The following is a 57,671-nucleotide window of genomic DNA, read 5'->3' as shown; positions in this document are numbered from 1 at the left end:
ATGGATTTTTCGGGAAAATACTATACCAACTTTGCATAACAGCTGTCCACCGCCTATCTGTTTAGTATACTATACCAAATTTTGAATAAAAGAAAACAACCATCCCTTATAAAGAGATGGTTGCAATAATTTTTTATTTACCTTCAAGACTCGTTCGTTTTGGTTTTATATCCATTGACGGACGTGGCATCTTAAGAAGATGTTTAATGTCTTTAAAGCTAACAAACCCTTTTTTCTCAGGATCATAGAGACGGTAGTTTATAGAAGCTAAACTAGATTTAATTGTTATCGTTGTTGCTTGATGCAACGGTGGAACTGAATCATGTGCTACTTCTAAGTTATAGTTCGGAACTCTTGGTGAAAGATGATGCACGTGATGAAAACCAATATTACCCGTTGCCCATTGCAATATACGTGGCAATTTATAATATGAGCTGCCATCAATCGCAGCTTTCACATAATCCCATTCTGTTTCTTCTTCAAAATACGAGTCTTCGAACGTATGTTGAATGTAGAACAACCATATACCAAGTGAACCTGCTATGAACATAATTGAACCTTGAACGATGACAAATGATTGCCATCCAATTAACAGGATCATTCCTGTATAAAGTGCAACTAAAATAATATTCGTTAAATACGTATTGTTTCTTTCTTTTTTTCGAGCGTCTTTACGATTAAAACGACTTGAGATGAGCACTAGGAAAAGTGGTCCGAAACCGAACATCACTAGTGGGTTTCGATATAAACGGTAAGCAAAACGCTGCCATTTAGATGCTTCCAAATATTCATCAATAGTCATAACCCAAATGTCACCAACGCCACGCTTATCAAGATTTGAACTTGATGCATGATGAATCGCGTGTTCACGTTTCCATTTCTCATAAGCGAAAAGTGTAAGCACTCCTGTAATGGTACCAACAATGTCATTTGCTTTTCTGTTTTTAAAGAACGAACCGTGAGTACAATCATGAAAAATGATGAATGTTCGTATGACAAAACCGGCTGCTAAAACGGATAGACCAAGTGTCAACCAGATGGATACGGACAAACTTTGATAAGCTAAAAACCATAAGATTAAAAAGGGTGGTACCGTGTTTATGATTTGCATTATACTTTTTTTATTCTCTGACTTTGCAAAAGGGGCAACACTTTTGTGAAGTTGCATTGTTTTTTCTTTAGACATGTTATCCTCCCTCGATTAATGATCTAGCGTACAATCATTCCTTGTATCTAATATTAGTACCTAGTCATACTTTGTGGAAGACATAAATGTCATGACTTTGAGATGACAACTGTCACTCGTTGTGAATTCCTTCACAATGATTTATAAGAAAACAAAAAGGATTACCATTTCTTTATAGGTAATCCCTCTGTGGAGAAGGTCATTCGAACGTTATCCACTTGTTCATAAGTGTTTTTTGACTGGATATTGAATGTGTGGACAACTTTACTTAGGAATTCCAACGTTTACGAAATGCCGATTCACATTAAAAAGCACTCTAAATCGTTCAGAGTGCTTCATTAGTATTAAGCTAAATTATTTTCTTTTAATCCTCTATTGATTTCATTATCCGTAATAACCGTATGTGATGCATTCCAGACAGCTTTCCCGTCCTTCATTAGGAAAAGTTGCGGGGACTGGTGGACAATACCTAAATCACTTTCAATTTCATTGGATACCGGACGACTTTCACGTACTTTCAAGAAAAACTTTGGCATTTCTGTTTCATACGCTTCTACACGACTGTATGCAGATGTACTTATTGGACACGTCGTACTATGTTTTAAAACGAGTAATGGACCTTCTTTCGACTTTTCTACGACGTCATTCCACTCTTCGATTGATAGCAATTCTTTCATAATAATCATCTCCTTATACTACTTAGTTTAACACAGACAACAGGTGAATCAATTTATCAAGATTCTGATTGGACACATTATTCATACAAGAAATTTGAAGCCAGTTTCTTTCACATAAATAAGTACTTTCATAATGAACATTGAACCCATTTAGAAATAGGTTGTCGCCTAGACGTTTAGATGAAAATTCTTTTGGTATTACCAACGTTAGAATTGCCGGTGTTGCAAATTCTTCTTGTGCTAAAATCGTGAATCCCATTTTTTCAACCGCTCTTCTAATAATGCTTGATCGTTCTTGTATAGAAGCAAAAACCTTATTCGGATCCTCGTATTCTTGTAATGCAGCAGCTAGTGAGGATACCAAATTAGAGGATTGTGAAAAAGGTATCCCTTCTGCTTCTGCGTATGTACCAAGGTCAAGATAGCGCGGCAAGCGCTTTGATTTTGGAATAGGTTCATTGTGAAAAACAAACGATACACCCGTATAACTGCAGAATCCTTTCCCACTTACACCCGATGCAAATGCAACCCCTTTAAGATCAAGGGGAACCGTTCCTATTGAACTTACACAGTCAACAGCAAGCAGTACATTGTTAGTCGAACAAATACTTTGGAGCATGGAAAGCTCATTCAGTATTCCAGTTGACGTTTCAGAGTGGACAACCCAAAGCCAGCTGTAATGACCCATTTTCAATTGATCAATAATCTCTTCATTTTTAAAAGGCTGTCCCCATGTCGTTTCTAAAATGTCATATTCCATACCGAATCGTTCCGCATGATCGACAAGTCTGAAACCGAATTCTCCATTTGCGAGGATGAGACCTTTACCATCTTTTAAACTAAGTTGTGCCGCAACGACATCATTTGCAAGCGTTCCTGTCCCTTGCAGAAGTTGAACGTATTTTGCCTTGGTTAAGTTTGTTAAACCCTTTTGCACATACGTTAATACGTTTTCAAACTCTGTGGATCTATGTGAGAACGGCTGAATAAGCATCGCTTTCTGTACATCCTCCGAAATTGTTGCCGGCCCTGGCAAAAAGTTAATATGAGGTTTTGATAGTCTTCCTGCAACAGCCAATTCAAACGTTTCCTTAGTTAAATACATCGGTTGAAATTCTGCGTCTTTTGTTCCTGTAAGTTTTCCAAAAGGTGAAAAACCAAGTTGTCCATATAACTTCTGCTCACGCATTGTTCCTGAAATAAGTGCTGCATCATAGCCCATCCTCAGACAATACCTAATGAGTGCTTGTGCAATTCCAAGGAATGCACGTCCATTTCGATATTTTTGTTCAATGGCAAGAAGTCTTATTTCGACGGGGTTTTTTACTCGAAACGGTAAATGCTGTTCCACTTCACCTATCTTTCCGTCAAGTGAGAAAGGTCGTTTACTCCTTATCGCAATCATACCGATTACTCGACCGTCAAATATGCAAATAATATATGTATTTTCATGATGAAATTTATCGACAAGCATATGTGTTTCATTTCGTTCGTGTTGAGGGATTTCTTCAGCGAATGTTTTATAATTTAGTTTATGAATTTGCTCATACTCAGTATATGTTTCCGCAATTTTATAAATAAAATTCATTTTGATTCGCTCCTTTCCTTCATATACTTCTCTTTTAGATCATCTTTATGTACAAACAATATAAGTACTGATAACAAACTCGCAACGATAAATTGACCGGTTCCAAGAGAGAGAGAGGCAATGATAATCGGTACAAGTACAATTGCACTCAAACCAGCCACAGTAAAACTTCTTATAAATAGATACATTATAACAAAAATACCTACAAAGATGATGAACACAAGTGGATTAAATGCGAGTAGACCGCCAATAAACGTCGATATTCCTTGTCCGCCTCGAAATCTAAAGAATACAGGATAAATATGTCCCAACATAACGGCTAACAAAGCGATGACTTCGATTGTTGGTTCAAATCCTAGCCATCTTGCAGTCAATACGGCAAGTGCTCCCTTTAATGCATCCCCTATAAAGGTAGCAATAAATGCTTTCTTACCAAATATGCGTCCAACATTACGTGCACCTGGGTTTCCACTACCTAATCCTTGAATTTCCTTCTTATAAAACATGTTGCTGATCATAGTAGCGGTCAGTATATTTCCAAGTAAATAGGAACCAATTATTAATAAAAATACCGTTGGAATCATTCCTTTTCAAGAAGTTATTAGTTAAAGGAAGCTCATACTTTTAATCCCTATAAAAGGATATCCTTTTATTAAATAAACACTTTCCTATACACTCAAATATACAGGAAAGGGGCCAAAAATGAATGCGTGAATTATTCTTACGTTTGTTACTAGCACTTATTTTATGTATTTGCTTCGGCGTCTTATTCGGTTACATTGCATCTGCAATTAGCAGTGAATCGATTGTCGATTTTGATAGAACAGTGATCGATTTTGTCCAAGGGATGGAAACCACTTGGCTGACTACTGCACTGAAAGGTTTTACTTGGATTGGCTCAGTATACTTTGTTGCACCTATTGGACTTCTAATTGTAGGTTATCTTTACTTTAAATTGCATTACCGCCACCAAGCGGTCCTTTTTGCTACTGTAATGATCGGTACGGTTGTTGTAAACTTTCTTTTGAAAATATATTTCAAAAGAGAACGACCGGAAATCCATAAAATTATGGAGGCAAATGGCTTTAGCTTTCCAAGCGGTCATACAATGATGGCTTTTAGTTTATATGCAATTATTGCCTATATTGCTTGGCGAAATGTACGCACAACGTTAAGTCGCGTACTTTTGTTTCTATTTGCCGTTACGATGATTATCGTAATCGGTATGAGCCGAATCTATCTTGGGGTTCACTTTCCGAGTGACGTTATTGGCGGACTGGCTGCCAGCGCTCTTTGGCTAACGATTGCAATTTCCGTCTATGCATTTTATCAAGATCATCAGAAAAAGAAATTATCCTCACTGAATTCTACTCCTTAAACAAAGGTTGCAGAACTACCGGTGAGCTTTCTTAAGAGGAATCATTTCAAACTCTTTATAAACAACTTCAATACCGCGATCATCGTACATATACACAAACAAATCTTTTGTTCGATTCACTAGATAAACTTCAGGGTATCTGTTTTTACTTGTACGAATAAATCGCGGTGTACGATTGTTGAAATCTTCATTTCCAATAGCCTCCACAAGTTTTTTTAACTTGATATCTGATTTTCTACACGGGACCGAAATCCGTGTGAAGGCCGGTTCATCTTCAGACAACATTGGAAACTGTTCAGAAGTTGCTTTAAATATCACTTGTTTATTTGTGAAATAGTTTGTTAAAATCCGTGTTTTTTCATAGCTTCTTTTCCAATAAACATTAATAACGAAAAACAATTCATCCTCTTCATCAATCATTTCATTTATGACATTCATCGCTTCTTGATTGGCTACTTGAAACATTTCCTCATTGTAAGTACCATCTGCATTGAACTGATAAATACCTTTTGCCAAATCAAAATGCAATTTAGCCGGCCAGTCAGTGATTAGACTACCTCTGAGCACGTTTTCCGGAAAATTATTTGCTAGATAATCGCTAACATTCATACCGTTATCATCCCTTCAAAGTATGCTTGTAACTAAGTATACTATAGTTAACTTACGTCCAATAATTTTGAAATTAGGAGGCATCGCAATGAATTTATTTACAGAACGGGCTATTCGAATCATTACAGAAATTCCCCCTGGCCGTGTAATGACATACGGACAAGTTGCTGCTGCTGCTGGGAGTCCAAGGGGCGCAAGACAAGTTGTTCGCATTCTTCATTCAATGAGTCAAAAATACGAACTCCCATGGCATCGAATCATCAATGCACAAGGAGGGATTTCTACACCTGAAAAAGCTGAAACGAAAGGAATTCATCAAAGAGATTTTCTTGAAAAAGAAGGAGTTGTTTTTACTTCGAACGGGAAAATAGATTTGTCCATTTATCGATGGTTTCCACAAGACGCTGAAGAGTATTAACACTAAAAAAGCCGTCCTAGGATTCGGGACGGCTATGCAAGAATTTTAGATCCACAAAGCTTTATATTAGATTATTCGCCGTATCTTCGAACTCCACAAAGATCTTTTTCCAAGTATGAACCTATGAGTTTTAAAAGTTCAACAGATTTCCCCGTTTTAGGTGAGTGTAGGAGTAAACCTTCACCGTAATAAAATCCGACATGACGGACATTCCCTTTTCCGTTATCATTTGCAAAGAATAGTAAATCTCCTTTTTTCCATAACTCTTCCTGTTCCATCGGAATCTCGATACCACTTTTCGCTTGGTCTCCCGCATCCCTTGGAATTGAATGTCCACACGCAAAAAACATATTGTATGTAAAACCGGAACAATCATAACCATAGGAGGACATACCACCCCAAAAGTAAGGGAGGTCAAGGAACTCAAGTCCTTTTTCTACTGCTGCTTCCGAAGAATGTTTCTCGAACTGATGAATGGACTCAGAGATAATCACATTCGAATTCAGAAGCAATGCTTCTCCATGAGGCGTTGAAACATGTATATAATCTCCTTCTACCTTTATATATGGAAGTATCGTATTTAAAGGCACGACGATTGTAGGTATCTCTTTGGCATCCAACACTTGTGCTTTATCAACAGTTACTTTTGCGAAACCTTCCGCATGAATTGGTTCCGCCTTTTTTAACTGCGCAAGTGGTACCCAACCTGGATATCCTCTTTCGTCTTTTTTTGAAGGTTGCCAGACGGCGATGATTTTTGCCCAATCCCCTACTATCTCTTCAACAAGAACGGGCTCTCCGTATAATAATTGCGTCTGAATACGATTGCCGTCACAAAGATCAAGACGAGGTTCGTATGACAATTTTTCAAGCCATTTATTTAATTGAACAGGATTTGTTAACCCAAGCTCATCAATATCTCGAGCAGATTCCGGGGACGTCCATACTGAAGCAACCGAAACCGCACAATGCCAAGAGTTTGCTGAATTTACCATTCGTTACTCCACTCCTTTTCCAATACGCTCCATTTGTTCTTTTACAAGTCCCAGACCTGGCGTTTTAGGTAAACGGATTAATCTTCCTTCATATTCAATGCCGCCACCGACAATATCTTCCGCAAGCATCAGCGGAGCATCAAAATCAAAGCGCGTCACATTCGGTTGACTCGCTGCAAAATGTGCTGCAGCTGTAATTCCGAGTTTCGTTTCAATCATACTACCTACCATACATTCCACACCATACGACTCCGCAAGTGCGTTAATTTTCAATGCTTCGTGAATACCACCTGATTTCATCAACTTAATATTAATGAGGTCGGCAGCACGCAACTGAAGGATACGCAGTGCATCTTTAGGAGAAAAGACACTTTCATCCGCCATTATCGGTGTCAATGTATTCTCAGTGACATATTTTAAACCTTCTATATCATCTGCAAGAACAGGTTGTTCAATCAGTTCAATATCGAGTCCCGCATCTTCCATCATCCCAATTGCACGAACTGCGGCTTTCGCATTCCATCCTTGGTTTGCGTCAAGACGAATTTTCGGAGCACTTCCAATACGTTCGCGAATGGCTTTTATACGACCAATGTCTTCACTTATATCACCTATACCAACCTTTACTTTTAATACATCAAAGCCGTTTGCAATATAACGTTCCGCATCGTCTGCCATTTCAGCAGCATCATTTACACTGACTGTAAAATCGGTTTCGACTTCGTGACGATAGCCCCCTAACAACTGATACAACGGCATCCCCGCAAGTTGGCCCAATAAATCATGAAGTGCCATATCAACTGCAGCCTTCGCACTTGTGTTGCGGACAATGGATCGTTTTAAAGCACTGAAGATTACTTCACTCTGTCTGACATCAAGTCCGATAAGTTGTGGAGCAATTACTTCTTCTATTGCATATGTAATACTGCCTAGTGAATCTCCAGTGATCACATGTGTCGGTGGAGCCTCTCCCCATCCTACAAACCCATTATCACCTGTTACCTTCACATAAACCGCATGAGCCGTATGAACAGTCCGTAGTGCTGTCTTAAATGGCTTGGTCAACGGAACAGCTACTTGGAAAGTTTCGATTGAACGTATGAACATTTTTCATTCTCCCTTCATTATATACCCGTTAAAATCTACAGAATATCATTCTCGAATCCTATTTTACATCTACACAAAGTGAAATTGCAAAATTTTGATTAGATTAACTGTTTCTACAAGATTAATTACGAAGCACGACCATAAATTTGAATGCATCTTTATACTTTTAAGTCATAAAGATACAAAAAGAGACATCCAGACTTTATGCCTCTGGATGTCTCTCAGAAAAGGGTACTTATTTAAATACATGGTCCGCTAGAGTAGTAACTACCGAGTCGATGACAGGTGTTACAGATTTGGCGAAGCTATGGTCAACAATTATTGTGAAAATGAGTTCTTCTCCATCTTTAGATGTTACATAACCTGAAAGCGCAGCAACTCCAGTTAGAGAACCTGTTTTCGCCATAACATTTCCTTTTGTTGACGGCCCCGTCATTCGAGTTCTTAATGTACCACCAACAAAACGGTCCGGTTCACCAGCAACTGGTAAAGAAGCCTTGAAATCAGAAAACCAGTCTTGTCCTTGTGCAGCAAAGAGCATTTGAGTCAAATCATTGGAAGGTATAAAGTTTTTATGCGACATACCAGAACCGTCACGTAGAAGAATGGTATCTCCATTCATTCCTAAATCAGTCACAACTTCTTTAATAACCTCAATTCCCTTGTCCCAACTTCCTTCACCATGAACTTCTTTACCCATCGCTTTTGTGAGCATCTCACCATGTCCGTTGTTACTCAACTTCATAAATGGAATCAGAAGTTCATTTAAAGGTTGAGATTTTTTCGTTGTAAGGATAGTAGCATTTTCAGGAGTGATGCCTACTTTATTTTTCGGATTTCCTGCAAATGAAACACCATTCTCTTCAAGTGATTTTTTGAACACATCTACTACATATCCGGCCGGTTCCCAAACAGAAGTCCATGATCTAGATCTGCTTCCATCTACAGGGATTGTTCCTTCAATTACAATGTTATTTGTTCCGTGTTCTCTTTCAATGGATATTTTTTTAGGTTCATCTTTTGCCACTGTTTTTGCTTTGTTTATTATTTTCACATAATCAGTTGCTGGTGTAAGTGTAACTTTAACTTCTTCACCAACTTTTGTACCTGCGTTCACTTCAACAATAACCGTGCCCGTGTCATAATCATTATTTGGTGACAATGTTAATGAAGAAACTTGTGCGCCTGTATAATTAGACTCGTCTGACCAGTTTAAATCCTCGGATAAACGAACGTCATCATACCAACTATCATCGCCTACTAAATCGCCTTTAATTTTATGAATTCCTTGTGCTTTTAAATCCTTCGCAAACTGATCAAAATCTTCCTTCAGTAGCGTGGGATCCCCTTTACCTTTTAAATAGACATTTCCTTGGAGAACTTGTCCGCGTACTTGACCATCCGTTAACACCTCAGTTGAGAACTGAAAATCAGAACCCAATGTTTCTAACGCAGCTGCAGCTGTCAGTAACTTCATATTAGAAGCTGGACGTAACCGAATATCGCCAAACTGTGAATACACAACTTCAGCCGTTTTCGCATTTCGTACACTTACTCCAGTTATCGAGCCCTTGAGACGTTCATCTGCCAATAACACATTTATCTTTTCATTTAATGTTTGTGTTTCACTAGATACTTGATTTGCGGATACATTAGATGTTTCTGTAAATGGGGACGAATTACCAAATGATAACGGTGTAAAGACAACCATTGTAATAAGGAGAAACAGAAACATCTTTTTTACATTGTTTTTATTCATAATTGACTGTCCCCATTCTTTACATTTTCCTTCTTAAATGAATTCAATAACATTACAATCATCTTCCCCTCTTTTGATGTTTTAATGAGTAAGTATCCATTTTTTCAGTCCATATTTGAGCAGTTGTTTAAATCAACTGAATAGTTGGACACGCTGGTATTTTCAACATTACCAGATTTTTCAATATAGTACAATCATTTTTAAATGCAAGATTTTGAGCATAAGCCTTTGAATATACAGCGGCTTTATAGTTCTAATGAATCATCTTTATCTAAACATGTATATCTTATTAATATATGGGTATTATAAAAAAAGTCTTATGTTTTCTATAAAATTTAATTGTTTTATAGAGTCGGACTATGCTCTTCAAATATTGATGAAAGGGGTTGAGATTAGTATGTTAAAAGAGTTTAAAGAGTTTGCACTCAAAGGCAACGTAATGGACCTTGCTATTGCTGTTGTAATCGGTGCCGCCTTCGGAAAGATTGTTACTTCACTCGTTGAAAATATTATTATGCCGTTAGTTGGACTTCTTACAGGCGGAGTGGATTTCACAGGGTTAGCTTACAAGTATAAAGAAACCGAAATTCTTTATGGAGAGTTCATTCAATCCATTTTCGATTTCATTATCATCGCACTTGCTATCTTTTTCGCAGTACGTTTACTCATGAAGCTTAAACGTAAAGAAGAAGTTGTTGAAGAGGTTGTGGTTGTTGAAATCGACACACAAGAAGCATTACTCACAGAAATTCGTGATTTGCTTAAACAACAAAACACACGATAATTTTCACACAAAAAAGGACAACCCTGTGAGGGTTGTCCTTTTTTGTGTCGAAAAACAGCATATCCGACACTTCAGATGGTATATCCGACATTCTTTGCTGTATATCCGACACTCACTCAGTTATATCCGACACTCTTTGCTATATATCCGACACTTCCACACTTATATCCGAAAACCAGGACCTTAAGACCACCCATTATTCAAGTTTCAGCAAATGCGATGCAATTTCTTCCAGTCTCATATCGTATATTCTTCCTTTGTTGACCCCACTATAGGAAATACTCATTCTCTTCATCAATCTTCTGGCCTTATCTCCGCATGAAAGATGCAGAAATTCACGACATTGCATATTGGTCATAGGGCCTCCAATTAACATGAAACGCTCCAGAATTGCCTGAATATGTCCCGTTCGATCGATCTGGTTACATATTTCACAGGCCCAACCGTGTGAAATCGACTTCATTCCGTGAACACCGCATTTGCTGCAACGCACACCCTTTTTGATTGTTTTACTATCGATAGTGTATTTTTTGCATATGGGAAATGGATTGTATTCCTGATGAGCAACTGTAAGCTCTTTTACTATCGAGGTCAGAGTTTGAGTTTGTAGGACCGAGGGAGTTTCTTCAATGTTTCTTAAGTAAACAGGAATTTCAAGGGGAAATAGAACTTTCAAGTTCTCACGTATGTTTACAAATTGTTGTTGTGTTTTTGGAAATACAACAGCACCACGGATAGGAACTTTAAAATCACGTGCTTTAAACCAATCATCCAGGAGCATTTGATTTCTCTCCAGCTGGACGGATGGGCATTCGTACATATTTACTTGTCCATTTTCAAGAGTCCTTTTAAGTTGGTTCTGCTCCGCCGGAAAACTAATTAGCCCGGCAATGTTTTTCATTTCTAAAATAAAAGCACCTCTTTTTGATAAAAACAATGTATCCATTTGGAAATGTCCAGATGACTTTAAATTTAAACCATGAAAAATGTAATGCTCATCGTAAAATGTGTACTTATCAAATATATTCGACAAAACTTTCTCACCATTCACCCCTGCGCGTGTAATACGAAGCTCCTCAGCTAGATAAGCATAGTTTGAGTGCTCGCTAGGTAAACGATTCAGGAGCGCTTCCAATCCATATACTTTATAAGGCATCGAATTCCTTTTTATATTCAATTTGGTTCACCTCCTCAAGCGATCGTAGCATAAAAAGACGAATTAAACTATGCGTTTTCTGAAAATCGAATTTTGCCAAGCCGATATGCGTTGAAAACGAATAAAACTTAGTTTATCCGACAAATATGTCCTGATATCCGACAGCCGCACCTAGATATCCGACAGTTTGGAGTGGATATCAGACACTCTGAGCTATATATCCGACACTTCCACACGTATATCCGCAAACCAGGACCTTCAACCCGACAAAAATCAACACCACTCACTCGTCGATTGCATTGCCCGTCGTCGACGTTGGTGGTATAATGGAAAATAGGATTTATTGATAAAAAGGAGTGAATTTTTCATGTGGTTTTTATACATCATGTTTACAATGTTCGCGTTTATCATCGTTGGTAACGTAGCTGGTCTTGTTCGTACATTCGCAAATCATAAATAATTCGACACAAAAAAGCTCTCTCGCATATGCGGAGAGCTTTTTCTTATTTTAAGCAGTAATGTCACGTTTTACAAAAGTTGCATAACTAATTCCCAAAAAGACGATTACATAAGCAGTAAGAACGGCAATCGAAAACGGCATCGTGTTGCTTTCCAACATTTTATAACCCATTCCATACTGATCCAAACCGTGTGCAAAGACAAGATACTTTGCAATTGCATAATCTTGAAGGAACATAACAATCATCGTGCCTGTGAAATATAAGAATATCGATATCCCAATTGCCAAACTTGATGAGCGGAAAACGGAGCCAATCATGAACGCAAGCGTCGCCATGACACACACATATGCAAAAGAGAGCACTACCAAGTAAATGGATTCTCCGAACACAGCACTGATTGCTATTTCCGAGTTATTGAATAAAATAGAACTTCCTTCCGCGGCCGGATAAAAGATATACGCACTTATGACGCTAAAAACATACGTTACAACAGTGAGTAATAAACCAAACAATAAAACGGTCAAATATTTTGAAGTGAGTATTTTCCATCGTTTGACTGGACGGGATAACAACATCTTAATAGTTCCTGTTGAAAACTCAGTTGCTACAATGCCAGCCGACACAACAATCATCAAGAGCATCACGAGTGACATTACACCCGAAGTATCCAAAATCGCTTTTTCCCGAGTGGATGGTATATTGTATTCAACATTAAAGGAGATATCTTGCTGAAGTTCTTCTTGTTGCTGCAAGAGCTCCACCCTTTTATCTTCCGCTAAGTCCGTTGCTTCAAGTTCCTTCTCTACCTGGCTAAGTTCAACTTTCTGGTCCTCTATCCAAGCAGAACTGTCATTAAGCCCTTCCATAAACTTTCCAAGTCCCGAAAGTCCAATAATCATTACTGCCAAAAGGATGACCATAATCCAAGTTGCTTTTTTACTCCACAACTTCATCCATTCATTTTGTATGAGCTTCAGCAATCTGGCCACCTCCTGTCATTTCTAAAAACTGATCTTCAAGCGTTTTACGATGCGGTTGAACAATAAAAATCTGGTGTTCAAGTGTCGTCAGTTCCTGAATGAGTCCAGGAATCTGTGGTTTTTCTGCATTGATAATAAACCCATCTTTATGTGATTCCACAGTAAAGCCTTTCGCCTGAAAGAAAGTTTCGGCAGTTTCCAAAGGCATCGCTTCAATATAATAATGCGATTCCTGAACCTCCGCCACTTCTTTAATATCAATTAATTTACCGTTTTGTATAACGGCAATCCGGTCACACATAAGCTCAATTTCTGACAACATATGACTCGAAACAAATACAGAAACGCCTTCTTCGTCAGCAATTTTCCGTAAATACATTCGAAACTCGCGAATCCCGGCCGGGTCTAGCCCGTTCGTCGGTTCATCTAATATTAAAAACTTTGGCCTATGTAACAAAGCTTGCGCCAGCCCTAATCTTTGTCGCATTCCAAGCGAATAGGTAGAAACCTTCTCTTGTATCCTATTTTGCATGCCGACTTGGTTAATTACTTCGTCAATGCGCTCTTTCGTCACACCTTCGTGCATGCGTGCAAAATGAACTAAGTTTTTATAACCTGTCATGAATTTGTACATTTCCGGATTTTCTACAATAACGCCAATCTTTGATAGTCCGCCTTCAAAATCATCCGAAAGCGACACACCTTCAATCAGGACATCTCCACTTGTAATGCTCATAAGTCCTACCATCATACGGATAGTAGTCGTTTTACCTGCCCCGTTTGGACCAAGAAATCCTGTGATTTGACCTGGATAGAGCGACAAATTAAGATCATCGATAATTTTTTTCTTCCCGATTGTTTTCGATAAATTCTTTAGTTCTACAACTGGTTGCATACTCAACTTCCTTTCCTAAATAACGAGATCATCCAAGATGTGGCATCCATCCCGTGTACTTCTCTAATTTCATCCACCGCTTGATGCGCCAAAATTTTTCCCCCTCTTAGGACTACGATTTCATCAAGCAAAGGTTCCACTTCTTTTATTTCATGTGTAGATAGAAGAATTGTTTGTTTCTCCGTATCCGTATAGCGAATAAGTCCCTTCGCAATGTCTTCACGCACCATTGGATCCAACCCGGAGAACGGTTCATCCAACAAATAATAAGTGGCTTCACGACCAAGCGTCGCCGCAATTTTCACCCGTCCACGGTTCCCTTTGGACAAATTTTTTATTTTCGAATTCAAATTTAGATCTAAGAACTGCGCAATTTCTTTCGCTTTAATTAAATCGAAATCAACAAACTGTGACTCATAAAAATCGAATAATTGTCCAACGGTAAAATACGGGTAAAACAAATCAGCATCTGGCATATATGCGATATCTGTTGCGATCCTTCGCGTAATTGGACGCCCATCATACTGCACAGTGCCGGAATCTGGTGTTATTAAACCTGCGGCTAATTTTAGAAGTGTAGTCTTGCCACTCCCGTTCTCCCCGACCAAACCGATAATTTTTCCTATTGGAAGTGTAAACGTCACGTCGATGATCGCTTGCTGACCGCCGTATTTTTTCGAGACATTATTTAACTCAATCATTTTCCCCACCCCGTTCTGTTAAATGAGCAACCATTTCATCTGTCGTAAAGCCAAGTGCTTCAACATTTTGAATAAACGATTGAACAAGTTGTTCCTTCATTTCATCTCGAAGCAAAGCAATTTTTTTTACATCTTCCGTTACGAAAGAACCTTGCCCCCTTTTCGTTTCGGTGATTTCCATTTGCTCCAACTCCTTATATACCCGCTGCATCGTATTCGCATTCACTCCAACTTCAAGAGCATAGTCACGCACAGATGGCAATTTCTCACCCGGCTTAAGCATGCCACGAATAATATCCCCCGTAATACGTTCGATGAGCTGTTGGTAGATTGGTTTGTCTGGAAGAAAGTCGATGCCCATCGTCAATACCTCACTTTCTTTTCAAGCAACACAGCACCCAATATGAATAAAACCGCAGTTATTCCACCGTATACGAACAGTCCGCCTATCGTGAAGATAACTCCATCTGGAACAAGCAATGAAAACAGATTATGATTCGTTTCATCATAAAAATTGGCGTTCGTCAATCGGACGGGGCCAAAATCTGTCAGTGCACTAAAGACATTAAGAATCCTAACCTTCTCCAACAGGAGTGCACCCACAAAAAACAGCAACAATATAATGAGTGCAGTGAAATTCCTATAACGCGACCTCACTACATAATAGATAGACAAAAATAGAAAACCAGTCATCATGACAACGATTGAAATTAAAAATATCTTAATAAGGATACTTATTAAAACGAGCGTCCCATCCGTCAATGAAAGGATTCGATTCGCTTCATTTAAGTACCAAGAAATACCAAGTAATCCTCCGCCTACAGAAAGCATAATCGCATTTACAAAAGCAGCAAATAATGCTTTTACTCCAACGATTTGATAGATTGATGCGGGAGAATGCAACCACACATCCGGTCGATTCATCTCACCTTTCAAGCTGGTGAATAATAGTTTTAACCCTAAAAATATATGCACCACAAGCCATAATCCCGTAAAGATGGACATGCCGTCCGAAAAGTCTTGCGGGATGTCCACTGCGCTTTTTATACCAAAAGGCAATAGGGTTACGACGGCACTATTTAATAGGATAAGCGTCAAGACTTCCCATTTTGAAAACATCCATTCTTTCTGAAACAAACCTTTCCAACTGCCTTTTTTCAAAGTCTTTTCCATGCTATAACCTCACTTTCCTTTCAAATAGCACAGCCGATACCACAAATAGAATCACAAGATATACGAGACTTAATAATATCTCGCCCGAATAAATAACCGGTTCAGTAGGTCCTATAAAAAACATACCTTTTTCAAGATAAAAAGGTTCTTTCAATGGATCACCAATTGGACCCAAAGTAGTAATCTTTTGATATAAAACTGTCGATTTTACTTTTTCATTTGTCCACGCTAAAACGATAAAGAGAAGAACCAGGACTGGCATTGCAAAACTGTTCATTGTTGGCTTTATTAAGTGATAAAGCACCCTGAAAAACAAACCTAAACACATAATCAATAAAGAGATTGTATAAAACGAATATACTAAAATTGCAATAAAAATTATGAGGTCATTGAAAGATAACTCATCCACCGGTGACCCGAAAATACCTGCATAAACCAGAAACAGAACAACTGAAGTACCTATATTTATCAATCCAACAAACCCAGAAAATAGTACTTTCGAGCCAAACAATTGAAAAATAGTGCTTGGTGAATGAAGCCAAATATCTGCTCGTTGCCACTCCGTCTTCAAGCTTTCCAATAAAACAATCATTGGTATAAACAAATAAATACAGATTAAGACCAAAAAGACGAATCCAAATATCATCGAATTATTGATCCATTCAACGGACCTCGTCGATGTACCAATCCCTGCGATTGCCATTAAAACAATGCTAATCAGTAAGGTTCCATAAAGCCAACCTTTCATTAAGGCGAATTCTTTCTTCAGCAATCCATACAATCGTTTCATTTATTTACTTACCTCCATCCGCCCCTAGTGTATTAGTTATATAGTACACTATTTAAAACATAAATGCAAAAGTAATTGAAATTTAAATATTTTGGACACAAAAATACCTCCTTCCATATTAGAAAGAGGCATTCATCAAAAGAAGCTATTCACAATAAGTTGGATAATCAGCCCAATTGTAACGATACGCAACAACAGCTTAACGTGCTTCGGATTCAATTTCTCCGCGATTCGAACGCCAATCTGCGCACCTGATAAGGAACCTGCCATTAGAGCGAATGCAATTGGCCAAATTATTTTACCCATAGCAATATAACTAATCGCCGCTCCAAATCCGCTTGAAAAAGTTGCGAGTCGAACGAAACCAATTGCCCTCATATAAGAAATGCGTAAATGATTAAACAAATATAATAGTAATGTTCCCTGACCTGGTCCGAACATTCCATCATATAACCCGATCCCCACCAAACCTGGAACAGCAACTTTCGTTGGCCGAAGATCTTCCTTACCTAAAAAGTCTGCTTTGGAAAAGAATGAAGTAAAAAATGCAAAAATCAATAATATAATGGCCACGGTATACATTGTACTCTCGGTCAATCTCGTGGCAATAAAACCACCCGCAAGTCCACCTGTAAGCGAAGCCGGAATAATCCAAAAGGACTCCTTGAACGTAATTTGCTTTTTTAAAAGGACTGTTAAAAATGTCGTAAACGAACTTACTGTTGTCGAAATCTTCCCTGCCCCAATGACCGAGTGAATCGGGAAACCCATTAGCAACATTGCCGGTACAGTTATTAAGCCACCTCCACCCGCAAGCGTACCTAGTGTCATCGCTACCATTCCGATGAAGTATAATGCTATGTATTCCATTTACACACCACCCCCCTCCCTCAGTATACGTTTGTTTGAGGGATTAGGATATTCAATTGTTCGCCCGCTATACGATAAGAATTCCTTATGATGAATGCATCTAAATAGATGGTCGACAAAATAAAAACACCAAATGAGTAGAATTTAGTGTTTTTTGCAAATGTATACTACATAATTACTTACCAAATAGTTTCTTTGAATAACTACTAGAAAACTCAAACTCATTCTCTATTTTACTGCTTTCATCAATGATCTCACCATTCTTCATCACATATATCCGATTGCATAAATACTCTACAATTTGCAAGTCATGTGATATGAATAAAATGGCCATACCGGTTGTACGATTTAGCTCAAGTAATAAATCAACAATTTCTCGTTGAATTAAGCGGTCCAGATCTGAAACGATTTCATCGCATATTAGCAATTTGGGATTGACTAGGATAGATCTCAGTAAGTTAACTCGTTGTCTTTCCCCGCCACTAAGTTCGGAAGGACGTTGGTTCAAATGTTGTTTCGATAAACCGACATTTCCAAGCATTTTCTGAATATGTTGTTCACGATCCATTTTTTGACTTCGCAAAGGTTCCATGAGTATCTCCCTAACCGTCCATGACGGATTAAGTGCAGAAGATGCATTTTGGAAAATTATTTGACACTTCTTATAAAACTCTTTTTTAGAGCGCTTTGTTATCGGTAGTCCATCGAATACTATGCAACCTGATTCCGTAGGTTCAAGCTGCATAATCAGTCGCGCTAATGTACTTTTTCCACTACCACTTTCACCGACAAGTCCAACAATTTCTTCTGCACCAACAGTTACATCAATATTATGAAGAACCGGTTGTCCCTTACGATAACTTTTCGATACATCACTAACCGTTAATAACATACTTCCCCCTCCAAAAGTGGACTAAAACCTACTAGCAAGCAATAACTTTGTATAGGAATGCTTCGGCGATGTTATCGTTTCGGTCACACTTCCCGTTTCAACAACTTTTCCACCATACATTACAACTACTTCATGCGCTGCATCGACTACAATGTCTAAATCATGTGTAATCAGCAAAACCGTCGTTCCCTTTTCTTCATTTAATTGCTTTAATAAACCAATGAATTCCTTCTGTAACACTTTGTCTAGTGATGACGTGGGTTCATCTGCAATCAACAGATCTGGCTCTACATACAACGCACACGCGTTCATGCAGCGCTGTAACATTCCCCCCGACAATTCAAATGGATACTGTTCTAAAATAGTTACATCCAGTCCTAGACTTTGCAAAATACGTTCCATTTTCAAGCGAAAGTGACTTAAAGTATCCTCTTTCCTTTCACCAGAAAAGGCGTACAATTGTGGCTCCATTTTCACTGTCGGATTAAAACTATTCGTCGCATCTTGAAAAACTGTAAAGATGCTATTTTTTCGTATTGCCATCAGTTCGTTCATTGGTAGTTCAATTAAATCGTTCCCTTGAAAATATACTTTTCCTGTCACTTTTGCTCCAGGAGGCATGATGCCCAGAATTGCAGAAACTGTCATGCTTTTTCCACTACCGCTCTCGCCAATAATGGATGTAATCTTTCCTTCTGGTACCTGAAAACTACTATTTTCAATGATGCATCTGCCATCGATTGGAACAGTTAAACAATCTATATTAAGCATCTAACCGCCTCCGCTTCGGACTTTTCAAACCATCTCCGATGAAATTGATTGCCAGAATTGTAATGAAAATCAAGATCCCTGGAAAAAGCCCAATCCACCACGCGCCTATTAAAATATCGTTTTGTGCATGGTACAGCATATTTCCCCATGATGGGATTTCTGGTGGCACACCAATCCCTAAAAATCCGAGTGTTACTTCCATGAAAATTGCATTGGCAAAACCAAATAGTGTAACAACAAAAATGGCAGGGATGCTATTACGAAGTAAATGTCCAAAAAGGATTCTTACTATTGGCGTACCAAGCATTTTAGCCATCTTTACAAATTCAAGATCTTTTAGCCGAATGAATTCAGAACGGACAATTCGCGCAGTAGTAAGCCAGCTCGTGATTCCGATGATAAATGCCATACTCCAAATATCACCTTTCATGAACATCTGGAAAGCTAATATAATAATTAATGATGGAATCGTTAGAAGTGCTTCTAAAAACCTCATCATTACAGTGTCTATGATGCCGCCTATGTATCCGCTAATTCCACCATAAAGAACGCCAATGACCAGTGATAATAAAACAGAGCTCCCCGCAACAATCAGTGTTACTTTTCCGCCTTCCAACAAACGAGATTCAACATCTCGTCCTAGATGATCTGTTCCTAGTAAGTGATCCTGCCCAGGCGGTTGATAAATTGCATCCATATTCATTTCGTTCGGACTATATGGTGATAGAAACTGTGAAAAGATTGTCATAATGATAATTAAGCTTAGAATGATGCCCCAAAAAACCAATACTTTACTCGACTTCATCTACTGCACGCCTCCCCTTCGTAATTTCGGGTTTAAAACGTACATAATGAAATCAATGATCAATAGACTCACAATGACAATCACCCCTGTTAGCAAAATGCCGCCCATCAATAAGGGAAAGTCTTTCATTGTAACGGACTTTACCATTAGTTGACCAAGACCAGACCAGGAAAAAAGCGATTCAATAATAATCGAGCCCCCGAAAAATGACGGAATTGTCATACCTAAATAATTCAAGTAGGGTATCAGTGCATTGCGAACAATTCCATGTCGTATCGTTTTTTCTTTAACACCATTCGCTCGAGCCACAGTCACATAATAATTTTGACTTTCCACTTTCACACTTTCTTGTAAGAAACGCGCGTATATACCGACATGGGTGATTATAATGACCATTGCCGGCATAATAAGATGACGAAGTTTGTCGACTAGGCCGCCATTTCCACCTATATCCCCTGACCCAGAAGATGGAAGGATACCAAGCTTTACTGAGAAAAAAGCAATAAATAAAATCCCAACCCAAAATGGGGGAACCGCGGAAGACATTACGCTTATTGTTGATATGCTTTTATCCAATAAGGAGCCTGGTTTCATTCCAGCTGATATACCAAGCCAAAGGGATCCACTTATAATAAATACAAGAGTTACACCAAATAACATCAATGTATTTGGTAACCTTTCCAGAAGAATAGTCGCAACAGGCCTACCTTCCTTATATGAAAAACCTAAATTCCCCTTTACTGTTTCTTTAAGCCAAGCACCATATTGACTAATAAGGGGGCGATCGAGTGCAAAAACACGACTAATTCTTTCTTTTTCCGCCGTATTCAGTGTTTGAGCATCACCACCGTAAAATGCAATTGCTGAATCCCCTGGTGCGGCATGCATAATGAAAAAAGAGAGGAAGCTCACGATAAGAAGAGTCCCTACTCCCATCAGCGTGCGCTTCCCGATCCATTTAACGGTCATTCCAGCTCCACTCCTCGACGTTCCACAGGAAACCTGAACCATGATGCCCCAGTGTTCGCTCCTTTACACCACTCACGTTTTTGTTTATACCAAACACAGCATTTACGTATGCCAAGAAATCATATGGCGGATCAAGGGCAAGCTCCTTCTGGAATTCCATATAGATGGCTTTTCGTTCTTCCACATCTGTCGACAAACGTCCTTGTTCAAGTAGAGCATCGATTTTCGGATTCGAATAGCCTCCAAAGTTGTAACCTGTGCTCGTCAAGCTTGACTCATCCGTATTAAAAAGAATGTATGTATGGTGATCCGCGTCATAAGGGCTTCCCCAACCAACCATAAAGGCATCCGCTTCTTCAATCGTTATGGAACCCCAGTCAAGTGCATCAACTTTTACATCTGCACCAATTTCCTTGAATCCTTCCGCGGCATAGTTCGCCAAGTTTACGCGGACGGAATCCGATACAGGAGCTGTAATTGTAAACGCCAACTTTTCACCATCTTTATAGCGAAACCCGTCCTTTCCTTCCTTCCAATCCGCATTATCTAAAAGTTCTTTTGCTTTTTCGATATTATATTCAAACATTTCAATATTTTTATTTTTGTAGGCATGTTTTTGTAGGGGTGAATATGCTTCCGTTCCATAGCCTTTCAAAATACCTTTAACGATTTGTGAACGGTCCGTAGCGTAGCTAAATGCATGTCTTACTTTCACGTCTTTCCATAAATCTTTTCTCATGTTAAAAAGAATTGCACGATAATCTGCAGAGTCAACGTTATAGATTTTAACATTTTGCTCTTTTTCAAACGCTTGTACTTGTACAGGATCTAGAAGTGCTATGTCTACTTCCCCTGATTTCAATTGTAGAGCACGAACGTTACTATCAGGTATAAATTTAAAAATCACTTTTTCGATAGATGGTTTTGTACCATGGAAGTCATTGTACGCTTTTAAAGTTAAACTATTGCCTCGGTCCCATTTTTCAAACATATACGGTCCGACACCAATAGGGTGGCTATTAAAGTTTGATGTTCGCATACTGCCTTTTTCAAAAGCATTTTCAGGTAATATTGGGACTGTTAACTTATCAAGTATTGGCGTAAATGGTTGTCTTAACTTCAACTCTAATGTTTGCTCATCTACTTTTTTCAATGAGTCTACTACCGTAAAATCGGATTTCAAGAACGATGCATTTTCATCATCTAAAATACTTTTAATTGTGAAAATGACATCGTCAGAGGAAAGGAGTGTGCCATCATGGAATTTAATGTCTTTTTTTAAAACGAAGGTGTACGTTAACTGATCGGGTGAGACTGTGAATGATTCGGCAATATCTTCGATCGGCTCATTATTTTCATCAAAACGCATAAGCCCACGAAACAATAACGCATCCAGATTCGTTTCTTCAAGTATAGGATTGAGACCCTCAAATTCAGATTCAGAGGCATAAACGAGGCGGTTTTCTTTCACTTTAGCACCGGGCTCTCCTACCTTTGAACAACCCGAAAGTACTAATAATAATACAAAAAAAATAAGAGCATATTTCTTAGAATGATGCAATATACATACCTCCATTTCGAAAAAGGTTTAATACCCAGCCATACAATGTAGGCTGGGTATTCATTGTTAATACTTTCTTAAAAAAACCGGTTCCTTGTTAAACCATTCTCTACTAATCATTCCCTGACAATCAGCAAGAATCTTTTCAATTGTTTGCGTCCGATTTGCAAACACTCGGAGCGTAAACCCCAAGACAGGAAGTTGCGATATGCCTACTTCAAAATCTCCTTCACTTTCATGAAGCATTTGATACATTTTATCGATAAAATTGGGAGTCGTTTTTTCACCAACTACAATCATAGAACCTAAATGCGAGTAGCCTTCCATATAACCTAGTGCATCTATAGTCTGAGATTTAGGACTTAACTTGATATGGTCATATACTACAAGTTCGCCGTCTAAATAGATCTCATTCATCAATTGAAGCATGTCGTAGCTAAAACGATCACCATCAGGAGACCACCCCGGAGTAATGATGTCCGCATAAAGAAGTGTTGCCCCTTTTTCCATATAAGTTACCGTTTTTTGTTGGTATTTAGCATCCCGGTACCCAATGATCGGATCGGGGATGTATTCAAAATAACTGCCTTCTTTAAGGTGTATTTCTGTTTCCTGATAAGCAAGTGTTTTTGGAGTTTTATATATTTTTGTCGCAGATTGTGTTGTCAACGTCAGTTGTGCGTTTTTGTCTAATGATATTTGCATTCTATAGCTATCACCGTCTAAAAATCCTCCACCTGGGTTTAAAATATAATAACAGGCCTGTCCAGATTCATCATGATAAATCGGTCGCATCACTTTATATGCCCCTTGGAAATACACATTTCTTGCAACGGTTTTTCCATTTCTCACTTCAGCGTCCAAACGTAATATTCCTGTCCAGTCCTTCATCTTACTCCAACCCTTTAAGCAATACATTCTTTCGTATCCAGTCAAGAACTTCATCAAGACCTGTATTGTCTTTTAAATTTGTAAACACAAAGGGTTTATTTCCACGGAATGCTTTTGTATCTGTCTCCATAACTTCTAAACTCGCCCCGACGTAAGGTGCTAAATCGATCTTATTGATTACGAACATATCCGATTTAATCATACCTTGACCGCCTTTACGAGGAATCTTCTCACCCTGGGCAACATCGATGATATAAATTGAGAAATCAACTAGTTCCGGGCTAAAAGTAGCAGCCAGATTATCACCACCGCTTTCAACGAAAATCAGTTCAACATCTGGATGCAACTCTATTAATTCATCAATAGCTGCAAAGTTCATAGATGCATCTTCTCGTATGGCTGTGTGAGGACAGCCTCCCGTTTCCACGCCTATGATACGATCTGCTGGTAATACACCGTTTTGCATTAAAAACTTCGCATCTTCTTTTGTATAAATATCGTTTGTTACCACTGCCATGCTTACTTCGTCTTGTAAATATCGCGTTAACTTTTCAACTAACATCGTTTTTCCAGCACCAACTGGTCCACCTACACCAATTTTAATCGGATTCATGAACAACACTTCCTTTTCATTTATCATTAACTTCTAGAGTTTATCATCCAGTTCGAGGGGACCTGGTTTTATTAGGACATAAATATACGAATGTTTACTCGTTCGTGTTTCATTTGGGATAGTTCTAAACCTGGAGAGACAATCCCAAAATCTTCTTCTTCTAAGCTTTGGATTTTAGCGACTGCTTTTTTTAAAGGAACTTGAACTTGTTGAATTGTTTTCTGTCCCGCAGTCTGCCCTAAAGGGATAGCCCGTACACCATTTTGAACAAGTGTCATAATCGTTGAGTATAAATAATAAAGAGTCGTAGTCGTTTTTGAAACACCTAAATGATGACCGATTATCGTAAATACGATGGCGGGATGTCCAAATGATTGTTTCTTTTTTATACGGTCTTGATATTCTAGACAAACCGGTACATCATATAAAGTTTGGACGAGTTTCAACATCCGATCTCCAATTCTTTGTGTACCTTCTCTTGTTTCGCGCGGTAGATTTTGCACGGTAAGCATACGATCTAATTTCCATATCTTATCAAAATCACCAGTTTCCAATGCTTCGTAGACAAGACGTGAAGCGAGCCCATCTGAATAGATGAGCTGCTCATTTAAATAAACGTCAAGCCATTTTAAGAAAGAGGGCTGATCATGTACTCGCCCATCTTGAACATAGCTTTCTAAACCATATGAATGGCTAAAAGCGCCTGTTGGAAAACTAGAATCACATAGTTGAAAAAGAGCTAGGCTGTTATTATCCATGACTATGCCCAATATGACGAAATGCTTGTTTCACTTTGCGATCTTCACGTGTAAAAGGAATTTCAAGTTCATTCAATAAGTCGACTACTAAGTAATCGTATTGGACAAGCATATCGTCCCCTTCAAATTGAGCTGGGAGATGACGATTCCCCAAGTGATGGGCAATTGTCCCCATTTCGTTCATGTTTCGTGGCTTGATGATTAGCAAGTCATCCGTTATTACATCAATCATAATCAGGCTTTTTTCATCCATATATAAAATATCACCTGCAAGCAAATCACGCGCTTGTTTTAATCGGATACCAATTTCTTTGCCGTGATCTGTTGTAACCAATTGAATACGTTTTACAAGATGAGAACTTTCCAAATAGACCTTTTCTATGTGGCGCTTTCCAATCTCCTCTTTGTCCATATCCTCAATATTCATTACGATTTTATCTACTATCAACACATTCACCTCAGAATAGGAAATATCTTTGCGCCATTGACACTTTATCAACAGGATCGCATGTAATTAATTCCCCGTTTATTTTCACTTCATATGTTTGTGGGTCAACTGTAATGTCTGGTGTTTCAGAGTTAAGCTTCATATCCTTTTTCGTCAAGTTCCGAATGCCGTGAACCGGAAGAACAACTTTTTCCAAACCAAGTTTTTCATGTACTTTATCGTCATAGGCAGCCTGTGATATAAATGTAATGGAACTCTTAGATAACGCTTTACCCATTTGTGCATACATCGGTCGATAAATGTAAGGTTGTGGTGTCGGAATCGATGCATTCGCATCTCCCATTAAGCTTTCGACTGCCAGACCGTTTTTAAGAACCATTTCAGGTTTCACACCGAAAAATGCTGGCGACCAAATAACGAGGTCCGCAAATTTCCCAACTTCTATTGAACCCACATATTCTGAAATTCCGTGTGTAATGGCTGGATTGATCGTGTATTTTGCAATAAAACGCTTTGCGCGATTGTTATCGGAAAACTCACTGTCCCCCTCCATTGTTCCACGTTGAGCCTTCATTTTGTCGGCGGTTTGCCAAGCTCTTATAATAACTTCACCAATACGGCCCATTGCTTGTCCATCTGAGCTCATCATACTGATAACACCCATATCGTGAAGAATATCTTCAGCAGCAATCGTTTCTTTCCTAATTCGAGAATCTGCAAATGCAAGATCTTCAGGAATCGAAGGATTTAAATGATGACAGACCATTAGCATATCTAAATGCTCATCAATCGTATTCGTGGTATAAGGTAATGTTGGATTCGTTGATGAGGGCAGAACGTTTGAATAACTCGCAGACTTTATTAAATCAGGAGCATGTCCACCGCCGGCGCCTTCTGTATGATACATATGAATAACTCTAGCTTTAATGGCCGCCATTGTCGTTTCCATAAAGCCGCCTTCGTTCAATGAGTCCGCATGAACGGCTACTTGGATATCGTACTTATCAGCAACGCTTAGTGAGTGATCAAGTGATGAAGGCGTAGCTCCCCAGTCTTCATGTACTTTTAATCCGATCGCTCCAGCCATTACTTGTTCTATTAAAGGTTCTTCTGCTGCAGCATGTCCTTTTCCACTAAATCCTACGTTGATCGGCATTCCCTCAGCCGCCAAAAGCATACGATGAATATTCCATTCACCTGGTGAAACGGTTGTCGCTTTCGATCCAGCAGCAGGGCCTGTTCCGCCTCCAATAAGGGTAGTTAAGCCTGATGCAAGTGCTGTTTCAATTTGAGCTGGATTGATAAAATGAACGTGCGTATCAATTCCACCTGCAGTGACAATCAATCCTTCTCCTGCAATAATTTCTGTGGAAGCTCCAATGACAATATCCACATTATCCATTATCAAGGGATTCCCTGCTTTACCAATTGCCGCAATTTTCCCGTCACGAACTGCAATATCCGCTTTGATAACTCCAGTGTAATCAAGGATGACCGCATTTGTAATGACTAAATCTGGAACGCCTTCTTTTCTAGTTGCGAGCGGATGTTGTCCCATTCCGTCACGGATAACTTTCCCACCACCAAAGACCACTTCTTCACCATATGTTGTATAATCTTTTTCAATTTGAATAAGTAGTTCTGTATCCGCTAAACGAATTGCATCTCCAGTTGTTGGACCATACATTTGCGCGTATTGTTTTCTAGACATTTTAAAACTCATTTGTTGGCCTCCTTGTCTAACGACCCGTCTACCATATTGTTAAATCCATAAACACGTCGTTCGCCTGCGTATTGTATTAATTCTATGTCCTTTTCATCCCCCGGTTCAAAACGAACAGAAGCGCCCGCAGGAATGTTTAATCGTTGACCGTACGTTTCTTCTCGAGTAAATTGAAGGGCCTCGTTTACTTCATAAAAATGAAAATGAGATCCTATTTGAACGGGACGATCCCCAGTATTTATTACTGATATTTTCGTTATCGTTTTTCCTACATTTATGATAATATCTTCTTTTTTTAAGAATAATTGTCCAGGTTCCATCTTCTGTACCTCCCATTGCTAATTATCTAATTGGATTATGAACTGTCACAAGTTTTGTACCATCAGGAAATGTGGCTTCTACCTGAATATCGTTAATCATCTCTGGAATTCCTTCCATAACATCGGCCCGTGACAAAATAGTTGCACCGTATTCCATTAGCTCGGCAACCGTTTTACCATCTCGTGCACCTTCTAGAACTTCATACGTAAGCAGTGCTACTGATTCAGGGTGATTTAACTTTAATCCTCTATCTCTTCTTCTTTTTGCAAGATCTGCAGCAACAACAATCATTAGCTTGTCTATCTCGCGTGGTAGTAAATGCATTTAAAAGCCTCCTTAGTTTTCTAAATTAGTATCGACGACTATTGATATAATAAACACAAAAATGGGTAAACCTATTTTTAGATCCGATTTCCTCAAAAGAAGTCTATTTGTTTATTTACTTATAATCAATACCCTATTCTAATTAATTAATAACTCAGTCGCAAAAACGAACTGGAAAGCTTTATAAAATTAGACAGTCCGTAATCCGTTAATAGCGATGCTTTTTTAAAATATGGGTTATATAGAATAAATAAACCATTGATTCTTATGTACTCTTAGAATATCATGTTTAATATGCATTAACCAATTTGAATTTCATTCAATAAAACCTCAAAAATACACACATAATGCTTGTCTATTTTCGAACAAAATATACTGTAATTGTACTTCTAATATACGGATAATTCACGATTACTCAATTCATTAGATGAGATATGGAAGGGTTTTTATTTTAGCGAAATGGGGGATAATAATACTTAGGCTTGTCCACTTAAAGTACATTTGTATTTACATTCAATATAGAGCACTAAAAGGAGCTTATAATGCGAAAAGATGGACACGACACATTCATATACGGATCACTAATCCCTCTACTATCCGCTTCATTAAAAGGCATTTCTCAAGTCTTCTTAATTGAAAAAAACATCACTGGTTTCATTATCCTAATAGCAATTACTGTTTCGTCATATTCTTTAGGGATTATTACTTTGCTCTCCGCGATCATTGGTACTTTAGTTGGGAAATTTGGGGGTGCGGATGAAAGACTCGTCAACAAAGGATTAATGGGTTATAACTCTGTTCTAACAGGAATGGCGTTGCATCTTTTTTTAAGTGGTCCGTATATGTGGGTAGTGGCTTTAGTCGGATCTGCACTAGCTGCTATCATTACTGCAGCTCTGATGCAATTCATGGGGGAAATAGGTATTCCAATTCTTTCGTTTCCTTATATCATCCTTACTTGGTCAATTCTACTAGCTACATATAAATTAGATACCATTAAGCTCAGCCCGTCTTTAACACCACAAAACTTGTTAAACTGGGAGTTTAATACTGGAGGAAAAATTCATTTTATCGACTATATTTTTAATGGCATTGGACAAATATATTTCTTGGCAAATGCGCCAGCCGGCATATTAATCTTTATCGCTGTTTTTTGGGCAGGGAAAAAACTCGGAATATATGCAGCCATTGGAAACGTAGTTGCCTTTCTAACCGCATATATTTTAGGTGGAGAACACACATTAATCATGTTGGGGTTATATGGTTATAATGCGATACTGACAATCGTTGCAGTATCCGTCGTATTTACAAATGAAAACAGTCGGATTACACCACTTATAGGAATTCTAGCAGCAGTTCTTTCCGTCCCAATCACCGCGAGTGTAAGTATTTTGCTTTTGCCTTATGGACTTCCCGCACTTACGATGCCTTTCGTCCTCTCGACATGGCTCATTTTAGGAGCAAGAAAAGTTTTGCCTCGATTATAATCCTATTTAATGCAAAAGATTAGGAAAGTCCACAATCTAATGATTGTGGACTTTTTCTGTAACAGGAAGATTCCGTAGTAAATTTCTTAAATCATGATCTAGATCAAGGTGATAATCCGCTTGAAGTTTATCCTAAAGGTAGAGGTGATGAAATGAAGACATTACTAATTTCCGCATGTATCCTACTCCTTGTCGGCTGTGGAAAAGAGGCTCAGGTTTCGACATTGCCCGATCCTACCCCCGACCAGAAATTAAACGAAAATGAATCGGGATTGTCTCTTACGCTTATCGAAAACACATTTACAAAATCACCAATCACTATTGAAACACATATACGAAATGATAGTTCAATTGACTATCAATATGGCCAGTTTTATCATATCGAAGTTAAAATGGACGGTCTTTGGTACTTAATCACCTATTCAGATGCTGTCTTCATTAAAAACAAAGAGTTTATTGACACGGGGAATACTTTAAGGCCCGGTGAAGAAGTACAGCAACTATTTTCGGTTGATATGCTCGGCGTCACATTAGTTCCGGGAGAATACAGACTGGCGAAAACCTTTTTATCACTAGGGGATCGGTTCCATGAAATCACGGTGGCTGCATCGTTTTGGGTGAAATAACGGACATAAGAAAAGACCCGTACTGTATTACAGTCGGGTCTTTTCACATTACGTAACTACTCTTCAAGCTTCTTCTGTTAGTGTTTCATTTCACTGCGCTGTTTTCGGTGTTCACGGCGCGCTGGCCCTGTTTCGAATAAGCTTATTTCATTTTCTGTTTCTGGAAAAATCCCTGGAACTGGTGTTGGTTTAAAGTTTTCATCCATCGCTACCATTGTTAAAAAGGATTCGGTCGTCAACTTAATTTCGCGTGTTAATAAGTTCATTGAATGAACCGAAACGAATACTTCTATTGAAGTACGACCTGTTGAACTAACGACAGCTTCAAGTTCTAGGACATCCCCTACCCGCGCGGAGTTTAAGAAGTCAACTGAGTCAATTGATGCAGTAACTACAGCAGTATTCGAATGTTTCATTGCGGTAATTGCCGCAATTTCATCTATGTAAGCAAGTACATGTCCACCAAAAATTGTTTGTAAATGATTAATATCAGCCGGTAACACGAGTTTTGTTTGAATCGTCCGCGATGCACTCATTGGTTTGCTTTCTATCACTGAATCTCTCTCCTCTATGTATATACAGTTTCGTTCGGTTGAATACTGTTTCCTTATTAGTAGTATACACTCAATATGATCATTCTATCTTGTCGAAGGATAAAAAAAAGCCACTCTAAAAATCAGAGTGACTCATTGTGTATGGGAACTGCATCTTCTCGGGACATGACCTCTTTATCATTTAGATGACATGCCGCAAAGTGATTCGGCTCCACTTCGACAAATTCGGGTTCAAGCAAAGCGCAAACACCCATTGCTTTTGGACATCTCGTTCGGAAACGGCATCCGCTTGGAATATCAATTGGGCTTGGAACGTCGCCTTTTAGCAAAATTTGTTTTCTTGACCGTTCCAAGTTCGGATCGGGAATCGGGATCGCGGATAGCAATGCCTCCGAATACGGATGAAGTGGATTTTTGTAAAGTGTCTCACTTTCCGCTATTTCAACAATTTTACCTAAATACATAACCGCAATTCGATCGCTTATGTACTTTACCATCGATAAATCATGTGCAATAAACAAGTAAGTTAACCCTTTTTCTTTTTGCAAAGTTTTCAACAAATTGACTACTTGAGCTTGGATTGAAACATCCAGTGCCGCAATTGGTTCATCTGCAACAATGAATTTAGGGTCTACTGCTAGCGCACGAGCAATCCCAATACGCTGTCTTTGTCCACCACTAAACTCATGCGGATAACGTTGTGAATGGGATTTGTTTAGACCGACAAGTTCCAACAAGTCATTTACTTTAGCTTCTTTATCTGCCAAAGACGTATTCAATCCATGAATGAGTAGACCTTCTGAAATAATTTCCATAACCGTCATCCGAGGATTAAGGGACGAGTATGGGTCTTGGAAAATCATTTGCATGTTTCTCTTTTTTTGTTTTTGCTTTTCTTTACTATATTTAGCATGAACAGGCTCGTTTTCAAAGATTATTTCTCCGCCAGTTGGGCGATAAATTTGGGTGATTGTTCTTCCGACTGTTGATTTCCCACAACCGGATTCACCAACGAGACCAAGTGTTTCACCTTTTTTTATAGTGAAACTAATTCCGTCAACTGCTTTTAACGTACTGTGCTTGTCTAATTTAAAATGTTTTTTTAAATCTTTAACGACTAGTAAGTCTTCATTTTCATTCATCTCGCTGCACTCCCAACTATTTCCGGCGCATGATCCGATGGTGTACGGGAATCTTGCAACCAGCATGATACAGAATGACTATCACTTAACTGGGTTGTTTCTGGATGGTGATCGTGACAGACAGCCATTGTGTACGGACATCTTGCAGCAAAAGGACATCCCGTCCCGAGTGTAGCCAAATCTGGCGGGGAACCTGGGATAGGTATTAGCGGCTCAGATTTACTTGCATTCACATTAGGCATTGAGCGCAAGAGTCCAAGTGTGTATGGATGTTGAGTCTCATAAAAGATTTCATCCAATGTTCCGTACTCCACGATTTCACCTGCATACATTACCGCGACTGTATCTGCCATATTCGCAACCACGCCCAGATCATGTGTGATGAGAACAATTGCCGTATCCATTTTTTCTTGCAAATCTTTCATTAAATCTAATATTTGAGCTTGTATCGTTACATCAAGTGCAGTTGTAGGCTCGTCTGCAATGAGTACCTTCGGATTACAGGCAAGTGCCATCGCAATGACCACGCGCTGCCTCATGCCTCCAGAGAACTGATGTGGGTATGCTTCCAGACGACTTTTTGCATTCGGGATGCCGACGAGCTCCAACATTTCCAGCGCTCTTTGTTTTGCTTGTTTTTTCGATAACGTTTGATGCTTTGTAAGACCCTCCATTATTTGCTTCCCGATTTTCATCGTAGGATTCAAAGACGTCATTGGATCCTGGAAAACCATTGAAATTTCTGAACCTCTTACTTTTTGCATGTCTTTTAACGGCAAACTAAGTAAATCACGATTCTCATACTTTATATTTCCTTCTGGAATAATTGTGTTTTGTTTAGGCAACAAACGCATGATTGACTTAGCCGTTACTGATTTACCAGAACCCGACTCGCCAACAATAGCAATTGTATTTCCCTTCTTCACCGAAAAGTTGACCCCTCTTACTGCGGTAATAGCTCCATTTCGGGTCTTAAATGAAACGTGCAAATTATTTACTTCTAAGATGTTTTCTTTCAATTTTGACCCTCCCTACCTTCTCATTTTTGGATCTAGGGCATCACGGAGTCCATCTGCAAGCAAGTTAAATGAAATCATCGTTAAACTGATGACAAGTGCTGGATAAATGAGCTTGTATGAAAAGTAACGCATAGATTTATATCCATCTTCAATTAATACACCTAATGATGCAAGCGGTGCTTGTAAACCTAAACCGATGAAGCTCAGAAACGCTTCGAAGAAAATTGCAGTCGGTATTGTAAACATGACCGTTACAATAATAGGCCCCATTACGTTCGGCAATAAATGCTTACCAATCAATCTTGAACTTGAAGCACCAAGTGTTCTTGATGCAAGTACAAATTCCTGACCTTTTAACTGTAAGATTTGTCCACGAACAACACGGGCCATCCCGACCCATCCTGTAATAACCATCGCTAAAATAATAGAGGTGACTCCAGGTTCTAGAATTAGAATAAATAGAATGATAACAATCAAGTTGGGGATACCCATTAGTACTTCGATAACCCTTTGCATGTAATTATCAACTCTTCCTCCATAAAACGAGGATATACCACCGTAAATGACTCCAATTACAAGATCCAGAGCCGCTGCAACAAGGGCGATGAACAACGAAATTTGCGTACCTTTCCAAACACGTGTCCATAAATCTCGTCCAAATTCATCGGTACCAAACCAGTAATTTTCTTCAATATTACGATCCGCATAAACGTCTTTACCTCTAGCGTCCAACCCGTTCATACCTAACCATCCAAGACCATCTACTTTTGCTGGAAGGTTTGAGTGCAACAAGTTTTGACTGCGATACGTATGTTCATTCATCATAGGACCTATAATTGCCATAACAACTATCAATACTAAAACACCGATTGAAATTACAGCACCTTTATTTTTAAATAGGCGTTCTCTCGCTTCTTTCCAAAACGAAACGGAAGGTGTACCAATTTCCTCACTAACTTCATTGTCAAGTGGAGCGGGTCTGAACAAGTCATCCGCAGGTTCTTTAATAAGTGGTGTTTTCCCTGTATTGATACTCATGCCTCTCCACCCTCTTTATAATTAATGCGGGGATCAAGAAGACCGTATAATATATCCACAACGAAAACAACGAATATAAACAGTGCACTATAGAAAAGAGTAATCCCCATTATCACACTATAATCCAATACAAGTATCGATAGCGTAAACTGTTCCCCAAGACCCGGAACGCCAAATATCTTCTCGATAACAAGCGTACCTGTCATAATTGACACCGCCAACGGGCCAAGCATCGTCACAACCGGTATAAGAGCATTTCGAGTGACGTGCTTCACAATAACCGTTGTTTCTCCTAAACCCTTTGCACGTGCGGTTGTAACATAGTCCTGTCCAAGTACTTCAAGCATTTCACTACGAATAAAACGCGCCACTGTAGCAATGACAGTAACTGACAAAGCAAAAGAAGGAAGAATTGAACTCGAATAACTTTCCCATAGTCCTACTGGTAGCCATCCCAATTTAACTCCAACATAATATTGTAAAAGTGCTGCAAATACGAAAGAAGGAATAGACATTCCAAGTACGGCAATTGTAACAGCTACATAATCAAGTATTGAATTATGACGTAAAGCCGAAATAATGCCAAGTAAAAGACCTACAATGGAGCCAAAGATTAATGCTTGGAGACCTATAAACGCAGAAGGTCCTACCCGATCACCAATCATGCTCATAACCGTACGTCCCTCGTATTGAAAGGACAAGCCAAGATCTCCTTGAAGCAAGTTACCTATATATTTAAAGTACTGTATTGCTACAGGCTGATCCAATCCATATTTCGCATTCAGAATAACCAATTGTTTTTCAGATAACTTTTCTGGATTTGAAAAGGGAGTACCTGGAATTAGTTCCATAAGGAAAAAGGTTGCACTCACAATGATAAATAGAGTGACAATCATAAACCCTAGTCTTTTAAGTATGTACCGTTTCATATTGATGCTCCGATCTTTTTAAGACGTCCAAATCTAAAAAATGCATTCTATAACCTAGTTTCAGTTTGTGATACTTGCGAACCCGATTAACTGTAGCTACGAGGTTCATAGTGGGCCAAAATCATAATGAAAACAAAAAGAAAAGCGGGGGTGCACCAGCTTGGACACCCCCGTTTTTCTGCTGCATCACATTAAGGAATTAAATTATTACTCTTCGATATACGTCCATTTGTACGAGAATTCCGCACCTGATGGATGTTTAACTAATCCTTTAACTTTATCTTGAATAAGGATTGCTGTTCCTGTTTGGTAAAGTGGAGCAATCGCAGCATCTTCTTCTAACAAGATTTTCTCAATATTTAACAATGTTTCAAAACGTTTGCTTAAATCTGTATCAACATAAGCGTCAGCAACCAAGTCATTCAATTTCGCATTGTCATAACCCATACGGTTTGCTGATCCATCTTTTAACCACATATCCAAGTAAGTCATTGGGTCACTATAGTCAGGTCCCCAAGATGATAATGAAAGGTCATAAGTGATTCCCTTTTCGATTTCAAGACGTTGCGCAAATGGCACGGCCTTAATATCAAGCTTGAATCCAGGAAGATTATCTTCAAGTTGTGCTTGTAAGAATTCTGCAACTTTTTTATGTGATTCAGAATCAGCGATGTTAATAGATACTGTAACTTCTGTTTCACCTAGTTCTGCTAAAGTTTTTTCCCATAGTGCTTTTGCTTCTTCAGGTGTACCTTTATTTATATCACCATTCAGCTCACGGTAATCTTCTCCATCAGGTGATTGGTAATACCCTCCTGCAACAACTCCGTATAATGGTGAAGAACCGTCTTTCAAAATAACATCTGTCAATCCATCACGATCGATTGCCATATTTACAGCTCTACGAATTTCCGGATTCCCAAGTACAGGGTGTCCGTGATTAAAACGTAAGAAAACAATGTTTGATTCTTTTTCAATTTTAAAGTCTGGATTGTCTGCGTACTGATCAACTAAAGCTGATGTAAGTACTGTACGATCTAACTTATCAGTCTCATAAAGATTTGCGCCCGTCGAAGGCTCTTTAACAACATATACTTCAATTTCATCTAGTTTTACATTGTCCGCATCCCAGTAGTCTGCGTTCTTTTCCATTGTCCAACCTTGCTCATGTGTCCATTTAGTAAGTACAAACGGACCGTTCGCTAAAACGTTTTCCGCTTCAAGAGCGTATTGATCTCCCTGTTCTTCAACAAACTTTTGGTTTTGTGGAAGGAATGTCGGGAATGCTAATAATGTTTTAAATAGTGGGTTTGGACCTTCAAGTGTAACTTCAAGTGTATAATCACCTGTAGCTTTAATACCAAGCTCGTCCGCATCCATTTCTTCATCCATAATTGCTTCTGAATTTTTGATACCAGCTGTTGCGAGCATATAGTTATACGCTCCGGCATCTTTCATAACGCGTTTCCAAGCATATTCAAAATCTGCTGCAGTAACAGGATCTCCGTTACTCCAAGTAGTTTCTTTTAATGTGAATGTATGAACCGTTCCATCCTCGTTCTCTTCATGCTTTTCAGCAAGAGCTAGGATAGATTCGTTATTTTCGTCTTGACGGTAAAGTCCTTCGTTCGTGTTATTTAAAACGTTAAACGCAACTCCGTCATGTGCTTTTGTTGAGTCCATAGTTGGAATCTCAGCAGAAGCGCTTACTCTTAGAACTTGACCAGCTGATTCTTCTGCTTTATCTTCGCCTTTGTCTTCAGTTTTATCAGTACCAGTAGATTCTTCTTTTTTATCTTCGTCCTCTTTTTTATCGGATGAACTAAAGTTACAACCCGACAAAATTACTGTAAAAATAGCTAAAAAGATTAAGCCTAACCATGTTTTATTCTTCATTTTCAACATCGACCCCTTGTAATATATATTGTATTTATTATAATTGTAAATGCTTACATTCAAAATTGCAACACAAATTATTATAATGAGAAAATGATTTTTCACCAATCTAGTATTCCAAAAAGGAGTTGCATAGTATTATGCGAAAAGTTTTACTTATTACCCTGCTTATGGCTCCACCTGTACTGTTTATGACCTTTATGTATTCTTTCAAAGGGAACATAATCCCTTTATTAGATATGTTGTTTTATATAGGTCTACTCTTGTCGATAACTAGTGGAATACTATTTATTTTACAAGAACAATTTTTCAATGCTTTTATTTCTAACTCAAAACATTTCTTTTCAAAGATAAGTAAGCAAAAACAATTAATCGAACAAATTGAAGGCAAGAAAGAGCATAGAACAACTTATAAAAAACATTACCCATACTTAAAGTACATTTTAGTACTGGGGGTTTTTTACTGCTCTTTCAGCCTAATTGCATCTATTGCAGTCGTTTACTTAGGACGGTGATCTAGAAAGTTCTGATAAGCAAACCCTTTTACTTCATCTTCATTGTAATATTTCAAAAGCTCATCTAGTAAGTTTTGTTGCTTCGATGCATCTTCTAAACCAATAATTTTCGCATCAATTCCGTCAAAGTCCGAACCTAAACCGATGTGTTTGACACCGCCTAGCGAACAGAAATGGTCAATATGTTTAATCAAGTCAGAAATAGTGACATCGCCTTCTGGTGTCACAAATCGTGTGCTGTAAACCATATGGATTTGTGCATCTTTTTCAAACAATGCAAGTGCTTGCTCATCGGATAAGTTCCGTCGGTGATTGCAAATCACTTGCGCATTTGAGTGACTGGCAATTGGGTAATACGATTCTTCCATAACATCCCAAAAGGCTTTTTCACTTAAGTGTGAAACATCTGTCAGTAGTTTATGGCGGTTATTGAATTCTACAATCTCTCTCCCGAAAGCTGTAAGACCCCCTCCACGTTCTTCACCGACACCATCTGCAGCCAAATTGGCGTTATTCCAAGTCAAACCAATTGATCGAACTCCCAATTGATATAGAATAGATAGCTTTTGTAGATCGTTTCCAATTGCGTCAACACCTTCAAGCGTCAGCATTGCCCCAATTTCACCTTCTTTTAATTCATCGAAATCGGTCCATTCTTTTATTTGTTTCATATTCGGGTTGTTTCCAAGTACGTCTGTGTAGAAATAATGTATTTGGTCTAATGCGCATTGAAATTTCTGTTCTGATTTCATTTCGGGATAGACAAATATAGCAAACGCCTGGACTTTTACTTGCCCTTTTTGAAGTCTTTCGAAGTTTGTATCCAGTTCTAGAGAGTCTTTAAACTTTAATTTCCCCTTTGATTCATAAAGCTTTAGTAGAGCATCGCAGTGTAAGTCGATGATTTGCATACGTCTATTTCTCCTCTCTAGCGTTTATATCGCAAGTAAATGATTCCTTATTCAACGCCTGGTAAAATGGTAAGTGTTTTTTCAGTGGCGTTTAGTTGAGCTCCCACTCCAAGAGGTATAGCAAAATGCGGTTGGCAATGACCGATTTTAAATCCTTTTACAGCAGGTTTATTTGTTTCTCCTATATAGTGATCAATGACTTCATCAGCCGTCAATGAGAACTTAGGGTTTTTCGCTTCTGCATTTGAAAAGTCCCCAATAACAAACCCAACAGCATCACTTAACTTACCCGCTAATTTTAAATGATTCAACATCCCATCCAAGCGATAAGGACCCTCTCCCACATCTTCTAATAGAAGAAGCTTTCCTTTTGTATCAATTTCATACTTTGTTCCAATACCACTCGCCAATAGCGATAAATTACCGCCTACTAGCTCCCCAGTGGCATTGCCTTCACCCAATATCGTAAGTGGTGAGATTTCTTCCGAGTAATGCAGCTCCATTGGTTCAAAGAGTTGTTGGAACATCTTCCTTGATAAATCATCAAATGAATCTCTTCCAATATCTGACGACAACATCGGTCCGTGAAAAGTAACCAGATTAGAAAAATTCCCAAATGCCGTATGTAAATAGGTGATGTCGCTGTAACCCCAAAAGACTTTCGGGTTTTCCATCATTAGTTGAAAGTCGATTTGTTGCGCGAATCTTGCCGAACCATATCCACCACCAGCGCAGATAATTCCTTTTACTTCATCGTCTTCAAACATTGTATGTAGATCTTCTAATCGTTCTTTATCGGTTCCAGCAAGATGTCCATTTCTTTTTTCTACATGCTTACCCATTTTATACTTTAAGCCCAGTTCCTCCAAAAACAGAAGTGCTCGCTCCAAGTTTTCAAGTTTTGGAGGACTTGCAGGTGCAATAATTCCAATCGTATCTCCTAGATTTAATCTTTTTGGTCTAATTCGCAATTACTATTTCCTCCTCTTGTTTGTAGTGTGTAATTTGCAATCACACATGCTCCTAATCTTATCAAACTCCACTGAACCGTTCAATAACTGACGCTTTAAAGAATGTTTACTCAATAAGAAAAAGCCGCCACCCGGTTTCCCGAATGACGACTTCTGCTTCACCAATTATTTAACTGGATCCGCTTGGCTTACTCCCCATTTCCATGGGTATTTGTTATCTAAGTTTGCTGCATCAATTGTATAGTTTACAAGACGCTTGTTCACACCAAACAACTCGTAACGGTAAACAGTTGGAGCAACTGGAACTTCTTCAACCATTAGTTCTTGCCATTCGTTGTAGATTCCTTTACGGTAATCTGCATCAAATGCATCTTCTGAAGTACCAGCAGCTAATAACTCACTGTTCTTTTCACTTACAAAACGAGTGTAGTTATAAGACGCTGTATCACCGTATAGTCCTTCTGGATCTGGATCTGTACCAGTACCCCAAGCACCTTGATAGATGTCGATACCTGGCTCATCTGTTTCAATTAAATCATAAAACGCGTTGAATTCGTGTAGACGTCCTTCATATAACTGAACTTTAATACCAACGTCTTCCCAGTTTTGGATATACCAGTTAGCAATTGGCTCAGCTACGTCGCCACCCTCCATTGAAGCGAAGTTAAGAACAACAGGTTCTCCTTCAGCATTTTCACGGATTCCGTCGCCGTCAACATCAACCCAACCAGCTTCGTCAAGAAGTGCTTTAGCTTTTTCTGGATCGTATGGACGTCCAGGGTTATCAGCATCATGGAAGCTGTCAAACACAGGGATAATCAAAGTTGTAGCCGGGAAACGAAGACCGTGATACATTTTCTCACCGATTACTTCGTTATCCATTGCATGCCACATTGCTTGACGAACACGCTTGTCAGCAAGTAAAGCATTTGGATCCATTACGTTAACCTTTTTCTCTGCATCCCATTTACCAAGTTTAAACCCGATATATGTGTAAGCAGTATCAACTTGACCAAGTAACTCAATATTTTGAACTTCTTTTAAAACATTATATTGATCAACTGGAACGCTTGCAAGGTCAATTTCACCTTTTTCAAGTGCACCAACAACAGAACCTGGAGCAACTACTTTAAGAACAACAGATTTAAGACCAGGCTTTCCTCTCCAGTACTCATCATATCTTTCATAAAGAACTGATTCGCCTGGAACAATTTTTGAAACTTTGTATGGACCAAAACCAATTGGCTCAGTACGGATTGTATTTGAAGCAAGAATATCATCAATTGTTACATCACCAGTAGTTACATCTCCAACATAATGTCTTGGAACTGGAGCAGACCAAATTCCTGACATTACTGAAGGTGTTGCTACATCATAAGTGATTGAAATTGTTTTCTCATCTTCAGAAACTACGATACCAGAAATCGTATCTGCAGTACCATCGTGATAAGCAGGCATTCCTTCAACGTTGGAAATCGTGAATGTATAACGGTTTCCAGTGTAATCAGGGTGACCTAAAAGCTCATAAGCATATAGAAGATCTGATGCTTTTACAGGCTCTCCATCATGCCAATTCACACCATCTTTAATACTTAATGTGATTGTTTTATTGTCTTCAGAAAGTTCGAAAGATGCTGCACCATCACTAGTAATTAGATAGTCACCATCTACAGCTAATAAATCTTCATCAAAGAACTGCATTACTTCTGCATCTGGAGCACCAGAGTAGAATACTTTATTAAGTGTTCCTTCAAATGGATCTGATGAAACAAGTGCATAAATCATTTCTCCATCTTCAATTGCAGCTTCAGAGTTAGTTGTATCCAACGGGAAATCTACGCCTACTGCTTCTTCTTCCGCTGGTTCCTCTTCTTCCTCTTCTACCTCAGTATCTTTGTCTTTATCGTCTGTCTTTGCTGGTTCTTTCTCATCTACTTTTTCTTTGCCCGTACAAGCTGCTAAGAATAAGCTTAGAATAAGCATGAGACTTGCAAGCAGCATAAGTTGCTTCTTTGCCAATTATATTACCTCCCCTTTTTTGTGTGACTAACCAATTAGGCTAATCGTTGTCTTGCGTCGGACGCACGTTTAATCGCTTGACCGACAAAATTTATACACAACATCATTACTAAAATGAGCAATGATGCAGGTAACCATACCCACAACTTATTTTGGATCACATCAGGAGTCCTAGCATAACTGATCAATGTCCCGAGCGATGGTGTGCTTTCAGGCAAACCAAACCCTAGAAATGTCAGGCCAGTTTCGATTCCAATGTTATTTGCCAAAGTAAGTGTCATATTGACAATGACGAGAGAACTTAAATTCGGAAAAACTTCAAAAACCATGATTTTCCAGTTCGGAGTTCCCAACGTCTTTGAAGCATTGACATAGTCAAGCTCCTTTTCAGATAAAGCTTTCGAACGAATGAGTCGTGCTTTACCAAACCATAGTAACACACTCATTATTGCAATAAAGGACCATACATTAAACTTAGGTACAATCGCAACAAAAACAATAATCATCATTAATGTTGGAAGAACCATTAAAAAGTCTAGAATACGCATGATCACAAAGTCAACTTTCCCACCGAAATAACCAGAAATTAACCCTATTGTCAAACCAAGAAATCCTGCAATAAGTGTAATGACTACACCAATTGTAATTGAATTTCGGGCTCCAATCATAAGCTGACCAAAAATGTCTCTCCCACCTTTATCCGTACCGAGCCAATGCTCTGCGGATGGTGGTAAATATATTTTATGAAAGTCGATCTTTGTTACAACTTTAACATCTAAGAAAAACGGTGAAATATAAGCAGCAAGTAAAATGACGATGAATACAACAAGTGCACCGAGGGCCATTTTATCATTCTTTATTTCTCGCCATATTGTTTTTCCAAAAGATTGATTGTTCGCTTTTGCTTCAGCAATTAACACGTTTTTATCTGTTACAACATCTGCTTTCATTTGATTACCCTCCTAATCGCTCAATTTTTCTATCAATCAATTCGAATACGTGGATCAACGATGCCCAATATAATATCTGATAACATCGTTCCAACAATTACGGCCGCTCCAGAGATCATGACAAGTGCGGCTACAACAGTAAAGTCACGTCCACCAATTGAAGTAATGAATAATTGACCGAGTCCTGGGTAAGCAAATATTGTTTCTATAAATACTGAACCAGCAATAAGCATTGTAATTTCATACCCTAGAAATGCTGCTATTGGCAATAAAGAGTTCCTTAAAATATGTCTTGTATAAACTCTTCCTTCAGGAACCCCTTTAGCACGTGCAGTTTTAACAAAGTCTTTAAGTTTTGTATCAATAATATCGTTTCTCAAATATTGAATCGTTCCGGCAGTACCAAGTATCGCTCCTGACAATGTCGGTAAGACAAGGTGCTTGGCTTTACTAACAAAATAATCCCAACTACCAACGTCGTATCTAATATCAACACTATTTCCAAATGGGAACCAACCCAAATGAAAACTAAAGAAGAACAACATAAGAAGTGCGAAAATGAAAATCGGTGTTGCTATTGAAAAATAATTATATCCAACAATCAGTTTATCGAACCAAGAATCTGTCCATCTACCCGCTATGATGCCCAGCGGTATCGCAATTAAATAACTCACAATTAGCGTACAAAAGGCTAAGAGTACTGTATTTCCTAGTTTACCCGCAAGCAGTTGTGTCACCGGCTGATTATGAACGTAAGACTTGCCCATATCTCCTTTAACAAACTTTTGAATCCAAGCTCCATATTGCTCGTACCACGGATCGTTTAAACCATACTTTTCCCGGATTTCTTCCATCCGTTCTGGCGTTACATCCGGATTCCCCATAAAGGCACCCGTAACCGCATCGCCCGGCATTGCTTTTGCGAGCACAAAGATAACGAGACTAAGGAGAAGGAGTTGCGGGATCATGATTAGTATTCTTCTTAGTATAAATATTAACATTCTCTCATAGTCCCCCTTTAAAGCATCGCGACAGAGTGGGTATCTGAGATTTTCTTAAGGTCGAATAATCTCCCCTCGTCGTCAAAATAGTTATCGTAATCTGTCCGATATTCATCGTCAATCGCTTGACGTAAATGTGTTTTTTCCAGTCGTTTTGCCGGATCCATTTCTGGAATCGCAGAGATCAAACGCTTTGTATACAAGTGTTGTGGAGTGCTGTAAATTTCGTCAGCAGTACCTTCCTCAACGAGACGCCCTTTATACATAATCCCTATCCGATTACATAAATGCTGGACAACCCCTAAATCATGACTAATAAAGAGATAAGAGAGATTAAATTCCTTCTGAATATCTTGCATGAAGTTTAGTACTTGTGCTTGTACAGACACATCAAGTGCTGAAACGGGCTCATCCGCAATAATAAGTTTAGGGTTTAATGTCAACGCCCTTGCAATTCCAATTCTTTGGCGTTGTCCACCTGAAAATTGGTGTGGATATTTATAAACAGCTTCAGGACCTAATCCAACGCGTTCAATAAGAGCTTGTACTTTATCTAACTCTTCTTTTGGCGACATTCTTTCATAATTTCGTAGAGGTTCGGCAACAATATCTAGTACTCTTTTTCTCACATTTAGTGATGAGTAGGGATCTTGAAATATCATTTGAATATCACGTGATTGTGCGCGTTTTTTTCTCCCTGACAATTGAGCAAGATCGGTCCCTTCAAAAAGAACTTCACCCTCAGTTATATTATTTAATCCAATAATAGCTCTACCAGTAGTTGTTTTTCCACAACCGGATTCCCCTACAAGTCCATAAGTTTCGCCGGGTTCAATTTCAAAACTAATCCCGTCAACCGCTCTAACTTGATCTACGACGGTCTTAAAAAATCCACCCCGAATCGGAAAATGAACTTTTAGATCGTTTACTTTAAGCAAAGACATGATTATCCCCCTCTGACTCTTCTGGTCTGAAGTGGAAGTTCTTGTAGCATGTACAGCGTACAAAATGCCCAGGTTCTACTTCATGTAACTTCGGATTGTTTTCATGTTCACTTTCAGCTATCCAAGGAACTCTAGGTGCAAAACGGCAACCGTTACGATCAAGCGCCTGTAAAGAAGGCACCATTCCTTCAATAACATGCAGTCTGCCTTTATCTTTTATATTCGAAGGAATTGAACTGAATAATGACTGTGTGTATGGATGTAAGGGCTTTCTAAACAACTCATTCACTTCAGCCAATTCCACAACTTCTCCTGCGTACATTACAGCGACACGGTCGGCCATTTCGGCAACAACACCAAGATCATGTGTTATTAAAACAATACCTGATTTCATCTGTGTTTGTAATTCCTTCATGAGATCCATAATTTGTGCTTGAATTGTTACGTCAAGAGCAGTTGTTGGCTCATCCGCAATTAGTAGGACGGGATCACAGGCAAGTGCAATTGCTATAACAACACGTTGTCTCATTCCACCAGATAGCTCATGGGGATATTGTGAAAATACACGATTTTCATTTTTTATTCCTACACGACGTAATAACTCGAGCGTACGTTTTTTCATATCAGCCGATGATAGTTTAAGATGATACTTCATTGGCTCTACGATTTGTGCCCCTATAGTAGAAAGCGGATTAAGCGCAGTCATTGGATCTTGGAAAATCATACCGAGATCTTTTCCCCGGATTTTATTAAGTTTTGCTGGAGATAGATTAAGAATGTTTTGATCCCTAAAGTTGATTTGTCCCTCAAGTTTCGCAACTTTCTTATCATGAAGACCCATTATGGATAATGCAAGCGCACTTTTTCCGCAACCTGACTCTCCAACAATTGCAAGTACTTCATTCTCGTGGACTGTTAAGGAAACATCATCTACGGCTGCATAGTAATTATCTTTGATGCGAAATGATGTTTGAAGATTCTTAATTTCCAGTACTGATTTCACCAAAAAGACTTCCTCCTTACAATAAAAGTAAAAAACAGGTGTAAGTAAATAAATTTTCTGACTTTGTAAACACTGAAATTAATATACTACAAATATAATAATATGACAACCTCTTTTATGGTGACTGAATTTTATGACAAATATTTCAAATGTGACAAACATATTACAAACCCAGCTACGTCAACACTTCTAATACACTAATAATTCACCAAACAAAATTAATATTTTTTGTAACATTAATTGTTTCAACAAAAAAGAGCCGTTTACAAGATAACGGCTCTTTAAAAACAGATTCAATTACTTTAAATTCTAAACCTTTCGGGTCCCGATATTCATTTATGTATTGTTAACTAAATAATACGGTACAGTTTTATTATTTAATGATTCGCCGGGTTGTTGGCTGAGGAAGCCGCCATGGATGCCATAGTAGCTGCAATAACTGCCTGCTGTGCTTGAACTATTAACTCAATAGATGCAATTAGACTAACGCCAATTTCCTCATGAGAATCTGTCAACTCTCGCATTATATAACCCATTGCGATTGATAAGGCCATTTCCTTGTTCCAACTAAAAAGTTTCGAGTCTTCTAAAGCATGGGTCAGTTCGATTATTTCAGTGATTTCGGTGTTCGAAACACCGAATACCGTAAGAAATGCAACCATCGGATAGTGGAGAGGTTGTACTTTCGCCTCTTTCTTAAAACAATCTAATATACTGATTGCTCGGGAGACGAGTTGTTCTTCAAAGTTTATATCCACATATGTCATTAATTGAGACATCCATTGAAGTTCATCCCCCGAACGTAAGCCTTTCACACGCAGAGCATCATAGTATAGACGCATGGAACGAGCATGTTCTACCGGATTCTCATTCTTTTTCGCGAGCAATACGGCATATGCATAGTCGTCATCCGATGTTAAAAAGAAATGAGTCTTTTTCATTTCGTTGTATAATGATTTTGCATTTTTTGCTTCTTGTTCATATAACGTTGAATCATCGGTCATTAGAAGTGCCGCCAAATACGAATGGATTGTATTACGAAAACCCTCATTTCTTAGAACACGTTGTTTGTGGAATAAGCGCGCAGTCTCTTCGTTGATATCAACGCCTGGTTTATCTAGAAATGCAGCTATCATTGGAAGAAGATTTCCGCGAAGGGGAGAAAGCCAACTTGAATTTTCTTTAAGTGAATCCATTGCATGATTTAAATTCTCGGCAAAAAACTCGCGTTCCGATGTTACATAGTAAGATGTTATCGTCAGCACTACATTTTTATCGACAGTCCAACCCGCTAATGATTTTACTTTCTTATAAGTCCTATCAACTTCATTCACAATCCCATTCGTATCCAAGACGCACAACTCCTTTTGTATATGTACGGCTCATACGAAGAAAGGTTTCAATTAATGAATGGGTAATGACGAACTCGTACGTTTCGAAGCGTTTACCAATGCTTCTATTGTCTCCCAGTCTTCTCTATGAAGTGCTTTTACAATTGCGCTTCCAACAATAACTCCATCACACAGGGATCCAATTGATTTCACTTGTTCAGGTGTTGAAATCCCGAATCCTGCGAGTACAGGCACCGGACTTATCGCTTTCAGTTTCTGTAAATGTGCATCCAAACCATCGGTGAATCCTTCTCGAACGCCTGTAATTCCATTTACTGTTACTGCATAAATAAAACCTTCACCCGCGGTCGTTATTTTCTCTATTCGATCTGGTGGACTTGTTAATGAAACAAGCGGTATAAGAGCAATATCCGAATGATTTAACTCTTCTCTTAAAAACGCACTTTCTTCTATCGGTAAGTCCGGAACAATTAATCCACTAACTCCGCTGTTCGTACAATCTTTTACAAAATCCTTTATACCGTATCTTATAAGCGGATTTAAATACGTCATGATGACAATCGGAACGGTGATTTCATTCTTAAAAGACGCGAGCTCTTTTAAAACGATACGAAGTGTAATTCCATGAGTAAGTGCGCGCTCACCTGCTTCTTGAATAACAGGTCCATCCGCGACTGGATCAGAAAATGGGATACCAAGCTCAATTGCTGTTGCACCTACTTTTTGCAAAAACAAGATATTTCTTTTCAATGTTTGCAGGCCGTCATCCCCTGCCATAATATAGGGCACAAAAGCCTTATTTCCCGACTGGATACATTCGTTAATAGCATTTGATAAATGGGACTTATTCATTTCCAGCACCTCCAAGCGCATCTCTAACCGTCTGAACGTCTTTATCGCCACGTCCAGAAAGACAAATGACGAGGGTTTCATCCTTTCCCATTTCCTTAGCCAATTCGACTGCATATTTGACCGCATGTGCACTTTCTAACGCAGGAATGATTCCCTCTACTTTGGAAAGTAATTGCAATCCCTCTAGTGCTCCAGCATCTGTAACTGAAGAATATTTCACTCTACCAATATCATGTAAATGACAGTGTTCCGGTCCTACTGCTGGATAATCCAGTCCAGCTGAAATTGAAAAGGCTTCTTGAACTAATCCATCGTCGTCTTGCAAAATATACATATAAGCTCCGTGTAAAACGCCTTCTTTACCATCGGCTATCGCTGCCGCATGAAGACCGCTTTCAATGCCACTCCCCGCAGCCTCAACTCCGTGTAACGCAACTTCTTCATCTTCAAGAAATGGATGGAACATACCGATTGCATTGCTTCCGCCACCAATGCATGCAACGATTGCATTTGGTAGCTTGTTTTCTTTCTCAAGGATTTGTCTTCTAGTTTCCACACCGATAACACGTTGAAAATCACGAACGATTCTTGGAAACGGATGCGGGCCTAGAGCTGATCCTAAAATATAGTGCGTATCTTCAACATTCGAGACCCAGTAACGGAGCGCCTCATTTACCGCATCTTTTAACGTTCCTGAACCTTTATCAACCGAGACTACTTTTGCTCCGAGCAATTCCATCCTGAAAACATTCAATTCCTGTCTTCGAATATCTTCTTTACCCATGAATATTACACACTCTAGATTAAATAATGCACAAACCGTCGCTGTTGCAACTCCGTGTTGTCCGGCACCTGTTTCCGCAACAATTTTCTTTTTCCCCATACGCATCGCAAGTAATGCTTGCCCAACAGTGTTGTTTATTTTATGGGCTCCAGTATGATTTAAATCTTCACGTTTTAAATAGATTTTTGCTCCACCGGCAAATGCAGTAAGTCTTTCTGCAAAATACAAGGGTGTTTCACGACCGACAAAATCTTTTAAGTAATAATTCAATTCATCCGTAAATGCTGGATCTACGATTGCATCATCGTACGCCTTTTCCAATTCAATTAAAGCAGTCATTAGCGTTTCAGGTACGAATTGTCCTCCGAACTTTCCATATCTTCCCCGGATTTTCTCTTTTGTAGTATTTGTTTCATTCATCACTATTCATCTCTCCTCATTTTTAACTGCGCTTACGAAGGCACGTATTAAGTCATCATCTTTTCTATTATCTATTTCTACTCCACTTGAAACGTCCACCATATATGGTTTTACTCGTTGAATTGCTTCACTCACATTTCCAGGATTTAGACCACCCGCCAGAATGAGCTTGTTTAGGGGAACCCCGACATCCTCTAAGAGATGCCAATCGAAGGTTTCACCACTGCCCCCTTTAAATTCTTTTCCAGGTGTATCAAACAAAATAAAATCAACTTCATACTTTTCTGCTCGTTTGATATCTTCATTACTGTAGACTGATAACACTTTAATAGAAGGAAGTCCGATTTTTCCGATAAATTCCTGACTTTCATTTCCGTGATATTGGATATAATCAAGTGGCACACTTTCATACACACGTTTGATTTCTTCTGCTGTTGCATCTACAAACACACCTATTTTTAATACATTTGATGGAACCAATGAGGCTAGCTCGATGGCCTTATCAAGAGTTATACGCCTGCGACTAGGGGCAAATACAAAACCAATGGCATCCACTCCGGCTTCAACCGCTGTTTTGACATGCCCACTTTCCATTAATCCGCATACTTTAACTTTTGTCATCTGGATAAACCCGTTACTTCAACTTGCATTGAACGAAGAGTATCTTCAATTGTCCCACTACGCATAAGTGTTTCACCCACTAGTATTGCCTTCGCACCCATACCGGAAATACGCTCTGCATCTACTCGTCCGGTTATTCCACTTTCACTTATTAAAACTCGCTGCTCGCCAAATGGAAAAACAGCCGAAATTTCTTCTGTGCGAGCAAGATCCACTTCAAATGTACGAAGATCACGATTATTTACACCTATCAATTTTGCATCAACGGCGAGTGCTCGTTTTAATTCTTCTACATCATGTACTTCTACAAGCACTTCAAGTCCTAAGCCGGTCGCATATGAATAAAGTCCAGTTAATTCCTCATCATTTAACGCAGCAACGATTAACAAAATAACGGATGCCCCAGCTGCCTTTGCTCGATCTATTTGAATGGGATCAATCATAAAATCTTTACATAAGAGCGGAATAGGAACAACTTCCGCCACAGCTGCTAAATCATTAAATGATCCTTTGAAAAAGGTCTTATCTGTTAAAACTGAAATACATGCAGCTCCTGCGTTAAAATATGCACTTGCTTGTTCGACAGGATTCGCACCCCCAGCAATCAACCCTTTTGACGGAGAGGCACGCTTCATTTCTGCAATAACTTGTAGGTGACTTGCTTCATAAAGTCTTTTGAACAAAGAAGGTCGAAGTATATTTCTTGAGTGTACAACCTTATCATCCGCTCGCATTTCTGCTACTTCAAAACGCTTCTGCGCAATAATGTCATCTAAAATCGTCAATTTACAACCACCTTCTCAGATACTTTTGCACTAAATGCAATTACAGCTTCTAACTTCTGGTATGCAGCACCGGATAAAATGCTCTCAGTTGCTTGATGCACTCCTTCTGCAATTGTTTCAGCCTGCCCATTAGCAAACAAACCAATTCCAGCATTGAAAACAACAGTATCAAAACGCGGGCCACGTTCGCCTTTGAGGATGGAACGAAGAATTTCTGCGTTTTCATTTGCATCCCCTCCGATAATAGAAGAAATGGGTGCACTTGTTAGACCCACATCTTCCGCAGTTAAACTAAACGGAATAAGATCCCCACGGTCCAGTAAGACAAACGAGTTCTGTCCCGAAAGTGATGCTTCGTCCATACCTTCTGCACCTGCGACAACAATCGCCCGTTGTCGACCAAGCATATGAAGTGCTGTTGCATATTCCATTGTAAAGTCTGATAAACTAATTCCTGCAAATTGTGTTGAAAGAGGAATCGGATTTGTAAGTGGTCCTACCAAGTTGAAGATTGTTCTTTTTCCAATCTTTTGTCGGATAGCACCAATTCTTTTCATCTTTGGATGAACATTCGGCGCATACAAAAAAGTAATTCCCTCTTTTTCCAACAACTCCGATATTTCCTCTGAAGTAAAGTCTAGACGAATTCCGAGTGCCTCCAGTACGTCGGAACTACCCGCAGCACTTGATACTTTACGATTGCCGTGCTTGGCAACTTTTGCACCGGCACCTGCAAGTACAAAAGCAGTCGTTGTACTAACATTGAAACTATTCGTACCATCACCGCCAGTTCCACAGTTATCCATAAATGAACCTAACGGAACCTCTACATTGTTCGCAAATGTTCTCATAACAGATGCAAGTGCTGCTATTTCTAGAGCAGTCTCTCCTTTTTCAGATAAAGCAATTAGAAACTCCTCTATATCGGCGCTAGCTGCATCCTCACTAAATAGCACGTTCGCCACTTCTTCCATCTCTTCATACGTCAAATGTTGTTTCTCTTTGACTTTACTAATGTAATTCCTCAACTAAATCTCTCCTCTGCTCTGCTCTGCTCATTTTCACTTTATGTTAATTCTAGTAACGATCTTGCTTTATTTACCGTTTCCTTATATTCCAGTCTTGGTACCGATGCTTTAACAATTCCTGCTCCTGCTTGCACATAAGCTTTGTTGTTTTTAATGAGTAATGTTCGAATCGTCAATGCAAAGTCCATATTTCCATTAAAACCGATATAACCAATGGCTCCACCATATATTCCGCGGTGTACATTTTCTAATTCATCAATGATTTCCATCGCTCTCTTTTTCGGTGATCCAGTTACAGTACCGGCTGGTAGACAAGCAGTCAAAGCGTCGAGTGCATGCATTGAGTGCGACAACTGGCCTTTCACCTCAGAAACGATATGCATAACGTGCTGATAACGAACGACTTCCATATGACTGGTTACTTCAACTGTTCCCGGCACACAAACTTTACCGATATCATCTTTCCCAAGTTCAACAAGCATCTCATGTTCTGAAAGTTCTTTCGGGTCTGCCAGCAGCTCTTTTTCAAGCGCTAAGTCCTCCGCCTTATCTTTCCCACGTCTACGTGTTCCAGCAATTGGGTTTGTCATTACTATTCCGTTCGACACACCAACAAGACTTTCTGGCGAAGCCCCTACAACAACATGATCTGCAAATTCCATGTAATACATATATGGTGAAGGATTGCGCTTCCGAAGTTTTCGATAAAGTAGAAATGGATCTCCTGTAAAATCCGCGTCTAATCTTCTTGACACTACGACCTGACTCACTTCACCGGCCTCAATGTATTCAATAGATTTTCTTACAAGAGCTTCAAACTCATCTTGCGTTAATCCCGAAGTGAAGTTAGACAGCTCATAAGTAGTCTCTTTTACTTTTGAAGCAGTTAGAATTTGCTCCGCCAGTTCATCTAAATCATATTTACTTGCCTCTGCTCCGATTTCTGTGCGCAGTAGAGTTACTTCTTGTAAAACATGATCAAAGATAATAACTGTTTCATATATATTGAAATTTACATCTGGTAATCCAACGTCATCCTTTGGCTGATTGCCCGAATCATACGCAGCACCGTATCCAAAATAACCAACTGCACCGCCCGTAAATGGAAAATCATTATTATCAACAATCCTCGGCATAAGCCTTTTCAATAATCCCACTACATCGCCATCATGCGTATACGACTTACCCGTTCCGTAAACATATTCTTCAATTTTATTTCCTCGACCACTGTACGATTTCCGAGGATCCATTCCCATGAATGAATAACGTCCTGAGCCTTCGTGCATCGACGAACTTTCAAGTAAAAACTTCTGTTTCCCTTTTAATCTTCCGAATATCAATATCGGTGTTAATAAATCCCCATCTATTTTCTTCACTGTTGTTCTAAACCCTGTTTTTTCTATGCTCATCTTAACTCCCCTTATCTATTCTTAAATTATTGAAAACAAAAAGTCCTCTGCAAAAGGACAGACTAGTCCGATTGCAGAGGACGGAATTTACCGCGTTGCCACCTCAAATTGAAGCATTTCTGCTTCCTCTTAGCGTGTCTCATTATAAGACACATTCCGTAACGTGGAATCTACGTCTCCCGTAATTGCTTAAAGGAGCTCTCATAAGTCCATTCACATAGGCTGCGTATCAGTTTGCACCAACCACTGACTCTCTATGATCGCATTACCCAGGCTACTCTTCTTATTCAATAATTTCTCATCTATGCTCATCTCATCTAGTCCGTGGGCGGCATCGCTATCGACACCTTCTGCCCTTCTATAAATATAACTATTTCTATAACTTTAGAATAAATAGAACGAATTGTCAACCTTTTTATAATTCATGATTTTGAACATTTTAAGTGAACACGTTATAGTAGAAGAAAGAACTTAATTAGAAAAGGTGAACTCAATGAGAATAAATAAATATTTAAGCGAAGCAGGCATTGTTTCTCGTCGCGGCGCAGACCAATGGATAGAAGATGGAAGAGTTACCATAAACGGCGTACTATCCGAACTTGGTAGCAAAGTTGAATCGGGCGATGAAGTACACGTTGATGGAAAACTAGTAAAGATTGAAGAACAACTCGTTTATATCGCACTTAACAAACCTGTAGGTATCACTAGTACTACTGAGCGTCATATTGAAGGTAACGTGATTGACTTTGTTAACCACCCACTCCGAATTTTTCACATCGGAAGGCTTGATAAAGATTCAGACGGACTTCTACTACTTACGAATGACGGGGACATTGTAAATGAAATCCTACGCGAAGAGCATAATCATGAAAAAGAATACATTGTTACAGTAGATCGTCCCATTACGAAAGATTTTATAGCAAAAATGGAGTCCGGTGTCGAAATACTTGGAACGATTACAAAACCATGTAAAATAAAACAACTCGGCCCGAAGAAGTTCAACCTAACTCTGACTCAAGGATTGAATCGCCAAATTCGCCGCATGTGTTCAGCACTCGGTTATGGTGTATGGAATTTACAAAGAACGCGAATATTGAACATCCATCTGGGTGATTTACCAAAAGGCCAGTGGCGAGATTTAACAAAAGACGAGTTATCCGAAATGTTTCAAATGATGAACTATAAGCCAAAACGATAAAAGACTGTACTACACACTTTTCACAATGTGTAGTACAGTTTTTGGTTTTTAAAAAGGTTTACAAAAAGTTCAAATTACACATTTACCATTTCTAAAAATTGACGAGTTCGTGCATTTTTAGAGTGATTAAAAAATGCGTCAGGTGCTGCATCTTCAATAATCAGACCCTCATCTAACATAATGATTCGATCGGCTACTTCTTTCGCGAACTTCATTTCATGTGTAACTACGACCATTGTCATGCCATCATTTGCTAAGTCTTTCATTACCTGAAGTACTTCTCCGACAAGTTCTGGGTCGAGTGCAGATGTTGGTTCATCAAACAGAAGAGCTTTGGGTTCCATAGCAAGTGCTCTTGCGATGGCGACACGCTGCTTTTGTCCACCAGACAACTTATTTGGATAGACATCTCTTTTATCTGATAAACCAACTTTTTCAAGAATTTGAAGTGCGGCTTCTTGAGCAGCTTTCTTGTTGACCTTCTTCACGATAACGGGTGCTTCCATAACGTTTTCAAGCACCGTCTTATGCGGAAATAGATTAAAGTGTTGAAAAACCATACCAACCTTGGCACGAACACTTGATAAATCATCTTTTTTCAGATCAACTTTCTTTCCATCGATTGTAATGTCACCTTCATCCAATATTTCGAGGAAATTTAAACAGCGTAGAAGCGTACTCTTTCCCGAGCCACTAACACCTATTAACACAACCACCTCACCAGAATTGACAGTAATGTCTATTCCTTTAAGAACTTTTAGTTTCCCAAATGACTTATGGATGTTTTTCCCTTCCAGCATGTATTCCCCTCCTCATTAACTATCAACATCTAACTTTTTCTCATACCATTTAAGCAAACTAGTGAATATAAGAACCATTATTAGATAATATAAACCTACGACTAAAAATGTTTCAAATGGCTGAAAGCTTGCAGCTGCCTCTCGGTTTGCCATCCCGTACAATTCGGAAACTCCAATCACGTATACAAGAGATGAATCTTTCAACGTGATGATAAATTGGTTTCCAAGTGGCGGAATTGCCCGACGAAGCGCTTGTGGAAAGATAATTCGACGCATCGCTTGCCGATTATTCATACCGACAGCAAGACTTGCCTCTTGCTGCCCACGATCGATACCTTGTATTGCTCCACGAAAGATTTCCGCGATATATGCCCCGTTATGTACAGCTAACGCCAATGCACCTGCCCAAAAGTTCGACAGAGTAACAATAGATGTAATCCCGTAATAAAGGAACATTATTTGCACGATTAGTGGCGTTCCACGAATTATAGTAATATATAAGTTTGCAATCGTTTGCAAAACTTTAGATTTTGAGATTTTCATTAAAGCAAAAACAATACCAAACAAAGTTCCCAAAATGACCGCAATCGCAGTTATTTCAATGGTTATAAGTGCTGCTTTCAAAAAGCCTTCGTACGTCCGCACGAATACTTCATAGAGTGTAGTAAATAAGTCAGACACTAGCAATCACTCTCCCCGTTGTCGTTTCGTCCGCTCTTATTATTTCAATATTTCTACACCTTCTAAATCAACGTCTAGTAAATTACGATTAAACCATTTTTGTGATATTTCATCGTACGTACCGTCTTCAATTAGTTCTGCAAGCGCTTCATCAATGGCCGCTCTTAGAGCATCGTTTTCAGGTCGAACAACAACAGAAGCTTTCTCAACCCATAACGGTTGGCCTACTTCCTTAAGCTCAAATCCATTCTCAATCGATTCGAATCCAACAATGTCAGACGTAATAACAGCATCCAATCTACCCGGTATTGTTAAATCTTTTAAAGCAACAACATCACTGTTGTAATACTGAATATTATCGGATAATTCCTGTGCTGGCTGATCGTATGTTGTTTGTGCAACAACACCAATTTTCTTACCCTTTAAATCCTCGGCACTTTGAATATCTGTATTGTCTTTATGAACAAAAACCATTCCACCAGAATAATAGTATGGTTCTGTAAAGTTAGCTTGTTTTGCCCGCTCATCTGTATATGCCATCGAACCAATAATTGCATCATACTTTACGCCTATCAGTCCTTGCAAAATTGTTTCAAAAGGATTTGTCACCGGATTGGGTTCCAAACCTAACTTCTCTGAAATCGCGTTCCCAATATCAACATCAAAGCCCATAAGCTTTCCGCCTTCTTCATAGTTAAACGGTTTGTAAAGTCCACTCATCGCAAATGTTAGATTCCCTTTTTTCACAAGTTCGTACTCTTGGTTACTATCATCCCCTGTAGCATCTTTGTCTTTTCCACATGCGGATAGTACCAATATCGTAGCTGCTAGTAGTAAAAGCATCATCTTCAATTTACTCATCTAGACAATCTCCCCTTTTTTCCAGTTACTCACTGGATAGTTTGTCACCTGTGTTATTTTTCCTATTATACACAAGTTTAGTGCATAAATCCGAACAATTGGAATATTCGCTTCAGATACTTGTTTATTACAGTTTCAATTAGTCAACTTTTCATGTACCATTAAATAAATGAAGGAATCTGCTTAATCCCTATGAACAATGGCTTCCCAGCTCCTATTTTTGGTGTTGGAGCTTTTAGAAAGAGGCGAATCTATTGAAGGAAAAAATAAATAAAAATAAAATTGCAATTGTCCTAATACAACTTTTGAAGGATGCAAAAAAAGATGCTTTTAGAGAAGTTATTAAAGAGCTTATGCCTTATGACATTGCTGAGCAATACAATGAATTGCCTGTAAAACATCGCCCGCTTTTTTTAGAGTATTTAGATGTCCCTCAACTAACGTCGCTGTTACGACACCTCACGCGTGATGAACAGCTTCAAGTTTTACGCATTCTCAAACCGGTTCGCTCAGTTGAATTACTTGAGTTAATGAAGAATGATGATCTTGCATTTTTATTATCCGGTTTAAAAGATAGTCAAATCGAAAAACTAATTACACAAATGAAGCATGAAGAATCAGTAATTGTTCGAAGAATTCTTGCGTATCCAGAAAAGTCCGCTGGAAGAAAGATGTCTGACCGATATGTTTGGATTGATAAGAAGTATACGATTGAACAAGCGATTGAAAAGTTAAAACACTTCTCGGAACTGGCAGAGTACCTAAACTACCTTTATGTAATTGATGAGCATAAGAAGCTTGTTGGGGTTGTTTCTTACCGGGACTTGTTGCTGGCGGATAGTAAGACAACTGTAGATGAGATAATGACCAAAAACATAGTTAGTGTAGATGTCTATACAAAACAACAGGAAGTTGCAAAATTGATTGCCAGACATGATTTTGTTTCCATTCCTGTCGTAATTGAAGACAATACACTTGTTGGAATAATTACAGTTGATGATGTTCTGGATATCATCATGAGGGAAGCCGACGAAGATATCGAAATGCTTCTTGCTTCTGGTAAAGCCATTGATTTTAAAACAAAACCTTTAGTTGCCGCATACAGACGATTGCCTTGGTTAATTTTGTTACTATTTATTGGCCTAGTCTCGGGAAGCATCATTGCAAAATTTGAAGCTACATTAGAAGCCGTTGTCGCTCTAGCCTTTTTTATGCCAATGATTGCGGGAATGACGGGGAATACAGGAACACAGTCACTTGCCGTCGTAGTTCGTGGTCTTGTGACAGAAGATCTTAATACAAAACAAGCAATTAAACTCATTTTTCGTGAGCTTATTGTAGGAATAATAATCGGAATTACTTGTGCAATTATCATTTCCGTTATCGCTTACGTTTGGCAAGGAAGCCTAGTACTTGGCCTCGTCGTGGGTTCTTCACTTTTGATTACACTCATTATCGGTACAATAGCAGGAACAGTTATTCCACTTATTTTGCATAAGTTTAAAGTGGACCCAGCTGTTGCATCAGGCCCACTGATTACGACAATCAATGATATTTTATCGCTTTTAATCTATTTCGGCATCGCGACAATGTTCATTTCAAGACTTATGTAAAGAATCATTGAAAGTTAAAAGAAACATCTTTTCAATACTTAAGAATTTCTGCACAAATAGTACCAGAACCAAAAAAAGACGGTTCTTTGTCAAATAACGTTGGTGAAGAATTTTAGTCGATGATAATTGATTTATATTAGGACTGTTTAGAATGTCAGGAAAACTGATTTTCTAAACAGTCTCTTTATATAGTGAATCAAATAGCCGGTCTCTCTCCGTTCCAGATGGCGCTTTCCGCGGGCACGGCTTCAGTCTCCTCGTCGCGAAAACCACGCTCCTGTGGGGCCTTCAGCTCGCGCTGTTCCCGCAGGAGTCGCCATCTTGCACTCCAAGAAACCTGAAATGTACTTTTAAATAGAGTGAAAACTAATCACTTTTCAAGACAGATTAGGCTGCTTCCAAGTGTAGTTGTCTTAAATTAGATTCAACAGGCTTTAATTTAAAGTGAATTAAAATACGCTTTTTATAATTCATGAAATTTCTATAGCCATAAGCGACGCGATTTAGAACTTTAATCTTATTGTTAATACCTTCAATACGTCCATTATTGTAAGGATAAATAAAGCTATTCTCGATGTAAGAAAGGTGTCCCCTAAGTGTCTTTAAACTCGTTCTCATATAACCAGAAATAAGTGGATTTACTGACTCAGCCAGGTGAA

61 protein-coding genes and 1 other annotated feature (1 of these 62 running past the window's edge) are annotated in these 57,671 nt (G+C 38.8%); of the genes, 8 read left to right on the top strand and 53 right to left on the bottom strand.

Annotated features, from left to right (window positions below; translation table 11 throughout):
* The 5 genes from ACFSFY_RS16680 to ACFSFY_RS16660 all read right to left on the bottom strand — a co-directional run.
* Positions 1–37, bottom strand: the beginning of a protein-coding gene (locus ACFSFY_RS16680) for a sensor histidine kinase (RefSeq protein WP_381540040.1). 1,091 nt of this gene lie to the left of the window's left edge; the window shows 37 of its 1,128 coding nt (coding positions 1–37); it begins with the start codon at positions 35–37; the stop codon falls past the left edge of the window.
* Positions 38–133: 96 nt separating this feature from the next.
* Positions 134–1,186, bottom strand: coding sequence for a Delta(5) desaturase DesA (gene desA, locus ACFSFY_RS16675; protein WP_381540038.1), 1,053 nt, complete (start codon positions 1,184–1,186; stop codon positions 134–136).
* Positions 1,187–1,530: 344 nt separating this feature from the next.
* Positions 1,531–1,863, bottom strand: a complete 333-nt coding sequence (ytxJ, locus tag ACFSFY_RS16670) for a bacillithiol system redox-active protein YtxJ (RefSeq protein WP_381540036.1) — start codon at positions 1,861–1,863, stop codon at positions 1,531–1,533.
* Positions 1,864–1,885: 22 nt separating this feature from the next.
* Positions 1,886–3,451 carry an aminotransferase class V-fold PLP-dependent enzyme gene (locus tag ACFSFY_RS16665; RefSeq protein WP_381540034.1) on the bottom strand — a complete coding sequence of 522 codons (1,566 nt, stop codon included), beginning with the start codon at positions 3,449–3,451 and terminating at the stop codon, positions 1,886–1,888.
* Positions 3,448–4,035, bottom strand: a complete 588-nt coding sequence (locus tag ACFSFY_RS16660; protein ID WP_381540032.1) for a glycerol-3-phosphate acyltransferase — start codon at positions 4,033–4,035, stop codon at positions 3,448–3,450. The genes ACFSFY_RS16665 and ACFSFY_RS16660 overlap by 4 nt, the downstream gene beginning before the upstream one ends.
* Positions 4,036–4,157: 122 nt before the next feature.
* Between ACFSFY_RS16660 and ACFSFY_RS16655 the strand changes: the two genes are divergently transcribed.
* Entirely contained in the window at positions 4,158–4,829 is a 672-nt protein-coding gene (locus ACFSFY_RS16655; protein ID WP_381540030.1) for a phosphatase PAP2 family protein, read from the top strand.
* A gap of 15 nt (positions 4,830–4,844) precedes the next feature.
* On the opposite strand, the gene ACFSFY_RS16650 is transcribed toward ACFSFY_RS16655, so the two are convergent.
* Complete coding sequence (locus ACFSFY_RS16650) at positions 4,845–5,438, bottom strand: DUF3885 domain-containing protein (RefSeq protein WP_381540029.1); 594 nt, start codon at positions 5,436–5,438, stop codon at positions 4,845–4,847.
* 88 nt (positions 5,439–5,526) lie between these two features.
* Here ACFSFY_RS16650 and ACFSFY_RS16645 point away from each other — a divergent pair, with 88 nt between their 5' ends.
* The gene (locus ACFSFY_RS16645) at positions 5,527–5,856 is read left to right on the top strand and encodes an MGMT family protein (RefSeq protein WP_381540027.1); all 330 of its coding nucleotides are present in this window, start codon (positions 5,527–5,529) and stop codon (positions 5,854–5,856) included.
* 71 nt (positions 5,857–5,927) lie between these two features.
* Here the strand turns inward: ACFSFY_RS16645 and ACFSFY_RS16640 are convergent, their stop codons facing one another.
* The 3 genes from ACFSFY_RS16640 to dacB all read right to left on the bottom strand — a co-directional run bounded on the left by ACFSFY_RS16640 (position 5,928) and on the right by dacB (position 9,717).
* Entirely contained in the window at positions 5,928–6,851 is a 924-nt protein-coding gene (locus ACFSFY_RS16640; RefSeq protein ID WP_381540025.1) for a C40 family peptidase, read from the bottom strand.
* A 3-nt stretch (positions 6,852–6,854) separates the two neighbouring features.
* Positions 6,855–7,958 carry a mandelate racemase/muconate lactonizing enzyme family protein gene (locus ACFSFY_RS16635; protein WP_381540023.1) on the bottom strand — a complete coding sequence of 368 codons (1,104 nt, stop codon included), beginning with the start codon at positions 7,956–7,958 and terminating at the stop codon, positions 6,855–6,857.
* A 235-nt stretch (positions 7,959–8,193) separates the two neighbouring features.
* Positions 8,194–9,717, bottom strand: coding sequence for a D-alanyl-D-alanine carboxypeptidase/D-alanyl-D-alanine endopeptidase (gene dacB, locus ACFSFY_RS16630; RefSeq protein ID WP_381540021.1), 1,524 nt, complete (start codon positions 9,715–9,717; stop codon positions 8,194–8,196).
* 397 nt (positions 9,718–10,114) lie between these two features.
* Between dacB and mscL the strand changes: the two genes are divergently transcribed.
* On the top strand, positions 10,115–10,501 hold the full coding sequence (gene mscL, locus ACFSFY_RS16625) for a large-conductance mechanosensitive channel protein MscL (protein ID WP_381540019.1): 387 nt from the start codon (positions 10,115–10,117) through the stop codon (positions 10,499–10,501).
* A 196-nt stretch (positions 10,502–10,697) separates the two neighbouring features.
* Here the strand turns inward: mscL and ACFSFY_RS16620 are convergent, their stop codons facing one another.
* The 20 genes from ACFSFY_RS16620 to ACFSFY_RS16525 form a co-directional block, all read right to left on the bottom strand.
* The gene (locus ACFSFY_RS16620) at positions 10,698–11,678 is read right to left on the bottom strand and encodes a nuclease-related domain-containing protein (RefSeq protein ID WP_381540017.1); all 981 of its coding nucleotides are present in this window, start codon (positions 11,676–11,678) and stop codon (positions 10,698–10,700) included.
* Between the two features lie 487 nt (positions 11,679–12,165).
* Positions 12,166–13,098 (bottom strand): ABC transporter permease, encoded by a 933-nt coding sequence (locus ACFSFY_RS16615; RefSeq protein WP_381540015.1) that lies wholly within the window; start codon positions 13,096–13,098, stop codon positions 12,166–12,168.
* Positions 13,076–13,993: an ABC transporter ATP-binding protein gene (locus tag ACFSFY_RS16610; protein WP_381540013.1), complete on the bottom strand. Its 918-nt coding sequence runs from the start codon at positions 13,991–13,993 to the stop codon at positions 13,076–13,078. Before ACFSFY_RS16610 ends, ACFSFY_RS16615 begins: the two co-directional genes overlap by 23 nt.
* 2 nt (positions 13,994–13,995) lie before the next feature.
* Positions 13,996–14,694, bottom strand: coding sequence for an ABC transporter ATP-binding protein (locus ACFSFY_RS16605; protein WP_381540011.1), 699 nt, complete (start codon positions 14,692–14,694; stop codon positions 13,996–13,998).
* Positions 14,687–15,055: a GntR family transcriptional regulator gene (locus tag ACFSFY_RS16600; RefSeq protein WP_381540009.1), complete on the bottom strand. Its 369-nt coding sequence runs from the start codon at positions 15,053–15,055 to the stop codon at positions 14,687–14,689. Before ACFSFY_RS16600 ends, ACFSFY_RS16605 begins: the two co-directional genes overlap by 8 nt.
* A gap of 2 nt (positions 15,056–15,057) precedes the next feature.
* Positions 15,058–15,867 (bottom strand): hypothetical protein, encoded by an 810-nt coding sequence (locus ACFSFY_RS16595; protein ID WP_381540007.1) that lies wholly within the window; start codon positions 15,865–15,867, stop codon positions 15,058–15,060.
* A gap of 1 nt (position 15,868) precedes the next feature.
* Positions 15,869–16,657: a hypothetical protein gene (locus tag ACFSFY_RS16590; RefSeq protein WP_381540005.1), complete on the bottom strand. Its 789-nt coding sequence runs from the start codon at positions 16,655–16,657 to the stop codon at positions 15,869–15,871.
* Positions 16,658–16,792: 135 nt separating this feature from the next.
* Entirely contained in the window at positions 16,793–17,527 is a 735-nt protein-coding gene (locus ACFSFY_RS16585) for a sulfite exporter TauE/SafE family protein (protein ID WP_381540003.1), read from the bottom strand.
* Positions 17,528–17,702: 175 nt separating this feature from the next.
* Positions 17,703–18,419: an ABC transporter ATP-binding protein gene (locus ACFSFY_RS16580; RefSeq protein ID WP_381540002.1), complete on the bottom strand. Its 717-nt coding sequence runs from the start codon at positions 18,417–18,419 to the stop codon at positions 17,703–17,705.
* A gap of 21 nt (positions 18,420–18,440) precedes the next feature.
* Positions 18,441–19,190: an ATP-binding cassette domain-containing protein gene (locus tag ACFSFY_RS16575; protein ID WP_381540001.1), complete on the bottom strand. Its 750-nt coding sequence runs from the start codon at positions 19,188–19,190 to the stop codon at positions 18,441–18,443.
* Positions 19,183–19,995: an ABC transporter permease gene (locus tag ACFSFY_RS16570; RefSeq protein ID WP_381540000.1), complete on the bottom strand. Its 813-nt coding sequence runs from the start codon at positions 19,993–19,995 to the stop codon at positions 19,183–19,185. The genes ACFSFY_RS16575 and ACFSFY_RS16570 overlap by 8 nt, the downstream gene beginning before the upstream one ends.
* On the bottom strand, positions 19,996–20,964 hold the full coding sequence (locus tag ACFSFY_RS16565; protein ID WP_381539998.1) for an ABC transporter permease: 969 nt from the start codon (positions 20,962–20,964) through the stop codon (positions 19,996–19,998).
* Entirely contained in the window at positions 20,954–22,525 is a 1,572-nt protein-coding gene (locus ACFSFY_RS16560; RefSeq protein ID WP_381539996.1) for an ABC transporter substrate-binding protein, read from the bottom strand. The genes ACFSFY_RS16565 and ACFSFY_RS16560 overlap by 11 nt, the downstream gene beginning before the upstream one ends.
* A 66-nt stretch (positions 22,526–22,591) precedes the next feature.
* Positions 22,592–23,416, bottom strand: coding sequence for an urease accessory protein UreD (locus ACFSFY_RS16555; protein ID WP_381539994.1), 825 nt, complete (start codon positions 23,414–23,416; stop codon positions 22,592–22,594).
* A gap of 1 nt (position 23,417) precedes the next feature.
* Positions 23,418–24,029, bottom strand: a complete 612-nt coding sequence (ureG, locus tag ACFSFY_RS16550) for an urease accessory protein UreG (protein ID WP_381539992.1) — start codon at positions 24,027–24,029, stop codon at positions 23,418–23,420.
* Positions 24,030–24,100: 71 nt separating this feature from the next.
* Complete coding sequence (locus ACFSFY_RS16545; protein ID WP_381539990.1) at positions 24,101–24,787, bottom strand: urease accessory protein UreF; 687 nt, start codon at positions 24,785–24,787, stop codon at positions 24,101–24,103.
* Positions 24,780–25,214, bottom strand: a complete 435-nt coding sequence (gene ureE, locus ACFSFY_RS16540; protein ID WP_381540386.1) for an urease accessory protein UreE — start codon at positions 25,212–25,214, stop codon at positions 24,780–24,782. Before ureE ends, ACFSFY_RS16545 begins: the two co-directional genes overlap by 8 nt.
* Positions 25,215–25,245: 31 nt before the next feature.
* Positions 25,246–26,958 (bottom strand): urease subunit alpha, encoded by a 1,713-nt coding sequence (ureC, locus tag ACFSFY_RS16535; RefSeq protein ID WP_381539988.1) that lies wholly within the window; start codon positions 26,956–26,958, stop codon positions 25,246–25,248.
* Entirely contained in the window at positions 26,955–27,278 is a 324-nt protein-coding gene (gene ureB, locus ACFSFY_RS16530) for an urease subunit beta (RefSeq protein WP_381539986.1), read from the bottom strand. The genes ureC and ureB overlap by 4 nt, the downstream gene beginning before the upstream one ends.
* A 22-nt stretch (positions 27,279–27,300) precedes the next feature.
* The gene (locus ACFSFY_RS16525) at positions 27,301–27,603 is read right to left on the bottom strand and encodes an urease subunit gamma (protein WP_381539984.1); all 303 of its coding nucleotides are present in this window, start codon (positions 27,601–27,603) and stop codon (positions 27,301–27,303) included.
* A 542-nt stretch (positions 27,604–28,145) separates the two neighbouring features.
* Between ACFSFY_RS16525 and ACFSFY_RS16520 the strand changes: the two genes are divergently transcribed.
* Entirely contained in the window at positions 28,146–29,090 is a 945-nt protein-coding gene (locus ACFSFY_RS16520) for an urea transporter (protein ID WP_381539982.1), read from the top strand.
* Positions 29,091–29,242: 152 nt separating this feature from the next.
* Positions 29,243–29,716 (top strand): immunoglobulin-like domain-containing protein, encoded by a 474-nt coding sequence (locus tag ACFSFY_RS16515; RefSeq protein WP_381539980.1) that lies wholly within the window; start codon positions 29,243–29,245, stop codon positions 29,714–29,716.
* Between the two features lie 77 nt (positions 29,717–29,793).
* Here the strand turns inward: ACFSFY_RS16515 and ACFSFY_RS16510 are convergent, their stop codons facing one another.
* From ACFSFY_RS16510 to ACFSFY_RS16485, 6 genes are all read right to left on the bottom strand, one after another.
* The gene (locus tag ACFSFY_RS16510) at positions 29,794–30,252 is read right to left on the bottom strand and encodes an acyl-CoA thioesterase (protein ID WP_381540384.1); all 459 of its coding nucleotides are present in this window, start codon (positions 30,250–30,252) and stop codon (positions 29,794–29,796) included.
* A gap of 140 nt (positions 30,253–30,392) precedes the next feature.
* A complete protein-coding gene (locus tag ACFSFY_RS16505; protein ID WP_381539978.1) occupies positions 30,393–31,412 on the bottom strand; it encodes an ABC transporter ATP-binding protein in 1,020 nt (339 codons plus the stop codon).
* On the bottom strand, positions 31,409–32,431 hold the full coding sequence (locus ACFSFY_RS16500) for an ABC transporter ATP-binding protein (RefSeq protein WP_381539976.1): 1,023 nt from the start codon (positions 32,429–32,431) through the stop codon (positions 31,409–31,411). Before ACFSFY_RS16500 ends, ACFSFY_RS16505 begins: the two co-directional genes overlap by 4 nt.
* Before the next feature lie 12 nt (positions 32,432–32,443).
* Entirely contained in the window at positions 32,444–33,469 is a 1,026-nt protein-coding gene (gene opp3C, locus ACFSFY_RS16495) for an oligopeptide ABC transporter permease (protein WP_381539975.1), read from the bottom strand.
* The gene (locus ACFSFY_RS16490; RefSeq protein ID WP_381539973.1) at positions 33,466–34,398 is read right to left on the bottom strand and encodes an ABC transporter permease; all 933 of its coding nucleotides are present in this window, start codon (positions 34,396–34,398) and stop codon (positions 33,466–33,468) included. The genes opp3C and ACFSFY_RS16490 overlap by 4 nt, the downstream gene beginning before the upstream one ends.
* Positions 34,399–34,605: 207 nt before the next feature.
* Positions 34,606–36,294 (bottom strand): peptide ABC transporter substrate-binding protein, encoded by a 1,689-nt coding sequence (locus ACFSFY_RS16485; protein WP_381539971.1) that lies wholly within the window; start codon positions 36,292–36,294, stop codon positions 34,606–34,608.
* Positions 36,295–36,434: 140 nt separating this feature from the next.
* On the opposite strand from ACFSFY_RS16485, the gene ACFSFY_RS16480 reads away from it, so the two are divergent.
* Positions 36,435–36,809 (top strand): DUF3899 domain-containing protein, encoded by a 375-nt coding sequence (locus tag ACFSFY_RS16480; RefSeq protein ID WP_381539969.1) that lies wholly within the window; start codon positions 36,435–36,437, stop codon positions 36,807–36,809.
* Here the strand turns inward: ACFSFY_RS16480 and ACFSFY_RS16475 are convergent.
* The 14 genes from ACFSFY_RS16475 to ACFSFY_RS16410 all read right to left on the bottom strand — a co-directional run bounded on the left by ACFSFY_RS16475 (position 36,794) and on the right by ACFSFY_RS16410 (position 51,859).
* Entirely contained in the window at positions 36,794–37,720 is a 927-nt protein-coding gene (locus ACFSFY_RS16475) for a dipeptidase (protein WP_381539967.1), read from the bottom strand. The two genes, ACFSFY_RS16480 and ACFSFY_RS16475, sit on opposite strands and share 16 nt — an antisense overlap.
* 47 nt (positions 37,721–37,767) lie before the next feature.
* A complete protein-coding gene (locus ACFSFY_RS16470) occupies positions 37,768–38,691 on the bottom strand; it encodes a S66 peptidase family protein (RefSeq protein ID WP_381539965.1) in 924 nt (307 codons plus the stop codon).
* 165 nt (positions 38,692–38,856) lie between these two features.
* Positions 38,857–40,710 (bottom strand): oligopeptide ABC transporter substrate-binding protein, encoded by a 1,854-nt coding sequence (gene opp4A, locus ACFSFY_RS16465; RefSeq protein WP_381539963.1) that lies wholly within the window; start codon positions 40,708–40,710, stop codon positions 38,857–38,859.
* A gap of 35 nt (positions 40,711–40,745) precedes the next feature.
* Entirely contained in the window at positions 40,746–41,660 is a 915-nt protein-coding gene (locus tag ACFSFY_RS16460; RefSeq protein WP_381539961.1) for an ABC transporter permease, read from the bottom strand.
* 32 nt (positions 41,661–41,692) lie between these two features.
* On the bottom strand, positions 41,693–42,661 hold the full coding sequence (opp4B, locus tag ACFSFY_RS16455; protein ID WP_381539959.1) for an oligopeptide ABC transporter permease: 969 nt from the start codon (positions 42,659–42,661) through the stop codon (positions 41,693–41,695).
* A gap of 17 nt (positions 42,662–42,678) precedes the next feature.
* Positions 42,679–43,605, bottom strand: a complete 927-nt coding sequence (locus ACFSFY_RS16450; RefSeq protein ID WP_381539957.1) for an ABC transporter ATP-binding protein — start codon at positions 43,603–43,605, stop codon at positions 42,679–42,681.
* Positions 43,592–44,611 carry an ABC transporter ATP-binding protein gene (locus ACFSFY_RS16445; protein ID WP_381539955.1) on the bottom strand — a complete coding sequence of 340 codons (1,020 nt, stop codon included), beginning with the start codon at positions 44,609–44,611 and terminating at the stop codon, positions 43,592–43,594. Before ACFSFY_RS16445 ends, ACFSFY_RS16450 begins: the two co-directional genes overlap by 14 nt.
* A gap of 374 nt (positions 44,612–44,985) precedes the next feature.
* Entirely contained in the window at positions 44,986–45,960 is a 975-nt protein-coding gene (locus tag ACFSFY_RS16440) for a DUF4003 family protein (protein WP_381539953.1), read from the bottom strand.
* A 51-nt stretch (positions 45,961–46,011) separates the two neighbouring features.
* Positions 46,012–46,812, bottom strand: a complete 801-nt coding sequence (gene trpA, locus ACFSFY_RS16435) for a tryptophan synthase subunit alpha (protein WP_381539952.1) — start codon at positions 46,810–46,812, stop codon at positions 46,012–46,014.
* Positions 46,805–48,016, bottom strand: coding sequence for a tryptophan synthase subunit beta (gene trpB / locus ACFSFY_RS16430; protein WP_381540382.1), 1,212 nt, complete (start codon positions 48,014–48,016; stop codon positions 46,805–46,807). The genes trpA and trpB overlap by 8 nt, the downstream gene beginning before the upstream one ends.
* A 6-nt stretch (positions 48,017–48,022) precedes the next feature.
* Positions 48,023–48,637 carry a phosphoribosylanthranilate isomerase gene (locus ACFSFY_RS16425; RefSeq protein WP_381539950.1) on the bottom strand — a complete coding sequence of 205 codons (615 nt, stop codon included), beginning with the start codon at positions 48,635–48,637 and terminating at the stop codon, positions 48,023–48,025.
* Positions 48,634–49,422: an indole-3-glycerol phosphate synthase TrpC gene (gene trpC, locus ACFSFY_RS16420; RefSeq protein WP_381539948.1), complete on the bottom strand. Its 789-nt coding sequence runs from the start codon at positions 49,420–49,422 to the stop codon at positions 48,634–48,636. The genes ACFSFY_RS16425 and trpC overlap by 4 nt, the downstream gene beginning before the upstream one ends.
* Entirely contained in the window at positions 49,419–50,450 is a 1,032-nt protein-coding gene (gene trpD, locus ACFSFY_RS16415; RefSeq protein WP_381539946.1) for an anthranilate phosphoribosyltransferase, read from the bottom strand. Before trpD ends, trpC begins: the two co-directional genes overlap by 4 nt.
* A gap of 38 nt (positions 50,451–50,488) precedes the next feature.
* Positions 50,489–51,859, bottom strand: a complete 1,371-nt coding sequence (locus tag ACFSFY_RS16410; protein ID WP_381539944.1) for an anthranilate synthase component I family protein — start codon at positions 51,857–51,859, stop codon at positions 50,489–50,491.
* A gap of 73 nt (positions 51,860–51,932) precedes the next feature.
* Positions 51,933–52,159 (bottom strand) — a binding site (T-box leader).
* A 193-nt stretch (positions 52,160–52,352) separates the two neighbouring features.
* Here ACFSFY_RS16410 and rluF point away from each other — a divergent pair.
* Positions 52,353–53,057: a 23S rRNA pseudouridine(2604) synthase RluF gene (gene rluF, locus ACFSFY_RS16405; protein ID WP_381539942.1), complete on the top strand. Its 705-nt coding sequence runs from the start codon at positions 52,353–52,355 to the stop codon at positions 53,055–53,057.
* A 74-nt stretch (positions 53,058–53,131) separates the two neighbouring features.
* On the opposite strand, the gene ACFSFY_RS16400 is transcribed toward rluF, so the two are convergent.
* The 3 genes from ACFSFY_RS16400 to ACFSFY_RS16390 are packed head-to-tail and all read right to left on the bottom strand — an operon-like array spanning position 53,132 to position 55,399.
* Positions 53,132–53,857, bottom strand: coding sequence for an amino acid ABC transporter ATP-binding protein (locus ACFSFY_RS16400; RefSeq protein ID WP_381539940.1), 726 nt, complete (start codon positions 53,855–53,857; stop codon positions 53,132–53,134).
* A gap of 15 nt (positions 53,858–53,872) precedes the next feature.
* Entirely contained in the window at positions 53,873–54,538 is a 666-nt protein-coding gene (locus tag ACFSFY_RS16395) for an amino acid ABC transporter permease (protein WP_381539938.1), read from the bottom strand.
* A 39-nt stretch (positions 54,539–54,577) separates the two neighbouring features.
* Positions 54,578–55,399, bottom strand: coding sequence for a transporter substrate-binding domain-containing protein (locus tag ACFSFY_RS16390; RefSeq protein WP_381539936.1), 822 nt, complete (start codon positions 55,397–55,399; stop codon positions 54,578–54,580).
* 254 nt (positions 55,400–55,653) lie between these two features.
* Here ACFSFY_RS16390 and mgtE point away from each other — a divergent pair, with 254 nt between their 5' ends.
* A complete protein-coding gene (gene mgtE / locus ACFSFY_RS16385) occupies positions 55,654–57,012 on the top strand; it encodes a magnesium transporter (RefSeq protein ID WP_381539934.1) in 1,359 nt (452 codons plus the stop codon).
* A gap of 387 nt (positions 57,013–57,399) precedes the next feature.
* Here mgtE and ACFSFY_RS16380 read toward each other — a convergent pair.
* A partial coding sequence (locus tag ACFSFY_RS16380) for a transposase (protein WP_381539932.1) occupies positions 57,400–57,671 on the bottom strand: 272 nt, incomplete at its 5' end.

It is taken from the genome of Sporosarcina siberiensis, assembly GCF_042681925.1.
GTDB classification, from domain to species: Bacteria; Bacillota; Bacilli; order Bacillales_A; family Planococcaceae; genus Sporosarcina; species Sporosarcina siberiensis.
This window is presented reverse-complemented; position numbering and strand designations above follow the sequence as displayed.

Coding starts and splice junctions, on each gene's coding strand:
- ACFSFY_RS16400 (WP_381539940.1), bottom strand. CDS start 53,857: ATGCTGGAAGGGAAAAACATCCATAAGTCATTTGGGAAACTAAAAGTT.
- ureB (WP_381539986.1), bottom strand. CDS start 27,278: ATGGAACCTGGACAATTATTCTTAAAAAAAGAAGATATTATCATAAAT.
- ureC (WP_381539988.1), bottom strand. CDS start 26,958: ATGAGTTTTAAAATGTCTAGAAAACAATACGCGCAAATGTATGGTCCA.
- ytxJ (WP_381540036.1), bottom strand. CDS start 1,863: ATGAAAGAATTGCTATCAATCGAAGAGTGGAATGACGTCGTAGAAAAG.
- ACFSFY_RS16640 (WP_381540025.1), bottom strand. CDS start 6,851: ATGGTAAATTCAGCAAACTCTTGGCATTGTGCGGTTTCGGTTGCTTCA.
- ACFSFY_RS16655 (WP_381540030.1), top strand. CDS start 4,158: ATGCGTGAATTATTCTTACGTTTGTTACTAGCACTTATTTTATGTATT.
- ACFSFY_RS16460 (WP_381539961.1), bottom strand. CDS start 41,660: ATGAAAGCAGATGTTGTAACAGATAAAAACGTGTTAATTGCTGAAGCA.
- ACFSFY_RS16585 (WP_381540003.1), bottom strand. CDS start 17,527: ATGGAATACATAGCATTATACTTCATCGGAATGGTAGCGATGACACTA.
- ACFSFY_RS16425 (WP_381539950.1), bottom strand. CDS start 48,637: ATGACAAAAGTTAAAGTATGCGGATTAATGGAAAGTGGGCATGTCAAA.
- desA (WP_381540038.1), bottom strand. CDS start 1,186: ATGTCTAAAGAAAAAACAATGCAACTTCACAAAAGTGTTGCCCCTTTT.
- ACFSFY_RS16390 (WP_381539936.1), bottom strand. CDS start 55,399: ATGAGTAAATTGAAGATGATGCTTTTACTACTAGCAGCTACGATATTG.
- ACFSFY_RS16575 (WP_381540001.1), bottom strand. CDS start 19,190: ATGCTTAATATAGATTGTTTAACTGTTCCAATCGATGGCAGATGCATC.
- mscL (WP_381540019.1), top strand. CDS start 10,115: ATGTTAAAAGAGTTTAAAGAGTTTGCACTCAAAGGCAACGTAATGGAC.
- ACFSFY_RS16650 (WP_381540029.1), bottom strand. CDS start 5,438: ATGAATGTTAGCGATTATCTAGCAAATAATTTTCCGGAAAACGTGCTC.
- ACFSFY_RS16600 (WP_381540009.1), bottom strand. CDS start 15,055: ATGGGCATCGACTTTCTTCCAGACAAACCAATCTACCAACAGCTCATC.
- ACFSFY_RS16645 (WP_381540027.1), top strand. CDS start 5,527: ATGAATTTATTTACAGAACGGGCTATTCGAATCATTACAGAAATTCCC.
- ACFSFY_RS16595 (WP_381540007.1), bottom strand. CDS start 15,867: ATGGAAAAGACTTTGAAAAAAGGCAGTTGGAAAGGTTTGTTTCAGAAA.
- ACFSFY_RS16580 (WP_381540002.1), bottom strand. CDS start 18,419: ATGTTATTAACGGTTAGTGATGTATCGAAAAGTTATCGTAAGGGACAA.
- ACFSFY_RS16450 (WP_381539957.1), bottom strand. CDS start 43,605: ATGTCTTTGCTTAAAGTAAACGATCTAAAAGTTCATTTTCCGATTCGG.
- opp3C (WP_381539975.1), bottom strand. CDS start 33,469: ATGAGTATCAATACAGGGAAAACACCACTTATTAAAGAACCTGCGGAT.
- ACFSFY_RS16490 (WP_381539973.1), bottom strand. CDS start 34,398: ATGAAACGGTACATACTTAAAAGACTAGGGTTTATGATTGTCACTCTA.
- ACFSFY_RS16570 (WP_381540000.1), bottom strand. CDS start 19,995: ATGAAGTCGAGTAAAGTATTGGTTTTTTGGGGCATCATTCTAAGCTTA.
- ACFSFY_RS16525 (WP_381539984.1), bottom strand. CDS start 27,603: ATGCATTTACTACCACGCGAGATAGACAAGCTAATGATTGTTGTTGCT.
- ACFSFY_RS16545 (WP_381539990.1), bottom strand. CDS start 24,787: ATGGATAATAACAGCCTAGCTCTTTTTCAACTATGTGATTCTAGTTTT.
- ACFSFY_RS16475 (WP_381539967.1), bottom strand. CDS start 37,720: ATGCAAATCATCGACTTACACTGCGATGCTCTACTAAAGCTTTATGAA.
- ACFSFY_RS16590 (WP_381540005.1), bottom strand. CDS start 16,657: ATGAAACGATTGTATGGATTGCTGAAGAAAGAATTCGCCTTAATGAAA.
- ACFSFY_RS16505 (WP_381539978.1), bottom strand. CDS start 31,412: ATGAATGAAAATGAAGACTTACTAGTCGTTAAAGATTTAAAAAAACAT.
- ACFSFY_RS16605 (WP_381540011.1), bottom strand. CDS start 14,694: ATGATTGAGTTAAATAATGTCTCGAAAAAATACGGCGGTCAGCAAGCG.
- ACFSFY_RS16565 (WP_381539998.1), bottom strand. CDS start 20,964: ATGACCGTTAAATGGATCGGGAAGCGCACGCTGATGGGAGTAGGGACT.
- ACFSFY_RS16510 (WP_381540384.1), bottom strand. CDS start 30,252: ATGAGTGCATCGCGGACGATTCAAACAAAACTCGTGTTACCGGCTGAT.
- ACFSFY_RS16515 (WP_381539980.1), top strand. CDS start 29,243: ATGAAGACATTACTAATTTCCGCATGTATCCTACTCCTTGTCGGCTGT.
- dacB (WP_381540021.1), bottom strand. CDS start 9,717: ATGAATAAAAACAATGTAAAAAAGATGTTTCTGTTTCTCCTTATTACA.
- rluF (WP_381539942.1), top strand. CDS start 52,353: ATGAGAATAAATAAATATTTAAGCGAAGCAGGCATTGTTTCTCGTCGC.
- opp4B (WP_381539959.1), bottom strand. CDS start 42,661: ATGTTAATATTTATACTAAGAAGAATACTAATCATGATCCCGCAACTC.
- ACFSFY_RS16635 (WP_381540023.1), bottom strand. CDS start 7,958: ATGTTCATACGTTCAATCGAAACTTTCCAAGTAGCTGTTCCGTTGACC.
- trpA (WP_381539952.1), bottom strand. CDS start 46,812: ATGAATAAGTCCCATTTATCAAATGCTATTAACGAATGTATCCAGTCG.
- ureE (WP_381540386.1), bottom strand. CDS start 25,214: ATGAATATTGAGGATATGGACAAAGAGGAGATTGGAAAGCGCCACATA.
- ureG (WP_381539992.1), bottom strand. CDS start 24,029: ATGAATCCGATTAAAATTGGTGTAGGTGGACCAGTTGGTGCTGGAAAA.
- ACFSFY_RS16485 (WP_381539971.1), bottom strand. CDS start 36,294: ATGAAGAATAAAACATGGTTAGGCTTAATCTTTTTAGCTATTTTTACA.
- ACFSFY_RS16410 (WP_381539944.1), bottom strand. CDS start 51,859: ATGAGCATAGAAAAAACAGGGTTTAGAACAACAGTGAAGAAAATAGAT.
- ACFSFY_RS16660 (WP_381540032.1), bottom strand. CDS start 4,035: ATGATTCCAACGGTATTTTTATTAATAATTGGTTCCTATTTACTTGGA.
- ACFSFY_RS16480 (WP_381539969.1), top strand. CDS start 36,435: ATGCGAAAAGTTTTACTTATTACCCTGCTTATGGCTCCACCTGTACTG.
- trpB (WP_381540382.1), bottom strand. CDS start 48,016: ATGAATGAAACAAATACTACAAAAGAGAAAATCCGGGGAAGATATGGA.
- ACFSFY_RS16520 (WP_381539982.1), top strand. CDS start 28,146: ATGCGAAAAGATGGACACGACACATTCATATACGGATCACTAATCCCT.
- ACFSFY_RS16610 (WP_381540013.1), bottom strand. CDS start 13,993: ATGCAACCAGTTGTAGAACTAAAGAATTTATCGAAAACAATCGGGAAG.
- ACFSFY_RS16555 (WP_381539994.1), bottom strand. CDS start 23,416: ATGAAGGACTGGACAGGAATATTACGTTTGGACGCTGAAGTGAGAAAT.
- ACFSFY_RS16665 (WP_381540034.1), bottom strand. CDS start 3,451: ATGAATTTTATTTATAAAATTGCGGAAACATATACTGAGTATGAGCAA.